The sequence below is a fragment of the Methylobacterium sp. J-076 genome (assembly GCF_022829405.1).
GTDB lineage: Bacteria > Pseudomonadota > Alphaproteobacteria > Rhizobiales > Beijerinckiaceae > Methylobacterium.
This window is the reverse complement of sequence record NZ_JAKSXW010000016.1, coordinates 1-48,354: the sequence shown is the minus strand read 5'-3', so window position 1 is coordinate 48,354 and position 48,354 is coordinate 1. Positions and strand designations below refer to the sequence as shown.

The following is a 48,354-nucleotide window of genomic DNA, read 5'->3' as shown; positions in this document are numbered from 1 at the left end:
TTGTCAGGACCGTACTTCACCAATCAAAACCCGTACTTCGCCAATGACATCCCGTACATCACCAATGACAAGCCGTACATCGCCAATCCGAGCACCGTACATCACCAATTCCGTTAACCGCTAAGCCGCTGTAAAAGAACGGGGATTTTTGTCAGCAGCGCGAGCGCAAAAACGCTAAAACTTATTAAAACCTAGAAAACTATCTAAAACACTGCGCGGGTGGAAAACTATCCGCTTGCGCTCTTAACCTTTCTGGCGCAGCCAACTTGCCCGAATCATTTTTGTCAGAATCTCCAGTCAGCGATTTCGACAAGGAAACCCCGCCCCTTTCCGCTTCGCGGAAACCCGCTCCCCCACCCGATACGGAAGCCGCCTCCGGCGGCTCGATTCCAGATGGTGGTCGCCTGACGGCGACCAAAGATGGGCTCTCCGAGTATGTGAGTGGCAGAACCGGCCTGTGGGGCCTCAGGAAGCGTTCTGGGCGGCAGAACCGACAGCGTTACGGCTGAGCCCCTTAAAACCGCTCACAGCCCTCCTGAGAGGCTTTGTCACCACGCAGAGCGTGGTGGAATGATGGTGCGGTCGCAGGGCGACCGCATATCCCACAGGAGAAGGAAATGCCGCGCTTCGAGGTGGACCATGCCCGCGGCCGGGCCAGCGTGAATCTGGGGCGAGCTTTCCCGCACCCACGATGACCGGCAGGCAGCGGCTTCAGCAGGTAACTACCCCGGAAAATCGTATTTCTGCAAAAGCGGCTTTGCGCTTTTCAGGGCTTGCTTCCGCCCAGAGCTGCCAGCTTTTCGAGGGTCCGTGGATCCTCCTGCCCGTCAAAGTACCGCGTCAGCGCCATCCGGAACGCCGTTTCGGCCGGATCCGCTCGCCCGAAGAGGGTCATGCTGGACCGGAATTTCACGTCATCGGGCGAGCCGAAGATCGCATGCGCCAAGCGGCCGGCAACCGCGTTCACCGCCGCCGTGCAGGTCCGCAGGCGTTCGCCCAGTACCGGGTGCTGCAGATAGGCCCGCGCCTCGTCGAGGGAACTGATCGCGTAGCGCTGCGCTATGGCACTGAACCCAAGGCCGGCGATCTACGGAAAGATGAACCACATCCAGTGGCTGCGCTTGAGCCCCGCCGTCAGCTCCTGCAGCGCCTGGTCATAGCTTCTCGCTGCGCCTCGACGAACCGGGCCAGGTCGAAGGGATCGTCCATGCCGGCATAACGGGGGAGGGGGCGGCGCAGGTCCCACCATGAGCGAAGGCCGCCCTGTTGCCAGAGCGGCCCCCAACCCTTGACGATCATCGCCATCGCCTCATGCAGCGTCTGGCGGAGATCGGGATCACCACCCCTCTCCAGCTGCGCGATGTGGACCCCACCATGATCCGCCAGCGGTTCAACGTGGTCCTTCAGCGAACCGTCCTGGAGCTGCAGGGGACACCCTGTGTGGACCTCGAACAGGACAGTCCGGAGAGCAAAACCATCTGCTGCAGCCGAAGTTTCGGGAAGGCTGTGGAAGGATTTTCCGAGCTGGCCGAGACGCTGACCGCCTACACCTCCTACGCCGCGCAGAAAATGCGCCGGCAGGACTTGGCGACCGCTTCCGTGGTCGTGATGGTCACGACCAATCGGCACAAGCCCGAGGACGCCCAGTACTACGCGACCCGGCCCGTCCGGCTGACGATCGGCACCAGCGACACCGGCCGGCTGATCCGCGCCGCGCTGTGGGCCTGAAAGGCATCTACCGACCCGGGTTCCGCTATAAGAAGTGCGGGGTGCTGTTCCTCGATCTGCACCAGGCCGACAGCGTGCAGGGTTCGCTGTTCCTGCGGCCGGATCAGCCCGAACGGGTACGCCTGATGGACTGTGTGGACCAGCTCAATGCCCGCTACGGGCGCGACCGCGTGCGGTTCGCCTGCAGCGGGCAGGATCGCCCATGGAAGCTCCGGGCGGAGTACCCGTCCCAGGGGTACACAACGCGATGTGGTGAGCTCTTGGCGGTCTAACGACGCCACCACTTTCCAGGCGCAATTCGTACCAGATGTGCCGTCTGCGCGACGACAGCTCCCCCCTTGGTGATTGTGCATATCATCTGATGGTTACCCTTGTAGGCCGTGCTCGTCCAATGCGTGTAGTCATTGCTCGGCGGGCTTGAGTGTTTCAGCGCATTGTCGTCTGAAGCTTCGTCACCGCTGTTACGAATTTCCCAGGTGACTAGGAACGGGTGCGGGACATTGGTGCCGTCCACCGAAAATCTAAGATGCACGTTCTTCTGTAAAATCCCACCGCCGCTCGCATACGTGCGATAGGGTTGACCACCTTGTTTACTGGCCAGCTCGCACTTGATCTTAACGAAGTAGGGCATGAGGGCAGACGCCGTCATCCCCTCATCCAGCGCGGCCTTCGTCACCTTCTCCTTGTCTGCCCAGAACGAATGGTTGAAAACCCAATCCCAGGCGGAGCGGGCCTTGTCGCGCGTGCAGTTTTCCTGATCGAACAGCGGACTGAGTTTCGTGGCCGCCATGTTGATCTGCGTTTTCAGGCGCTTAACTTGGCTCAGTATCTCAGTGTTTTCCGTAAATTCATTGCCGGAAACCGGGTTGTAGACTTTGGTATGAATGTTAAGGCGGTTCTTGAGCGCGATGATCGTATCGTAAAGCGCCCGATCATCGCGGGCATCGTTCGGAACGTAGACCTCTGCCACAAGGGTGGACACGATAAGCCCGCCGGGCAAGCTCCATGAGACGCGTGAACGGGAGAACCATTTGAGAAAGCGGACGATGCGCCGGAACTGCCCGTCTTTGACCTTGGGGTAGTACCCAAGAGCCGGCATAGCTTTGGGACTTTTTTCAGTTACGCACTTGTTGAACCAAGTATTGATCGCCATTGGATCGCGCGGCTTCCAGGATGTACTCGCATGCTCCGTGTGCAAGGTGCCTGTGGCGTCCGTGTAGGTGCGATAGATCGCAAAATCGATGTGGTACCCATCGGCATACGCGACCCGCACCGCGTTCTTCTTTGCCGTCGGTTCCTGGGTGAAGTTTGTGCAGCGTTTGGCAAGTGCGTCCGCGATGCGCTGGCGTGCTTTCAGCGGATCAGACGGCAGATCGTCTTTGTTGAAGATCAGTCCAACATCAATATCAAAATCGTTGGTGTCTGATGGGTCCTGGTTGAGGGTGTGCATCGCGTAGCTGCCCTGGTTGTACCAGGTCGTTGGATAGGGTCGCGGTAGCCCGGTCTCCGCAGCCAGATCGTCCAGTCCAGCGTTCAGGCGCGTCAGATTGAGGTCACGTTTTGCGGCAAGATCGTTCCGGCGGGTTGTGCCCAGACGAACATGCGTATCGTAGAAAACCTGAAAATCAGCTGTGAGATCAAACATCCACATTGCGCACCTCAGGGGACAACAAGTGTTGGTCTGACGACCATTTCAGTCGGAGGCGTGTCGCGCGTAACATCGACGCCCCATGCGTATGCTGGGTTGTTCTGCGAGGTATAATTGTAGACGAAAACACGATTGTGGATGGTTCGGCTGATTTGCCGTCCGAGGCTAAAGCCTAAACTTACCGGGCCTGAGTAGAAGACATGGACCGGAAGACTGCTATCTAGTTCATTGTGGATCTCATCAAGCGCTTGGCGGAACAGCTTGCATATAGCGTGAACTTGACCGTAGTGCGTGACCTTATCGATAGCCGGTGTTTCGATGCGAAGGGTATATTCCCGATAAGGACCAGGGATGATTTTCGCGACTTCGGCGGGAGCTACAGGGTAGCTGATTTCAATCCGCATAACGGCGGCACTGGGGTTCGCTGGATCAGAAACCCGAGTAAGCTTTGGCTCGAGGGTTGCTCCATCACCGGCTTTAAGCTCATGCCATCTGTTGTCGTTTCTGTTCAGCTCGAACAGGGCGACTTCCGGGAACGTCGAAATGCTGCAGCCGGCCAGGAACTGGAACGGTATGTGCACGATCCCGTAGTAGCCAAGAGCCGCATCCGGATCGCTGCGGCGGACGCCGGCAATGTGTTGCGCAAGTTTCTCCTGCAGGCGGACGGCGCCGGTCGGATCAACCGGTTGGCTGTTCATGAAGGAGGATTGATCGCAGTCGTAAAACTGGACTTTCCTCCGCCGCATCCGCGCCGGGAGCGTGTCAGAGGGCAGATTTGCGGCCAGGGGCTGAAATGACTGGTGGCGGATCGCCACAAACTGACCCTTGCTGGTTCCATCGCGATCCCTGATGAAGCCTAAGACGAACAGGATGATGCCGGGACCAATGAGCAGAAGACCAATCCACCATGGAGCATCTAGAGAAAGCCCTAGCTTCCAAGTGTTGTTCAGATAGGCAAGCAAGGCATCTCGGAAGCCGGGGGAGACAACAGCAATACCACCTAAGATGAGTGCGCCACCAACAACCCGGTAAGGACCACCAGGAAGGTTGTCGGTGTCATCGCCTTTTCCAAAAAGGCGGCTGATGAACTTCATCATCGTAGATCGGTCCCCCAGTTTGCCATTGGTTATCGTCCCAGCGGGGGCAATGGCCTGGCTTATTATCTAACACCGTCAAATCGCGCGTGCATGTTTTGTTCCATGAAATGCAACCTAAGCGCGTGCGCTCAGCATCGAAAGATCGAGAGGGCGATTACCGCACCCGCCACAGCGCCCCTACCAGCCCCAGATTGGCGAGGCTAAGGGCGAGCAACAGCCACCACAGGGCATCGGGGCTGGCATGGGTCAGCACGAACGCGCCGGCCGGCGGGGCGAGCGCCTGCGCAATCAGCCCCGGCCGGGCCAGGCGACCGACCACCAGCGGGTAGCGCAACCGGGCGGTCATGGGCGCGATCGGTGCACCTACTGATGAACCAGGCAGCGTGGCGGGACACTCAAGAGCCCTTTGGGCGGAGGCCCTTGCCGCCGGCATCGGCCTGTATCCGGAAACGCGCGCTCTGGCTCTTGCTGTGCTGCCCGATCAGCTCGCGATCGCCTTTCGTGGGGTGCTGTCGTTCTGGACGGCCGGCGAACTTACGGATCAACAGCTCGACCGGCAGGCGAGTGCCGCAGCCGCGACGGTGCTGCTGGGGTTCGCAGGGCCTGCTGATCGCGCGGAGCTTCTAACTCTGGTCGTTTGAGACCCGCAGGTCCTCGTTGAGGCGATGTCCAGAAAACGACCGTTTGTTTTACAAGCCTGTGACCGCAACGAAGCGGCTCGCCCATGCTTCTCAGCGTTCGATCCCGCTGTGTTCGCGATCCGGCCCGGAGCGGCCCAGTAGGCCGGCAACCTTTGCAACGAGGTGCCGTGTGTGAGCGGCCGAGGAATGGATGAGCTGCCGGCGCCTCTCGGCATCGAAGAGTCGCCAAGCCGGTACCATAAGTCGGTCTGGCCCGAGCCTGACGAGGGTCACGCGCAAAGCGTGGGCCGCTCGGACCGCGCGGGCGACATCAAGGCCGCCCTGGACTTGTTCGGGCGAGCCTAAGGTCCCGTCGCGCACGAACGCGATCCGGTCAGCAGCATAATCTGCGACGTTGGCCTTCTCCCTGAAGACCCTCGCCTCCGTAAACAGCCGCTCTAGCACGGCGGTCGCGCTCGCTGGCAGGCGTGGATCAGCTTGGCGCTGCCGGCACAGGGCGTCTAGGCGGTCGCGCTCCACTACCACCCGGGCATCCGACCGATGCCGGGTCAGGCCGACATAAACCTCGCGTGCGTCAGTCGATGCCGCCATAAGCATCACCGCTGAGGCGCTCGTTCGCCCCTGTGCAGCGTGCACAGTTCCGGCATAGGAATGCATGATCTTAGGCTGGGGCGGCTTGCCACCGAACCGCGGCTCTCGTGCCAATTGCTGCCAGGGCGCGGCGAGCACCCGTCCGTCCTCCAGCACGAGGTGCAGCCGGGGCTGCCCGTCTGGATCAGTGGTGATGCTCTCGACCCGGGCACGATTGCCGTTGCGGATCGAGAGGTGCGGCAGGCTCTCACCGAAGCGTAAAGAGTCCCCGACCGCCAGGGCGAGAACGGCGGGCCTGTCCGCACGATCCCGAGCCGGCAGATTGACGAGATCGGGGCCCAGTTTCCCCTCTGTCCGCAATACGGCACGGGCTTTCAGGTTTAGCGCTGCTGCATCGGCGTTCCGACGTGTCAGCATCAGTGCGTCCGCACCGTGGCGTGCTCGTGCCTCGGACCAAAGCGTGATTGTCCGTGCCTGGGCGGCCTCAGTCCCGGAGATCAACTCGACCCGGTCGTTGGCGGCGTAGGCACGCAGACCTGCCTCGGCATCGCCGCCCGCCATGAGCATCGAGGCGACGCGTTGCCAGTCCACCGTCTGGCGCCGAACCCCGCCGAGTACGCCCGCACGGCCGACCACCTCGGAGACCGCTCGCAGGGCAGATGCACCACCGACCGACGCGAGCTGGCGTCGATCGCCGATCAGTACCACCTTGGCACCTGCCTGCCGGGTCGCGCTAAGGACCGCCTCCAGGTCGCGCGTCGAGACCATCCCGGCCTCGTCGACCAGAACCAGGGTATCCTGGTCGAGCGAGCCGCTCTTGGTTTTTGCAGCGCCTGCCCTGGCCTCAGACTGCTCCCGAGCCCAGACATAGCGCCAGCGGGCGATTGCCTGCGCCGGGATGCCGGCGGAGCGGGCAAGCTCATCTGCGGCCACCCAGGAAGGTGCCAGACCGATCACGCGCAGTTTGCTGCGGGTTGCGGCAAAAACCAGGGCTTGCGCCGTGGTGGTTTTGCCTGTGCCTGCTCCGGCCTCGAGGATCGAGACGCCATCTGATCCGGCGACCTGGCGCACCGCATCGGCCTGCTCCGGGCTGAGATGGGGGGCGGCAGCCAGCGCAGCGGTCACTGACTCAGGCGCGATCCACACCCGCTCTCCGGGCCGCTCGGCCGCGCGCAGTAGGGCCGCCTCGCAGGCGGCAAGGCCCGGGCTGGTCCAGAAAGCATTCTGACTGCGTTCGAGCGCGACCGGGCTCAAGGGCACGAGCTGGCCATCGCGTTCCAGCTCTGTAAGCTCAGCCTCGACCGCCCCGATCCCGATCCCGCGCAGTGAGGCTTCCTCCAGGGCTGCCTGCAGCAGGGCCGCACGGCTTAGTACGTTCTCGTGCCGAAATAGGGCCGAGGCGGCACGGGCTACGGGCGTATCGCCGGCGATCTCGGGTGGGTCGAAGGGTTCTGCCACCTCCTGCTCGGCGTAATCGGCCCCGTGCGCCCGGCCCGAGTCGGACTCCTGTGCCGCCCGCAGAGCCTCCTGCCAGGGATCAATGCTGATAGCCCCGAGTTCGGCCTGCCAGCGCGCCTCCAGCTCGGGCCCGCTCGGCAGCTCGGCCTTGTCGCGCCGCGTAGCCAGCGCCGCCACCTCGCGCTGGGCGCTTGTTGCGCCTGGCCCGGCCCGCTCCAGGATCTGAGCCGAGCGCTTGGAGAAGGCTGCGAGCAGTGCGTCCGATACACCGGCGACCTCCCACTGACCCTGGCCGGCCGGGCGATAGTTGAAGCCGAACCGGACCTGCAGCTCCTGGCTGAGCGCAGCTCGGTAGGCGGCCCCAAGGCCGCGCTGCTGCTCGAACAGTCGGGCCGGATCAACCGTAAGGTGGGACAGCGATTTGTATCTACTAGAAGTGGAGCTTCGAGGTGCGCCGGCAACGTTGAGGATTACACAGTGGGTGTGCAGGTTGGGATCACCCTCCCGAGTGGTGAAGTGCTCAAAGCGGGCCACGATCAGGTCGCTCGGCCGGTGCCGCTCGACCCCGCCCGCCCCGGTGCGCACCTCGACCAAACCCTCGCGTGCCAGAAAGGCCAAAGCCTGCTCGACCGCAGCGCGATGGGCGGCCTCGATTTCGGCGCGCTGCTCAGGGCTGCCGGCTGCCCAAAGCACGCTCACCGCCTTGGCCGGCGTCAGGGTGCAGTCGGTCCCGGACTGATGCTGTGCACCGGCCCCGCGCACCAGCGGCTTGCCCGTACTCGGATCAAGTCCGGCGCATAGGCTTCGGAAGGACGTGCCGGTGACGGTCGCTCCGTGCCGCACCACGCTCTCACCCGTCGACCACCAGGTGCCCTCGCCTTCAGCTTGGTAGTATGCCTCTCGCCGATCCGGCCGGGCCTCGTCCTGGCTCTCGGTCAGGTAATAGGCTGCCGCGTCCGAGCCCGGCCGCAGTCGCTGCAGGGAGGCGGTCACGGCACCGACGCCTCTCCTTTGACTGGCCGGTAGCGGCACAGGCTGCCCGGCTCGAACGCGTCCGCATCGGCGCCGAGCTCGCCGACTGACTGAGCCATTGCCAGGATTGCAGCATCGACCTGTTCCAGCCGCTCGACCAGCACGCGGTGACGGGTGGCGACCTCCAAGTGTTGCGCCACGCAGTCGCCGATCAGGCTTTCGGGCGTCCAGCCCCTCTCAGCCGCGGATTGGCGTAAGGCGGTGGCGACCTCAGGCGGAAGGCTGACACTGAAGCTGACGTCCTGGGGCATGGCACCAATCTGGGATTGCAACGCCCTCAAGCAGGGCCGAGCCCGGCGGCTCCGTTGCCGCGGCTGGTCCTGGCATGCGAGGGTGCGGCTCGGCGAGAGCCGTGCGCATCCAGAGTTAACGAACTGGGGCGAGAGCACTTCAGTGCGTATGGTGTGATACCTCTCTCCTTGCCGTACACATTACCGTACTGCTGCCGTCTTCTACCGTAGGCTACCGGGCTCACCCGGACCCTAACGTCGGCTTGCCGTCGCCCTCGGCATTCGAGCGATCGGCTGCACGCCTTGGCAAGCCCCGCTCTGCTACGGCGTCGCCATGGCCCAGCGCCCGCGCCTCGACCTACGCCGCCTCGCCCGTGACGCCGCCGCGACCCCCGGCAGCCGTCGAAAGGCGGGTGCTCCGGGCGGTCGGCCCGCCACAGGTCTGATGGACGCCGTGCGCGACCACCTCGACGCCCTGGTCGCCCTCCAGGCCGGCGGCTTGACCTGGGACGCGGTCGCGGCCGGCCTTACGGCGCAGGGGTTCACCACCGCCGACGGCCAACCGATCACCGGGCGCAATCTCACCGGCATCATCTCCAGCGTGCGTCGGCAGGCCGTCGCCCGCGAGGCCAGGACGGCGGCACGGGCAGCCCGCTCCGATCGGCCGGCCTCCCCGCAATCTGTGCTGGCCCCGATCGGCTCGGCTCAGCGGTCGTCGCGGCTCGCACCAGAACTCCGTCCGGATCGTGAGACACCAAGCCCATCAGCCGCGGACGCACCGCTCACGGAGGCGGAGATCCGGCGGTTGCAGGCCGAGAAGCACAGCCACCTGTTCAAGAAGGACTGACACCCATGCCCCGTGTTCTCCTCGTCGCCCAGGAAACTGGCGGCGTCGGCAAATCGACCGTGACCCGCGGCCTAGCAGAAGCGGTGCCGGACGCCCCGATCCTGGAGATCGAGTCGGTGCACCGACTGACGGAGTTTAGGGAAGCGACGGCCGCCAACGAACCCGGCAGCGTGCGCTACTTCGAGATGCGGGCCACGCGCGAGGCAATCGAAGCCAGTGGCGGCAAGGCCGCGCGAGCCGAGCTCGACGACGTGATCAACGCGCTCCACGAGGTTGCGGCGCCCACCCTCATCGACATCGGTGCCAACACATCGGCGAGCCTGCTCGGCATTCTGAAGGACGAGGCGCCGGAGCTGCGCAAGGCCGGGATCGAGCTCGGGCTCGTGGTGGTGGTGGCCGCCGAGGCTGGCTCGCTCGCGGATGCGGGCAAGCTGCTGCAGGCCGCGCGAGACTGGACCGGCGCCCGTTTCGTCGTAGCCAACGGCGTGCGCGGCGCGATCGACCCGACGATCCTGGAGCGCGTGGTTGGCGACGCGGCAGTCACACACCTGCGCGCCTTCGAGCTGGAGGATGAGACGCGCGGAGTGTTGGCGGCCGGTCAGCTGCGCGGCGTCGGACGGCTCGATCGAGCGAGTCTGGTCAAGCAGACCTCACCAGCCCAGGCTGGACGGATCCTGCGCGATCTCACCGCCTTTCGCCTCGCCGTGATGGAGGCAGTCAAGCCGGCGGCCCTCTGGCTGGTCGACGAGGCACCGGTCGAAGGCCGGCCCGGTACGCCGGCAGGGGGGAGCAAGCGTGCCCGCAACGCCTGAGGACGTGCGTGCCCGCCTCGCGCGGGCCGACCGCGCCGCGCGCGAGGCTGCAGCCGGGTTCGAGCGAGACAGTCGCGCCGCGCTCACCCGGCTTAAGACCCGCCCGATCCATGAGCGGTTCGCGGCCTTGGAGGAGGATGCAGCACAGCTCTTGCCCGAACATCGGCGCGAGCTCCTGCTATCGATCCGCGCCCGGTCCGACGAAGCGGAGTCTGCGACTCGGTCCGCGCCGCGCCATGCTAGCCGCATCGCGATTTGGCGCGGGCGCCTGCCGTTCCATGCGCGCCGGCTCACTCGTGACGCTCTGCTCGCGCTCTGCCTCCTGCTCGCGCTGGTCCTGGCCTACCGCCATACGCCAATCTCTTGGGTCGAAGTGCGGGGCGACCGGGATGTGACCACCGCCTGGGTCATGCCGGATGGGCGACCTGCTGGAGACCGCCTCGTGGCGGGGCGCGCCTACGCGCTGATGCGTGATGCCGACGGTGTGGCTGAGCTGCGCGACTGGCGCACAGGTGAGGGCTATGCCGCGACCCGTGTGCCGTCAGATTGGCTGCAAACCCGCTCCAGACCATCACGCTGAGGTCCGGGTCTCCCGACCTGTCGCCACTCGCATCAGACATGCGGCGTTCCTGTAGGCCACTGCGGTTCGGAGGATTGATCCTATCGCCGCGGCAGTCGCGTTTTCAATATCAGCCAAAGCGCGTCCAAATGACGGCCGCGCCTGCGTGGTGGCATTCCCGGCTCACCGCGTCCGGCCGACCGGCGGGACGGAGGTGATCAGCTTGCGGAAGCGCGGATCGGTATGCGCGACCGTCTTCTTCAGGCGCAATGGATGGCGCGTGTGGCCGCCGCTGTTGGGAAACACCAGCAGCTCGTCGCCCGGCATCGCAATCAGCGCCTCCTTGGTCATCAAACGTGCGCCCTGCGAGGCCCGGGTCGTGGACGGTGTACTCTTGGCATCGCCGGTCGGGACCGTCCGAGTCTCGACGAGGGCAGTGTAGTCGCCGATCGCTCGTGACCAGCGCTCGGTCTCATCCGGATCGACGGCCGGAACGTCGAAGACGGTGACAACCTCGGCGGTGTTGAGCAGGACGTCCGCTCCGGCCTCGCCGTAGAGCCCGACGAGTTGTGCGCGATCCTGCCACATCGTCCACAGGCTAGCGCCGTAGCCCGGTAGCTCGCCCGCCGCGGTCAGCAGCGCGTCGAACCGTCCGAGTACCGCAGCCTCGTCGATGAAGATCATCAACCGCTCGGCCGGGCGGTGGCGACGCACCGAGGCGAACAAGTCGGACAGCAGCCAGCGCAGGAGCGGCGCAAGCACCGCCTTATACTCGGTCGGCACCGCCACGAAGAGATCAACGGTACCGGTGGACAGCTCCGACAGCTGGAAGGTCGAGTCGCCGACGAGGTCGCGCAGGCGCCGGTCGGCGAGCCACTGGAACGCCTGCAGGGCCGTGGATTTGATTGGGTCCTTAGTTTTCGGATCGGCCTCCAGGATCTCCAGGGCGGCGTAGGCCGCGGGCTCGGGCCAGTGTGTGAGGTACTGCTGTAGGAGGCCGCGAAAACGGCCCTCGGCGCTGAGGAGGTCCTGGACCTCCACGACTGTGCACGCATTCGGCCGACGTAGCGCAACCAGAAACGCGCCGGTGATCAGGTCGACAGCCCGGTTGCGGAAGTAGGCAGTGGCCTCACCGTCACCGGTGGCCTCAGGCAGGAGCGCCAGCGCGGTGCTCTGGAGGTAGAGCACATCATCAGGATCTCGGCCCTGAAGTGGGTTCCAGCGGTCGGTGCCGCCGGCCAGCCCCATGGGGTCGAGGCAGACGACGCGGCGGCCGAGAGCCCGGCGCCGTGCGGCCACGGAGCGGTAGACCTCCCCTTTGGGGTCGAACACGACGGCGGGTCCACCCCAACCCTGCGGCTCGGGGAAAGCGAGGTTGGGGATGAGCAGGCCCGAAGTCTTACCCTTGCGCGGTGGCGCGATGGTGACGAGTGTGCCTTGCACGGCCACACGCACGGCACGCCCGGTCTCAGGATCGCGGCCGAGTTCGAGCCCATCGCGGAGGCGACCGCGCTCGGCCGTGGTGGCGAAGCGGGCCGAGCCGAACAGGTCGGAAGTGTCCCGCTTCTGTTCGGGTTTGGCGCGCCGCAGGAGATGAAATCCGAACAAGATGAGGAAAGGCGAAAAGGCGAGGAGAGTGGTCAGTGACCAGCCGCCATTCGCGAACTCGGGCGCGCGGCCAATCAGCATCTGGTAAGGCGTGGCGAGCGCATCGGCTGCTTGCCATGACAGCAGCATGCCAAGCCACACACCGGGGCGAGTCACGTTGCTCGGCCAAAGTTCTGGATCAAGCCCATGCTGGATCAATCCTGCGGCCAAGTAGGCCGACAGAAACGTGATGATGACCGCGGAAATCAAGCGCATGGGGTTGGGGCTGATAAGTGAAAGATGAATAACATCAACTCAGGATCGATCCATCTGAGGCGATTTGCCCAACATGGACACTCTCGCAAGTGATGTTGACCCTTTGTAATTTGCTTGACACAAGCGCAGGTTACATCGCCATCAACAAAAATAGTTTGTGTATATTAATCATAACAGCCCGTAAGGAGCGCTGTGAAATTTGATACGTCAGATGGAACGAGGACTATAAACCTGGGATTTATACAGCCTTTGATCGAAGGCCCAAAATTTGGCGGCAGGAAAGTTTAAGAACTAATGCCTATTGATTCAGCTTACTTTCGTAATCATCCCGAAGAAGCACGTAACTTCCTTAGAGGGCGCGACGGCGTTATATTGTCTGCGGTGGCGGTAGCTTCGGCTTGTACAAACCGCCGCCTAATCGCAGGACATTTTGTGTTTGGAGGGGCAGAGCTTAAGCGTAGCGGTTTTTTGGTTCATCCAGATTATCAGAATATCCTTGATGCCGATATTGAGACGCAACTTTTTGCATCCTTAGCTCCTTTTTTGGCCGAATACGAACTTCTGGGACAATCAAATTACGAGAAGCACAGAGCCGCAATTATGGAGGCCTCTCGCGCATTTGGGACAAATTATTACATAGACAGCCCCAGTGATTTGTCTCAAAGAATAGTTGAGATGATTGTAAATAACGGGAACGAACAAAGGTATGATGATTTCTTGGAACTTTTGAACGTTAATTACGACATTATAAATCAGAAAATTGGATCAGTTAAATACACCATGGGAGATTATAAAGTCATGCCGTCAACGATACTGACTACATTCTGCGGCACGAGTTTATATGAACGTTGGAAAGCCATGTTCAAAACCTGCAGGCAATTCGAAAAAAGTAAGGCTCTTAATAGATTTCTTCAAGAACACCAGAATATGAATGTGAATTACGAAGCATAAATTCGTACTGGACGCACTGGCGCTACGGGCGATTAAAGGACAGCGCGCAAGCTCAATGCGGGCTGTTCCACGAGGTATGTTTCTCTGGCTGGCGCGGAAGCCGTAATGCCAGGATGAGAGCGCCAGGCCAGAACACGAGGCTGAGGAGAGCAATCACGCCGATGCCGCTGCCCTTCCACCACGCGATTGCGACCGGTGCGAGCAGGCCTGGCACTGCGAAGGCAATGAAGGCCCAGAACTTAGGGTCGGAAAAATCCATGGATGTATCACCTGTCTGCTGAAACAAGGCGCCTTCTTTGCCGCAGCAGGCGGCATAGCGGCGCTCAGCTGACGACGAGCGCCAGGGCCAGAAAATTGGAGCCGTAGGCCATCACCAGGCACGCCGCGCTGCCGTCCCATAGGAACCCAGGCACGCACCGGAAGATGCCGGTCCGGCCGAGACTTACAGCCAGTGCGCTGATGAGCGTCGCGCCAACCAGAACTCCGAGCGTCGCGGGTTTTGCGCCTTCCCGCAGGGCAACCCCGAACCATACGACGAGGATCTTCAGGCCCGTGGTGATCAGCGCGCAGGCGCCGATGTTGACGCCAGTCAGGTTCACAGGCCTGTACCAGCCGCTGTCCCGCCGCAGCGGCAGAGTCCCATCAAGCTCCCAGCTTCCCAGCCCCTCGAAGAATTCCCAGAGGAGATAGCCCCCGAACGTGAGCAGGAGCGCGGCCGAAAGGCCGTCGAGCGCCTGCAGCGCGTAACGACTGGCGAACGCCTCTAGTCCCCAGGCCAGAACAGCTACGGCGCTTGTTCCAAAGAGACCGCCCAGCAGCAGGCTGCGCCAGCCGAAATGGTAGGCGCCTGCGATCAGCACCGTGGCCGCGATGAACAGCTTATTAAAAGTCACCTGGAAGCTGATAACCGCGCCCAGCCATGATGCTTCCGTCATGTCCGCACCGCCGCTGCGCTATAGATCCATTTTCTCGACCTGATCCAGGTATTTGGCTCGGGATCTTTTAGAACAGTCATGGGCCACCCTTCGTCTGATCGACCGAAAGGCAACAAAAAACCCGCCTTGACGGCGGGTTGCTTGGGCGCACTCCCGCCGCGAGCGGGCATCTCGGTGCCCTCGCAGCAGGAGCTATCAGCCCTCACGGGCGGTTGTCGGGGAGCTCCATCCCCATCACACGGCAATTAGATTAGAGCCGGGGTTGTGGCCGGTCAAAGACTTTCGAGGCAAGAAAGCGTCGACCTCATTGCCATCCCGCTGCCGGCGATGTCGGCATTCACCGCGCAGGAGCCTGTGTCTGTGGCCGCGCGGCCTGCCACGGCGGAGAGGGCGTCGTGATGATCATTACGGCCGCGGCGGCAGGCACGGCGAACAGGCCGGCGATGCTCAACCAGGGCATCAATCCTCTCCAAACTCGGCGACGATGGGATAGTGGTCCGAGGCTGCGTCGGTGATCGGCGAGCGGATGACGCTGTAGGTCCTCGCCCGCTGCGCGAGTGCAGCACTGGCCAGAAGGTAATCGGACCGGAACGGAACGAACTCGGTGTGCTTGAACCCGGCGCCAGGCACGGTCGGCACGCCGTGTCCCTCCAGCTTCACCGCCACATCGGTAAAACCGGCCTGCAGCAGCAGCGCGAGCGTGCGCCGGTCCGCCCGGCCATCCGGGCCTGCGTAACGAGTCCGGAAGCGCGCCGGGAGGCCATCAAGGCCATCCGGTTCGGCGTCTGCCGGCGACACGGAGTTGAAATCGCCACCGATGAGCACGAGCGCGTCATCAATGGCATGCTGAGCCAGGTAGCTGGCCTCGCGCAGCCGCACTTCGGTGCCGTTCGGACAGAGATGAACGCTGAGCGCAGTCCATGGCTGGGCGTAGCCGGGCACGCGAAACCGCAGCATCGCAGCGGCATGATGGAAGTGGGCCGCGTCGGCCTCGAAAGACAGCGGCTGCAGTTCCGGCTTGAGGAAGATCGCGGTGTGCTGACCCGTGATCGGCGCCTCGGCGACGAAGCCCCGGCGGCCGAGCGCCTGCTCCGTGGCGTAGAGCAACGCGCTACCGGACGCGGTGTAGCCCTTCGCTTCCTGTATCAGCAGAATGTCCGGGTCGGTGTTGTGGATCAGCGTCAGCTGATCGTTGCGGCGTCGGTCATCGCTGCCGTCGAACCCGCCGAACAGGGTATTGTAAGACATCACGCGCATAAGCGGCTCCTCAGAGATCGTCCGGGCTGCCCCGGTTCTCGTCCTGGGCGGCGAAAACCTGGTGGGCGTAGGTGTCGAGCAGCACTTCACAGCCGCTCAGGCGGGTAGCGGCCTCGCCGGCCAGGGTGGCGCCGTAGAAATCGAGCCGGCGGATCTTTTCGAGCCAGGTCCTGAGCTTCTTCAGGTCCTCGTCGTTCTCCTCCAGCTCGGCATAGGTGAAGTGCTGATCGGCGGTCTCCTTGGCGATCTCCGCCTCGAAATCCGCACAGCGCCCAAGAAACTCCCGGTATTCCTCGTCGCGGTCGGCTCGGAACCGGGCGATCACCTTGTCGGTCTGGCCAGGATCGAGCGGCACGCTCTCCAGCAGCACCGCCTCGCCGGCCATCGCGGCGATTTCATTTTCCAGGATCTTCAGCGCACGCAGATGCTCGTCGGTCTTCGGCAGCAGGCAGACGCCGTTCTGCAGGTAGACCGCACCCATGCTCTTCAGCTTGCGCCAGAGCGCCACCCGCCGCCGCGGGGGATCGGTGGGGACCTTGTAGGTGAGAAGGAACCAGGTTTCTGTAGCCATGCGGGTCATATAGATGTAACGGTGGTTACATATCAAGAGCGACGATGATGGTCGATGCGGTCTTTCCGCGGGCCGACGCGTCGCTGCAGGAGTGTTACGCGTATGGCCTTGTCCTGGATCGGCAGTCTGATCACCTTCCAGGTGACGTTCACGGAGCTGTTCATCGCCGCCACCGTCGTCGCGGCAGCGTCGTACCGGTTCGGCTGGCGCAGCGTGGCGCTCGGCTCATTCCTCGGGGGCTTCGGTGTCGCGGTTCTGGCCGCGGTTCTGCAGGTGGCCGCCTACAGCGTGGCGCTGCACTGGCTGGATTGGGTGTCGGCCCTGCTGCTGCTCGGCTTCGGGCTGTATCTCACCTATGAGTTCATCACCGGCCTCAAAGACACACAGGGGAGTGAACCCCGCGCCATCGGCACTGGCTGGGCGCTGCCGCTGAACGCGGGCGGGATCAGCGTGGCGGCCTGGGCTCTCGCCGCCGAAGGCCTGGAAATCCTCGTGGTGTGGCTGGGCGTTTCACTGCGCCAGGGCGCGGCGACCGCAACCCTCGGGGTCGCCATTGGCGTAGCGGTCATCGCCCTTCTGGGGATCACGTTGCGGGGCACCGGCGTGTTCCGCCGCGTGCCGCCCTACGTCCTCGACGGGATCGCCGCCGTCATGGTCACAGCCTATGGCCTCTATTTCCTGCGGCTGGCCGTGCTGGCGGGGAGCGCCTGATTTCGGTGGATCCCGCCCTTCAGGTCTGGCGCTTCTGCACCATCATGCCCGGCTGACCGAGGCCGATCGCTTTGGCCAGGGCTGAGCGCCGCTCCCTGTAGGCGGTGGCCACCATCGGGTAGTCGTCCGGCAGCGCGTAGCGCGCCCGGTAGCTGCGCGGATCGAAGCCGTGGCTCGTCAGATGCCGCTTCAGGGTCTTGTAGGGCCGGCCGTCGATGAAGCTGACGATCCCGTCGTGCTGGATCGACTTGCGGATCTGGGCTGGGCTCGGTTTTTCATTCGGTGCCTCCGGCGCATCGGCGGCCCCCGCCGTTGAAAGTCCGGCGATGGCGCCATGGACGGTGGCGATCAGCGCCGGCAGTTCAGCCACCGGAACGGAATTGTTCCTGACGTATGCGGCCACGACCGCACTGGTCAGCTCTGTTGCGTCTACCAATCTTGGACTCCTTCGAGAGGTAAGGCTGGCTGAAACGGCGTCCGGCGTGCGCCTCAGACTTTGTAGGCGACCAGGATCGCGCCAGCCGCAATCAGGACGATGCCCACCCAGTTCGGGGCTGCCAGATGCTCGCCCAGGAAGAGCACGCCGAACACGGCGACGAGGACCACGCTCAGCTTGTCGATGGGTGCGACGCGCGCCGCATCACCGAGCTTCAGAGCGCGGAAGTAGCAAAGCCATGAGCCGCCGGTCGCCAGGCCAGACAGCACCAGGAACAGGTACGTCCGGCGCGACACCGATCCGGGGGCCTGCCATTGCCCGGTGCCTGTCAGGATCCCGCCCAGGACGACGAGGATCACGACGGTCCGGATGAAGGTGGCGAAGTCCGAGTTGATGTTCCCGATCCCGATCTTGGCGAAGATCGCGGTCAGGGCGGCAAATCCGGCCGAGAGCGGGGCCCAGAATTGCCAAGCCGCGAACAGGCCTACCATCGGAGCCCCGCCCAAGGGGCATCCCGGCGTTCGCCGCCGGAACGCAGTGTCGGGCCGCTCACGGCGTGACCGCCAATTCCTGGGGGGTCGCGTCCTCGTGCGCGAGGCCTGCCGGGGTGATGCTCCAGTGCTCCAGGTGCTTGTAGACGATGACCTTTCCGCCGAGCAGGTCGCCGTGGCGGCGGCAGAACTGTTCGAGCTGCTCGCGGTGGCCGATCACCTCGACGCAGACCGTCAGCTGCGGGTCGACCGTCTCCGATCCGTCCTCGCGCACGGGGCCATGGTTGCTGTAGCCATACTGCGTCGGATGAGCGACCGCGTTCATCAGCCCGTCCGCCTTGGCCGTCTGAACGAGTTCCCGGTAGAGCGGCTTGGCCCCCCACAGAGAGCGCGCGGTCCTGGGACCGCTCTTGTCGCCGCGCCGCAGATAGATGCGGAGCATGCCGATCTCACTGGGGGTCACGTGGTGGGTATGGGGCATGATTCCTCCGTTTCAGTTTGAGGGGGTGAGACGACGGGGGACGGCGGCGTGCGCGCGGCCCGGATGGTCCGGACATGCCGCAACGTAGCGCCGTGGATCACAGCGCCGTTCACCGCGACCTTCGGCACGGCGATGCGCTGCGACAGGTAGATGCCGCTGTGGCCGGAGCAGATGTAGGCGAGGAAACAGGCGACCGCGATGTAGACGCCATGGGTTGCACCAAACAGCTCAATCCCCATGAGGGTGCAGGCCAGGGGCGTATTCGCGGCCCCTGCAAACACGGCGACGAAGCCGAGTCCGGCCATGAGATCGACCGGAGCGCCGAGTGCGCCGGCAAGCGCGTTACCGAGGGCTGCGCCTATGAAGAACAGAGGCGTGACCTCGCCGCCCTTGAACCCGGCGGAAAGCGTGACGACTGTGAAGAGGATCTTGAGCGCCCAGCTCCACGGATAAACGTCGGGGCCGAAGAAGCTGGCGATCGTCAGGCCGTGCGGATCCGCCGACCACACGCCGAGGCCGAGATAGTCGCGGGTGCCGCACAGATAAACCAGGGCGATGACGGCCAGGCCGCCCGCCACCGGCCGGAGCGGTCCGAACGAAATCGTGCGCTTGCACCAGCCGCCGAGTATGTGGTTGGCCTCGGCGAACAGCAGGCCTGCAAGACCGAAGGCAACGCCGGCAACGGCGACTTTGATCAGCAGCAGCGGCTCGATCAGGTGGGTTCCGGTCGTGGCCGCCAGGTAGTCGATGCGGTAGACGCCGTGATGGATGCCCCAGAGCTGACAGACCCAATCGCCGACGAGGGCGGCCACCAGACAGGGCACGAGGGCGGAGTACTCGACCCGACCGACTGCCAGCACCTCCATCGCAAAAACGGCGCCCGCGAGCGGTGTGCCGAACACCGCGCCAAATCCGGCGGCGATCCCTGCCATCAGCATGATCCGCACGCTCGACGAGTCGAGGCGGAAGATCTTTCCGACAGCGCTCGCCAGACTGCCGCCGAGCTGAACGGCCGTTCCTTCGCGCCCGGCCGAGCCGCCGAACAGGTGGGTGACGACCGTGCCAAGGAAGATGAGCGGCGCCATGCGGAGGGGCACGCCGCCCCCGGGCTCATGGATCTGCTCGACAATGAGGTTGTTGCCGCCTTCAACCGATTGGCCGACCCAGTGGTAGAGCAACCCTACGGCGAAGCCGCCGGCCGGGAGCAGGAACAGCAGCCAGGGGTAGGTGAACCGGGCCTGGGTCGCGACGTCGAGGCTGTACAGGAACGCGGCGCATAGGGTGCCGACTGCCGCCGCCATGGGGATCAGGGCAAGGATCCAGCGGATAACGGAGACGGCATGAGCGTGCCGTGTGCGCACGAAGGCGGCAACGTTGAGCGTTGAGAAAAGATTTTGGAACGTTGCGCGCATGACTCCCCCTTGTTGCGACGCCGCAAAAGGTAGGAGTCATTAGCCCGAAGGCGGTTCGGCCTCAAAGGCCTGGCAGATTCCATTGCCAAGGAAAAGCTTAAGTGAAGCCTGCGACCCCCGTCAAGCACCTTCGAAGAGCGGCGGGGACGATCATGCCGCACCGCACACCACTATCCCGACGTTCCTGACGGTGCAGACGCTGCGGACAAGCCGGGCAGGCCGTGCCTGTCGAATTGACCTTTGCCGCGGATTAGGCCACGTTCCCAAACGTGGGATGGGGATGGAGCTCCCCGACAACTGCCTGGCCCCTATGGCCGGGACGATAGCTCCTACCGAGCGCTTCCGGGCGCGGGTAGGGCTATGCTTTTCCCACTCCCGGCATGCGCACGTCCGTAACCTGATCCCCTCGCGGGGGTCCTGAACGAGCTGCGTGCTGATGCGATCCCACCCATTACCGCTCTGAAGCCGCTTCAGCGTGCGCAGATCTGCGCACGCTTTTTCGCGTGCTCATAAACAAAAAACGGCGAGGTCCGAAGACCCCGCCGCACCCGGCGAACCTCCCGAGCGGTAACTTAAGACGTTCGCCAGATCCCAGTCTATCGCAAACAAGGGGAGAACCCTTGCAAGGCCGAACCTAACCTTGGAAAACCGTGAGTCAAGGCTGATATCTGCGACTTCGGCTATAAAAACAAGGAATTTGGTCTTTAAAAAATCAGTATTTATTTGATCCTGAAAACTACATAGTTTTCCGGGAGGCTTGGTCATGCCTAAATGAAAGTATAAGATTTCGATCGACTGAAAAAACTGTCGCACTTAGAAGAATCTTATTGTAATCCATCGGCGCTTCGCTAGATATGCATCGCTCGTTCCTGGAGCTGTGCTTGTAATGCCGTGTCTGCGGGATCGGCAAAGACGCCTAAGACGACGCATGGCCACGCCAACATCGGGCCAGGGACGTCAGGACGGAGGAACACGCATGAAGAAAATGGCCCTTGTCGCCACTGCGGCCTACGCCGCAACGCTGCTGCCGGCGTTGGCGAACGAAAACCTCATGAAAATGATGGATAACGACAACGACTGGGCGTTCCCCGGCAAGAATTACTCGAACACCCGCTACTCAAAACTTGATCAGATCAACACGAAGAACGTCAAGGACCTCCAGGTCGCCTGGTCGTTCTCGACAGGCGTGCTGCGTGGCCACGAGGGCGCGCCGCTTGTCATCGGCAACGTCATGTACGTGCACACGCCGTTCCCGAACATCGTGTATGCCCTCGATCTCGACCACGAGCAGAAGATCCTCTGGAAGTACGAGCCGAAGCAGGATCCAGCCGTGATCCCGGTCATGTGCTGTGACACGGTCAACCGTGGTCTGGCTTACGCCGACGGCGCGATCATCCTGCACCAGGCCGATACCACCCTCGTGTCGCTCGACGCCAAGACCGGCAAGGTCAACTGGTCGGTCGTGAACGGCGATCCGAAGGCCGGCGCCACCAACACCGCGACGGTTCTGCCGGTCAAGGACAAGGTCATCGTCGGCATCTCGGGCGGCGAGTTCGGCGTACAGTGCCACGTCACCGCCTACGACCTGAAGACCGGCAAGCGGGTGTGGCGCGGCTACTCCGAGGGCCCGGACGATCAACTGCTCGTCGACCCGGAGAAGACCACCTACCTTGGCAAGCCAATCGGCAAGGACTCCTCGCTGAAGACCTGGGAAGGCGATCAGTGGAAGACCGGCGGCGGCTGCACTTGGGGCTGGTACTCCTACGATCCCAAGCTCGACCTGATGTACTACGGCTCGGGCAACCCCTCGACCTGGAACCCGAAGCAGCGTCCGGGCGACAACCGCTGGTCCATGACCATCTGGGCGCGTAACCCGGATACCGGCGTCGCCAAGTGGGTCTACCAGATGACCCCGCACGACGAGTGGGACTACGACGGCATCAACGAGATGATCCTCACGGATCAGAAGGTCGACGGCAAGGAGCAGCCGCTCCTGACGCACTTCGACCGTAACGGCTTCGGTTACACGCTGAACCGCGAGACCGGCGCCCTCCTGGTGGCGGAAAAGTTCGACCCGGCGGTCAACTGGGCGTCCAAGGTCGACATGGACAAGGACTCGAAGACGTACGGCCGTCCGCTCGTCAATGCCAAGTATGCTCCTGAGCAGAACGGTGAGGACACCAATTCCAAGGGCATCTGCCCGGCGGCTCTCGGGTCGAAGGATCAGCAGCCCGCGGCCTTCTCGCCGAAGACCAACCTGTTCTACGTGCCCACCAACCACGTCTGCATGGACTACGAGCCGTTCCGGGTGACCTACACCCCGGGCCAGCCCTACGTCGGTGCGACCCTCTCGATGTACCCGGCCCCGAACTCGCACGGCGGCATGGGCAACTTCATCGCCTGGGATGGAACGAAGGGTAAGATCGTCTGGTCCGATCCGGAGCAGTTCTCGGTGTGGTCCGGTGCTCTGGCCACCGCCGGCGACGTGGTGTTCTACGGAACTCTGGAAGGCTACATCAAGGCCGTCGACGACAAGACCGGCAAGGAGCTTTGGAAGTTCAAGACTCCGTCGGGCATCATCGGCAACGTGATCACCTACCAGCACAAGGGCAAGCAGCACATCGCCGTGCTCTCGGGCGTTGGCGGCTGGGCTGGCATCGGCCTTGCGGCCGGCCTGACCGACCCGAACGCCGGCCTCGGCGCGGTGGGCGGCTACGCAGGTCTGGCTCAGTACACCAACCTCGGCGGCACGCTGACCGACTTCGCGCTGCCGAATTAATCGGTCTAAAGGCCAGCCTGTAAAGATCGTGCCGGCGCGGGCTTTCCGCGCCGGCATCTCGCGTTCGTCAAGCGACGTGACCCATAAAATCAGGCGTCCTCAAACGATGTGCAGGAACAGCGTCCGAGCACGGAGGGTTATCTTGCATGTAAAAGCAATTGCGAGAGGAAATGTCGATGAAGCGTTGGATCTCCGCTATCGCCATATTGGCTTTCACGACTGGAACGGTCATGGCCGCGCCATGCAATACCGGCACAGCTAAGCCCAAAAGCCCTGATCAACATGCATCAAACGCGAAAAGCTCTGATGTTGATCATTCCAGCAAAAACCTGGCGGGTGGCGCCCAGCCCGCGTCTCCCGGCACTGTAGGCGCGATGAATAATGCCGGCGCTACGCAGACAACCGGCCAGCAGGCGGCAAGTCAGCCTGCCAAGTCGAACAGCACCGATCCAGCAGCCAAAAACCTGGCTGGCGGCCAGCAACCTGCCTCGCCTGGCACGGTTGGCGCGATGAACAATGCCAGTGCTACGTCGACCGCCGCTGAGAAGGATGATGGTTGCTGATCCACAGGCATTCCATCTGTGGAACCTGTTGTTTAATGCTGGCGGGACGGTATGAGATATTCAGTTCCGGTCCCGCCAGACCGTTCACGGCCGGGTGTCCGGATTTACGGGGATGGTATACAAATCTTCAATCGATGAATTAAGTCAATGCGAGAAAATTACCGAAGTAAATATTGATCGTATTCTGCAGAGAGCTTTCGAAATCGGAGTTTGTATGTCTGCCGCGACCGCCATCCGCAGCCTCGATGCCCTTGAAATCCTCGACTCGCGCGGCCGGCCTACGCTTGAAGTCCGGATCATCCTGGAAAGTGGCGTAACGGCGACCGCGGCCGTGCCTTCGGGCGCCTCCACCGGGACCAACGAAGCGGTTGAAAAGCGCGACGGCGATCCCGCCCGCTATGGCGGCCAGGGGGTATTGAAGGCGGTCGAAGCCGTCCGGGGGGAAATCACGACGAGCCTGCGCGGGTGCGAGGCCACCGATCAGAAGCTGGTCGACAGCACGCTGGTTGCCCTCGACGGCACCCCGAACAAGTCCAGGCTCGGCGCCAACGCACTGCTGGGCGCATCGATGGCGGTCGCGCGGGCGGCCGCGCAGGCCACTGGCCAGCCGCTCTACGCCCATCTTGGAGGGAATGACGCCACCCTGCTGCCGATGCCGTGCTTCAACGTCCTCAATGGCGGCCTGCATGCCGACAGTTCGCTCGACGTGCAGGAATTCATGCTGGTGCCCGTCGGCGCGACAAGCCTGTCAGAGGCGCTGCGCTGCGCCGCGGAGACCTACGCCGCCATCCGCCAGATCCTGCATGAGCGCGGCCTGGGCACGGCCGTAGGCGACGAGGGGGGCTTCGCGCCGGCGCTGTCCGACAACGAAGCGGCGCTCGCCCTGATTGTCGAGGCGGCGGAGCGGGCCGGCTACCGGCCAGGGGTCGATGTCGCCATCGCCATCGATCCTGCGGCGACCTCCTTCGCAACAAAGGGAGGCTACGACCTCGCCCGGTCCAAAACCGGCCTTCTCGATCAGGCCGCCCTTCTGGCTCTGTACGGACAATGGATCGACCGGTGGCCGATCGTGTCGATCGAGGATGGCTTCGGAGAGGATGACTGGGCCGGGTTCGTCGCTCAGACGGCGGCGCAGGGTAGCCGGATCCAGGTGGTGGGCGACGACCTGATTGTGACCAATACCCGCTTCATCGCGAAAGCCATCGCGGAGCGCGCCTGCAACGCGGCGCTGATCAAGCTCAACCAGATCGGAACCGTGACGGAGACGATCGATGCCGTCACCCTATGCCGCGAGGCCGGCTGGGCGACGATGATCTCTCACCGGTCCGGGGAAACCACCGACGCCTTCATGACCGATTTTGCGGTGGCCATGGGCAGTGGCCAGCTCAAGGCTGGCGCCCCCTGCCGGGGCGAGCGGCTGGCCAAGTACAACCGCCTGCTCGCCATCGAGGCCGAACTCGGCCCCCGCGCCCGCTTCGAAAACCCTTTTGCGCGTTACCGCCGCGCGTGAGTGGCTGGACCAGCTGGCGCCAGAAATCGCGGCTCCGCACCCGCGGGCCGGACTGGTCCCGGAGAGACCATCATGGGCAAAAGCACACGCGAAACGCTCTATCCGGAAACGCGGTCGAGCACGAGGCTCACCGCGCGCGGCGTCAGCTCTGAAGGCACAGAGCCTTCAACACCGGATTATCCCATGATCGAGGCGCTGCGGGCCGTCCGCGAGCAGGGCTACGATGCCCTCACCGCCGCCGAGCGCTACGACCCGGATTTCTCGATCGATCTTTCCCGCTGTCAGACGGCAAAGGAGGCCGATGCCGTCCTGGAGCGGTGGTACAAGCACCGCACGGCTATCCTCGATGAAACGCGCGCATCGCTCCGCCAGATCTGGGAAACGCACAGGCCTGGAGACACAACTGGCGCCTAGGTGCAGTCTGGCGCTTGATCCGACCGCGTATCAAGCTAGGTTCTAGTCAGGGAATGGGGTCTCCCGGATAACCGCCCTTGGGGCTGATGACTCCTGTCGTTGCCAATGCACGATAGGAGTGTGCCTTGTCCCCGTGCCGTCCCTTCGGACCTTCTAATGCGCGTTGCCGCCTGGCCCCGCCCGGGAGCCTGCAGCCATGAACCTTGCCGCCATTCCCGCCGCGCAGCTGACCCGACGCTACGACGGCATCCAGGTTTATACGGACCTGCCCGAGATCACCCGGCAGCAGATCCGGCATTTCTTCGAACACTACAAGGATCTGGAGCCCGGTAAGTGGGTGCGGATCGCCGGCTGGGCGGACGCCGACGAAGCCCGGTCCCTGATCGCCGCAGCCCACGCGCGGCATCAGCACCAGCTCACCCTGCGCTAGGCCCGGGAGGTCACGATGATCAAACTACCCCCACAGGAAACCGACCCGGAACTGCAGGACATGGACGACCTGCAGCGGCTGGAGCGGCAGCGTAAGGCCGGACCGGGAACCAAGCTCGGACACCCCTTGGTGATCGCCGCAGTGATTATTGTGATCGCGCTCGCGATCGCTTGGCTGGTGTCCTGGTAGCGGGCCGACCTCCGCCGTCAGCACGAAGCAAAAGACGTGGATCCGGTCTCCCGCGCGCGCATCCTCAGGTCGTGTCTGCCGTGCCGCTGCTTAGTTCGGCAGGGCGAAGTCGGTCAGCATGCCGCCATGGCTGTTGCGGCCGGGTACATCGACCGGGTCCCACCACCCAGCCACGCCAGGTTCATGCGGCGCCGCCGTTGACCAGTGCGCGCACCAGCATCAGGGCGAGGAACAGGGCGCCAACCGCCAGGATCACCGAGCCGACCGCGTAAGCGAAGGCCGCGCCGGCCTGACCTTTTTCGTACAGTAGGGCGGTCTCCAGGGAGAACGCCGAGAAGGTGGTGAAACCGCCCAGGATGCCGGTTGTAAGAAACAACCGAAGCTGCATCGGCAGGCCGGACTTGATCGCGAAATACTCCGCGATCAGTCCCATCAGGAACGAGCCCAGCACGTTGATGCTTAAGGTGCTGTAGGGAAAAGCTCCGCTCCCCAGCAGACGCGGAGCCGCGAGGCTCACTCCATGGCGGAACGCACCGCCAATCCCCGCCCCCAGAAACACAATTACAAAGCCCACGGTCTGCCCTTTCACTGGTTTGATCCAGGGCAGCAAAAAACCCGCCGCGCGGCGGGCTGGCGTTGAGCACGCTCCCGCCACGGACGGGCAGCCTGATGCCCGCGTAGCAGGAGCTATCAGCCCTTACGGGCGGTTGTCGGGAAGCCCCATTCCCATCACTCCGCTCAACGATACTGGCGCTTGCGGCGTTGCGTCAAAGCTTTTCACTAAAGGCCGGCATCGAGCATTCCGGTGTCCAGAAAACGACCGTTTTTCCGACAGACCCAGGCGGCAGATTTCGACCCAACTGCGCCGTAGAAGCAGTCCGACGTCGTTCTCGAAAGCAGACATCGAAACTGGGCTCGCGCCGCCAAGGTACTCTTATGAGTGTTCGCCTTCCGAACTAGCGCCCCCCACTCGATCAATCCACAGTCTGCATCTGGACGACACTGCCGAGTTCACCGGGCTTGCCCGAGACCACCACGAGGTAGCGCCGGCTAGCGCCGGCATCCGTGCGGGTGACCTGTCGGATCGGGCCGATCGCGTTGACGATGGCCGCGCCGGCCGGGTTGGTCATGAAGGCGGCGAGCGGCTCCAGGCCGGTCGCTCCCTTCGGATTGGCGGCGAGCGCCAGCACGAAGGGCATTTTCGCGGGCAGTCCTGTGACCGCGGCCTGTAGCGTTTGCAGCACGCCTTGGTCGAACAGGGTGACCTGCGTCGCCGGCTTGTCATCGGAACCGGTGAGCGTCAGCGCGCTGGTCTTGCCGGCAGCACCCAGCGGCTGGAGGTTCTGCTTTCCGTCGCCCTCCGGCACGGCGTTCGGGACGTAGGCGACGCCCTGCGGACCCTGCCCGATCGGCACCTCAGCGATCACCGTGTTCGACGCCGTGTCGATCACCGCCGCCATGTCGGCGTTCTCCAGGCCGACATAGACGCGGCTGCCGTCGCCCGAGGGCCAGAGCCCGTGCGGCAGGGCGCCGGTCGCGATGGTGGCGACCTGAGAGAAGTCGTCGGTGCGGAACACCTTGAGCTGGTTCAGGCCGCCGATCGTCACGTAGGCGAACTGGCCGGCCTTGGTCGAGACGATGTTGACGTGGTTGGTGATCGGCCCGGTCTCGATCGTCTTCAGCGGCGCGAAGGGCGGACGCGCCGAAAACACTTGGGTGCGGCCGACATCCTTAAGGGTGAACCACACCTGCTTGCCGTCCGGCGTCGCGGCGATGTCGGGGCAGAACGGGCTCTCTTGCTTCACGCGGCCGACGATGGTGTGGGTCTTGGTGTCGATGACGACGGTCTCGGGGCTGAAGCTGGAGCAGACGTAGCCGTAGGCGCCGTCCGGCGAGAAGATCGTCATGCCGGGCCCGTTCGGTACGGTGATCCGGCGGGTCTCCTTGGCGGTGGCGGCATCGAGCACCGCGATATGGTCCTCGCCGCGCACGCTCACCCAAACCTCTCGGCCGTCCGGCGTGAAGAAGGCTTCGTGCGGCGAGCGGCCGACATAGGCGGTGTGGCGGACCGCGTTGGTCGCCGTGTCTATGAAGCTCACGGAGTTCGAACCGATCGAGACCGCGAGCAGGGTCCTGTGGTCCGGCGAGAAGCCCATGCCGTGAACCAGAAGCTGCCCGCGATAGAGCGGGCTCAGGTTCATCGGCGTCGGGTCGCCGAGCCGGATCACCCCGAGCAGGGTGTTGGCGGCGGGATCGACCACCGAGACCGTGTTGGAGAACTGGTCGGAGGTGTAGAACCGATCCTTGCCGCTAACCGGCACGTCCGGGGCGGAAGCTGCGCCCGGGGCCTGCCCGGCGAGCGCCGGGCCGGAGAGCAGCGCGAGGGCGAGGATAGTCAGGGCGGTCTTCATCGGCGGGTCTCCGAGGGCATGGCGGCGGGGGCTGCACTGTGGTCGTGGGAATGGGCCGCACCAGTCGATGGCTGCGGCGCTTTAGGAAGACTGGCGAGCGCACGGCGCATCACATCGATCTCCTGGCCCTGCTCGACGACGATTCCTTGCGCGAGGCGACGCAGGACCGGATCCTTGCCGTAGAGCAGCTCCGCCTTGGCCATCGCGATCGCGCCCTCGTGGTGGGGGATCATCATCGCGGCGAAATCGCGGTCGGGATCGCCCGAGGGCGGGACCATCATGTCGGCGTGCATCCGCGTCATCGACTGCGCCATCATCGCGTCGAACGACGTTGACGACGCGGCCGGAGGCTCGCTGGCGGCCAGCGTCGGGCGCATCATCATCCGGCCGCCGACGAGGCCGCTCGCCATCAGCGCCGACGTCACGGCAAATCCCAGTGCTCCGCGCATGCGGCCTCCTCGCGATCCGGTATCAATGGAAGGGATGCCAGAGGACCGCCTTTATTCCGCGGCGGGGCCGAAAAAGCGTTCGCGCCGATGGGATCGCCTTTTTTCGTGTGTCAGCGGAATAAAGGCGCCCGTTTCGCATCCCTCCCGATGCGGTCATGCTCGACCGCGGGAGACTTCACCCATGCGCAATCTGCTGATCCGCACCGCCTTCGCGGCTATCGCCTTCTCCGCCGTGGCCGCCCAGGCCGCCGCGCCCGCCATGACGGCCGAGACCGCCAAGGGGCCGGCGCTCGTGGATGCCAAGAGCATGACCCTCTACACCTTTGACAAGGACATGGGCGGCAAGTCGATGTGCAACGGCCCCTGCGCCGCCAACTGGCCGGCCCTGACGGCTGCCTCCGGATCGGCGGCCTCCGGCGATTGGACGACGGTGACCCGGGACGACGGCACGATGCAGTGGGCCTACAAGGGCAAGCCGCTCTACACCTTCGCCAAGGACACCAAGCCGGGCGACACCACCGGTGACGGCTTCCTCAACGGTGCGTGGCACATCGCAAAGCCCTGATCGGTGAATGCCCGGATCGGCTCCCTCTGATTGGGACACGTCGTTGGACGAGATCGCCCCCCTGATCGAACCGCAGATCCCGGCCCTGCGGCGCTACGCGGTCGCGCTTCTTCGGGATCGCGAAGCGGCGGACGACCTCGTCCAGGACACCCTGGAGCGGGCATTGTCCGCCTGGTCCGGGCGTCGCCGCGACGGCGACCTGCGGGCGTGGTTGTTCACGATCGAGCGCAACCTGTTCCTCGCCGCCGTCCGACGCCGGGGCCGGCGCGGCGCCGATCTCGGCGCGGAAGTGTTGGAGCAGGTGCCCGATCCGAGCGCCGACCCGGGGGCAGCTTTGGGAGCCCGTGACGTACTCGCAGGGCTCGACACCCTGCCCGAGGAGCAGCGCTCGGTGTTGCTCCTCGTGGCGGTGGAGGACCTGTCCTATGCCGAAGCGGCACAGGTGCTCGGGGTGCCGCTCGGCACGGTGATGTCACGATTGAGCCGGGCGCGCACGCGGATGCGCGGATTTGTGGAGACGGGCCGGACAGGCCTGCTGAGGAGGGTTAAATGAGCGGGGATCCGCGCCCGGTCGGCGAGGACGATCTGCACGGCCTGATCGACGGCCGCCTTGAACCGGAGCGGCAGGCGCTGGTCGAGGCGTGGCTCGTGGGGAACCCCGCGCGTGCGGCTGAAGTCTCGACGGACCGAGTTCTGCGCGAGCGCCTGCGCGCCCGCCTCGCGCCGATCGCCGAGGAGGCGATCCCGGCGCGACTGCGGGTGGCCAACATCCGCTCGCGACACCTGTACCCTGGCGCACGCTGGTTCCCCATGGCGGCTGCGGCCGTGCTCTGCCTCGCGCTCGGCAGTGCCGGCGGCTGGGTTGGCCATGCCCTGCACGGTGTGCCCGCGGCGGCGGCGGTGGCGGAGGCACCGGCGACGCAGGACGCGGTCGCAGCCTTCCGCACCTTCGTGGTCGAGGCGGTGCATCCGGTGGAGGTGCGCGCCGACGAGAAGCCCCACCTCGTGACGTGGCTCTCGAAGCGTCTCGGTCACGCGGTCGCGGCCCCCGACCTCTCGGCGCAGGGCTTCCGGCTGATGGGCGGGCGCCTGTTGCCGGCCGGCACCGAGCCCGCGGCGATGTTGATGTACGACGACGACCGCGGCACCCGGCTGACGCTCTACAGCCGCGTCGGTGACGGCGACGGCCGCACGCTCTTCCGCTTCGCCCGCGAGGGCGACATCGCTGCCTTCTCCTGGGTCGATGGTGGCATGTCATACGTCGTCACCGGCCGCACCGACGAGGCCCGGCTGCTCTCCGTCGCGCAGGCGGTCGATGCGCACGTCCGCGGCCTCGCGCCGGATCGTCGGCAGCCATGACCCTCGATCAGCTTCGCATCTTCGTGGCGGTGGCCGAGCGACAGCACGTGACGCGGGCCGCCGAGGCGCTGAACCTCGTCCAGTCGGCGGTCAGCACGGCGATCGCCAACATCGAGGGGCGGCACGCGACGAAGCTGTTTCACCGGGTTGGCCGCGGGATCGAGCTGACCGAAGCAGGGCGCGTGTTCCTCGTCGAGGCCCGCGCCGTGCTCGCCCGGGCCGAGGCCGCCGAACTTGTGCTCGCCGACCTCAGCGGCCTACGACGCGGGACGCTGGCGCTTTTTGCCAGCCAGACCATCGCCAGCGACTGGCTGCCTCGCCACCTCGTCGCCTTCCGCCGGGCCTACCCTGAGATCGCTATCCGGTTGGCGGTGGGCAACACCACCGACGCCGCCGACGCGGTGCGCGCGGGGCAGGCCGAACTCGGCTTCGTCGAGGGGGCGCTGGACGACCCGACGCTCGCAAGCACGACCATCGCCCAGGACAAACTCGTCCTCGTGGTCGCCCCAAACCATCCCTTCGCCGGGGCGGCTGCACTCGCACCCGAAGACCTCGCCGGGGCCGACTGGGTGCTGCGCGAAGCGGGATCGGGAACCCGCTCGGCCTTCGAGGCGACCCTGGGTGCGGCCGGCCTTGCCGCGGCCCAGCTCCGGGTCATGCTCGAACTGCCCTCGAACGAGGCAGTGCGCGCCGCCGTCGAGGCCGGGGGCGGGGCCGCCGTCCTGTCCGAGACCGTGGTCGCCGCAGCGCTTCGAACCGGGACCCTGGTGCGGGCGGCGTTCGACTTACCGAGCCGGCCGTTCCGGGTGCTGCGCCACAAGGAGCGCTACCGCAGCCGGGCCGCCGACGCGCTTCTCGACCTGATCGCGACGGCGAACATCAAATGAGCGAGCCCGCGAAACCAGTGCCCCCCGACGACCCGCGGGTGAGGCTCGCCGAGGACCGGACGGTGCTGGCAGCCGAGCGTACGTTCGTGGCGTGGCTTCGAACCGGGCTCGCCTTTCTGGGCGTCGGCTTGGCCGCGCAGCGCTTCCTGCGGGAGGTGCTGGCGGTCTGGCCGCTGAAGGTGCTGTCGCTCACGTTGATCGGCTGCGCGCTTGCCTCGTTCGCCGGCGCCGCATGGCGGGACCGGGCGATCCGGGCGCGTCTCGCCCATGCCGAGATCCCGATGATGCCGCGCATCCTCACCATCGGGATCGCGGCCTTGCTGATCGCGATCTCGGGCCTCGCGGCCACCGCCTTGCTCTGGGCGTGATGATCAGGCCACGGTGACCCGCACCCGGTGCCATGCGGCGCTAAGGTAGCCCTTGTAGTTCCAGGTGTCGTCGGGGGCGGCCGGCTGGGTCTGGCCGGCGGAGTCCCAGGCCCGCACCGCAAGTTCGTGCTCGCCGGCCGTCAGCTCGCGCTCGATCTCCCAGAATGTCCACGCGTAGGGCGCGTCGGCATCGCGGTCGATCCGGGCCTGCGCCCAGCTGCGGCCGCCATCCGTCGAGACGTCGACGCGGGCGACCGCGCGGTCGCTGGCGATGGCATAGCCGCGGATCGCGTGCCGGCCGGCCTTCAACGCCGCGCCGCGGGCGGGCTCGCAGATCGCGCTGTTGAGCGGCATCGCCTCGATGGTGATGCCGTGGGCGGGGTCCGCGGTCTCGGCCGTCACGTCGGGCGGAAACAGCTTGTAGTCGTCGGCCTGCATCGGGTTGTCGGAGGGCCGGTCCTGCACCGTGATCCGGGCGAGCCATTTCGGGCTGCGGATGCCGGCAAATCCCGGCACCACCACGCGCAACGGATGGCCGTGCTCGGGGGCGAGAGGCTCGCCGTTCATCGCGAAGGCAAGCAGCGTCTCGGGCGCCAGCGCCTTGGCGAGAGGGATCGAGGCGCCGAAGCGCGTGTCCGTGTCCGCGATCCGGTCGTGGCTCTCGAAGGCGACGTAGCGCTCTTCATCTGCATCGATGCCGGCCGCGCGCAGCACCTCGGCGAGCCGCACGCCGGTCCATTCCGCGTTGCCGATGGCACCGGGCGCCCACGGGTCACCGGAGACCGGCGCCACCGCCAGCATGTCGGCCCGTCTGTTGCCGGCGCATTGCATCACCGCCGTGACGGTGGCGTGCGCAAAGCGCGCCTTGAGTTCCGCGAGGGAGAGTTCGAGCGGCATGGTGACCATGCCATCTACCGTCAGGCGGTAGCTGTCGGCGTCGAGGTCCGGGATGTCGCCGTGGCTGCGGACGTAGAAGTCGGCCTGTTCGGTGAGGAACGCCGCCCGCAGGCGATCGAGCGGCGGCTCGGCGTTGTAGGGCGCCTTTCCGTGGACGATGAGGCGGTCCTTGCGCTGGAACAGGCGGAGCATGGGGTCTTTGTCCTGCGTACTTGACATGTCGACGACGAGAACGCGCCGGGGGCGATAAGGCCCCCGGCGCGCGTCGCCTCAGGGCTTCATTGTCGAGACCACCGCATTCTTCGCGCGATCGACCACGGCGACGCTGAGATCGCGGTTGAGGACGTAGGCGCGGGCGTTGTCGGCCGAGAACGCGATCGCCTGGCGCGGCTCGTTCAGGCCGGTCACCGTGGCGACAACCTTGAGGGTGCCGGTGTCGATCACTGAGAGTGAGTTGTCCTTGAGGTTGCCGGAATAGACGAAGCGACCGTCCGGTGTCAGTGCGGCTCCGTAGGGGTCCTTGCCCACCTCCACCTCGGAGGTGACTTTGCGGGCGGCGATATCGACCACGCCGATGGTATTGCGGCCGCTGTTGGCGGCAAACAGCGTCTTGCCGTCCTTGGTGATCGAGATGGCGCGCAGCTTGTCGAACCCAGCGATCTCGCCGGTGATCTTGTTGGTGGCGGTATCGACCAACGTGATTTTGTCGCCGAGGAAGTTCGTCACGAACACGGTCTTGCCGTCGGGCGACAGCTTCACGCCCTGGCGCGGCTGCGCGAAGCCGGGAATCACGGCATCTGCCAGCATAGTCTTGGTGTCGAACACGGTCAGCGTGCTCGCGGCCTCGTTGTTGACGTAGAGCTTGCCCCCGTCGGCCGAGAGCACGGTGCCGAAGACCCCGGGCCCGGCGGCGAGAACGCCGGCTTCCTTGCCGGTGGCGGTCTCGTAGACCGTGATCCGGCCGGTGCCGCTGTCGGAGACGTAGAAGCGGGCGCCGTCCGGCGCGAACACGATGTTGCGCGGCGTGACGAAGCCGTCGAGGCGGCGCAGCACCGTGCCCTTGGCGACGTCGTAGACGACGACGGCGCTCTCCTCGCTGTTCGATACAGCGGCGACGGTCCCGGCAGCGTTCAGCGCCAAGGCGTTGTTCTTGATCGCGCCGTCGAAACCAGCGGCGGACCCGGGCTGGCCCTGGGCGAGAAGCAAGGCAGCTCCGGCGAGGAAGGCGCGGAGACTGGTGCGGATATGGGTCATGAAGCGGGTCTCTTGGGCATGCGCGCTCGTTCGGCGGCCGGGGCCAGCCGTGCGGGCGGGTTCGAAATCGGATTGCGTCGTGCGGGACCGGTCCGGCCATGCATCGCCTTAAGGAGATGCCAGCGAGGGCGGTCTATTCCCCGAGGCCGGCGAAAAAACGCGGCGGCCTCGGGATTCGGGAGTTCAGGGGGTCGGCTTCAACGCCGTGAGGTAGTCGACGATGGTCTGCACGTCGGCCTGATCGACCGGAGCCTTGTAGATGTGGACCATCTTGTTCACGGTCTCGGTCCACTGCGCCTTCGTGAGCTTGGGCTGGGTCAACACCATCCCGGCCGAATGGCAGGCGAGGCAGTTGTTGTTGACCGCCTCGGCCCCGGGCCCGTCGGGGAAGATCCGGTCGGAGGTCGGCATCTCGATCGATTGCGAGGTGAAGCGCATCGGCTCGGGAGCCGGGGCGGCGAGCGCCACCAGGGGAGACAGTATGAGCGCGACGCTGAGGGCTGCAGAGCGGATCGGGGTCATGGCTGTTCTCCTCAAGCGGCCTGGAAGGACACGGTTTCTATACCGTTCTGCATGAAGCCGGCCCCGTTCCAGACCCGGTCCGTGGGCTGCGCGACGCCGTTGGTGTTGGTGCAGCGGACCTTCACCGTGTGGGTGCCGGCGGCCAACGCCGGCAGGCTGCCCTCGAAGCGGCGGAAGCTGTAGGGGCCCTCGTCCGCGCCGAGCTGTGCTGGAAACCACGTCGCGCCGCCGTCGCCGGAGAAGTCGACCGCCTTCACCCCGCAATCGCCGCCGAAAGCGATGCCGCGCAACGCCACCGGCGCGCCGGCCGTCACCTTGGCGCCATCCTGCAGGTTGGTGACGAACGAGCGCGGTACCATCTTGTTGATCGGCACCGTCTTGAAGCCGGTCTGGCCGGGCTTGATGTTGGCGCCCGGCACGTCCGGGATGCGGTAGGCGGTCTTCATCCAGTACTGGTCGTCGGGCTTGTCCAGCACCTCGATCTCCGACAACATCTTGACCCAGTAGGTCGAGTACCAGCCCGGCACCACGAGGCGAAGCGGGAAGCCGTTGAGAAGCGGCAATTGCTCGCCGTTCATCGCGTAGGCGATCATCACCTCACCGTCGTTGGCGTGGTCGAGATCGAGCGACTTCTTGAAGTCCGGCGCGTCGTCCACGACCGGCTCATCGAGGCCGCTGAAGCGCACCTGCACGGCACCGGCCTTCACCCCGGCCTTTTCGAGCACGTCCTTGAGGCGCACCCCGGTCCAGCGGGCGTTTCCCATCGAGCCGTTGGCCCATTGCGCGCCGGGAACCCGCGGCTCGAACAGCCCGCGGGAGTTGCCCGAGCACTGGTTGACCGCGGCGATCTCGAAGCGCGGCAGGCCGGCGATGGCATCGAGGGAGAGCGAGAGCTCCTTCTCGACATGACCGTGGACCTTGAGACGGAAGGTGCCGGCATCAACCTCGGTTGGGATCGAGGCCCAGTGCCAGCGCACGTAGAAGCGGTCGTTGGGGGTGAACACGCCCTCATCGAACACCGCAAACGGCGTCTCCAGCAGCGGCGGATGGGTACGCTGGAGGATCATCTCGCCCTTGCCGGGAAAGGCCGTCGTGAGATCCCGCACATCCGGGCCGCCGGGTAGCGGCAGCTTCACCGAGCCCGCGGCCCAGGCCGGCATCGCGGCGGCAAGGCTGCCGAGCCCGAGCCCGCCCAACAGGAGGCGGCGGTTCGTCGGTCTTTCCAATCCGTGCATGGTCTCTCCCTTCAAAGTTCGTCGGCGTCGATGCGTTCGAGGGCACCGGACCCGTGGCGATTCCTTGCGACTAGGGAGATGCTACGGGATGCGTTTAATTCCCACCAACGGTCTTTCGCGATGCGAACGATCTCCCAATGCGATGATTTGAGAATTTTGGATCTCCGCGCCGGTGGTGCCAGATATCGTCTCGACGTCAGACCGCCGGTGCTTCGACAGGCGCGGTCCTGCGACACCCGAACAAGGCGTGACGCTCGGCGAAACCGCGAAGGGCGACAATGCCGAGCGGTTCGAGGGCATGCGCCAGGCCGTGGAGGAAGGTGTCGGTGGCGATCAGCGGCGTGTCGTAGGTCTTGCACAGGCGCTCGACGCGAGCGAGCACGTTGAGATCGCGGCCGATCGCCGTGAAGTCGACCCGGTCGCCGCCGCCGATATTGCCGTAGGCGACCTCCCCAACATGAAGTGCGACGCCGACCTCAAAGGCAGCCCTGTCACCGTCGCGCAGGGTCGCAAGCGCATCGAGTGCGGCCTCGGCGGCACGCAAGGCGGCACGGCGCGCCTCGGCCTCGTCGCGATCGGCATCGAACACGGCCAGCAGCCCGTCACCAATATACTTTAGCACCTCGCCGCCTTCCGCCTCGACGGCCGGCACGATGGCATCGAACATCCGGTTGAGGGCGGCCACGACATGGTCGGGGCTTTGCCGGTCGGACAGTTCACCGAACCCGCGCAGATCGGTCAGCATCATCGCGGCCCGCATGAGGCGTACGTCGCCGCGCCGCACTGTGCCGGCCAGGATTTGCCGCGCCGGGTCGCGCCCGACATAGGCGCTCAGGACCGCGCCAAGCATGTCGTCGAGCGCCTTGATTTCGAACAGCAGCGAGAACGGCTCGACCAGCGCTAGCAACGTCTCGATCTCGATCGGCGTGAAGCCGCCCGGTCTCGCCGTGGCCCAGGAGGCGGCACCCATGCGTCCACGCGCGGCATGCAGCGGCGCGATGAGGTAGTCGGTCAGACCCTCGTTGCGAAGCTCGCCAAGCACGGGAAACGGCAGCGGCCCATCCCCGTCGAGACGGCATTGGAGTGGGGTCCGCGTCTCGACCACGTGCTCGACGGTGTTGCCGTGGAAGGTCGGCGTGCCCTCGATGCCGTGGCGGCGACGCAGGGCTAGGCTCGACGTTCCTGGATGCCAGACGCGCATCACCCACCGGAACGACGGATGCAGGGTCGGCGCGTGGGTGGTGGCGCGGGCCAGCGGCAGGCCAAGCCCCGAGAGGCACGCACTGAACCCATCGAGAAGGGCTGCCGCGTCCACCGCTTCGCGACCCGGCCCCATCAACCATCCCGTCGCCTGCGCGACTGCCTCGGATGAAGATTGGGACGAACGTGTCACGGCAATTCTTCCATCAAGGGGTCGGATCGATGCCATAGCGTGGATCAGACGAGGCCGAGCACATGGATCAGGCCGAGGCTGACGGCGCCGAGGGCAAGGAGCGAGGCGACCACAGCGAGGGTCACCCGCGCCCCGGCCTTGGCGACGCTGCGCACGTCGACCCCGAGGCCGAGTGCCGCCATCGAGACTACGGTCAGCACGTTGGCGGTCTCCGACATCGGCGCGAGCGCGACTTGCGGGATCAGCCCGGCCGAGCGGAGTCCCGCGAGCGCCAGGAAGGCGAGGATGAACCACGGCACCAGGCGGTGGATCGCGAGGCCGCCGGGGGCCGGGCGGTCGCCGGTTGTGACGCCGGGGGCGGCCTCGTCGGTCTCCTCGCGCAGCCGGCTCGCGCCGAGGGAGAGCATCAGAACGACCGGCCCGAGCATCAGCACCCGGACGAGCTTCACCAGGGTTCCGACCTGGACGCTGAGCGCCGCGACCGGCGCGGTGGCGGCGAGGACCTGCGGCACGGCGTAGACGGTGAGGCCGGCGAGCACGCCGTACTGCATCGGCGACAGGCCGAGCAGCGGCACCAGCAGCGGCAGGCCGAGCACCACCAGCACGCCCAGCACCGCGGTGAAGGCGATGGAGGCGGCGACGTCCTCGCCGTCGGCGCCGATCACCGGGGCGGTGGCGGCGATCGCCGAGTTGCCGCAGATCGAGTTGCCGCAGGCGACGAGGATCGCCATGCGCGAATGCAGTCCGAGCGCCCGGCCGATGCCGTAGCTCGACAGGATCGCGACCACGACGACGCCCGCGATGCCGAAGAGCAGGCCCGGGCCGGCGGCGAGGATCGTCGCGAGGCTGAGCGACGCGCCTAGCATTACGACCGCGATCTCCAGCACGGTCTTGGCCCCGAAGGCGATGCCGGGAAAGAAACGCTGCGACGGGGTCCAGGCGGTGCGGATCGCGCTCCCGAGGAGGATCGCCAGCACCAGGGCTTCGAGCCAAGCGCGACCGAACAGGTGCGTCTCGACGGCTTCGAAGCCGACCGCTGCGGCGGTAACTGCCACGCAGAGGCCCAGTCCTGGAAGGATGGCTCTCGTGCCGGCCAGGGCACGCATCGATCGAGGGTGGGAGACAAGTCTGGGGGCGGACATGGGTGGCTCCGATGTGATGCCGGAGAATCCCACTTCCCTTTCATTCACTCCAACGGAATGATTAGATAATTCCAATCACTTAATTAGATCAAATGGGGATCCCTTCGAAGCGTGAGGCGACCCATTCTTGGGGGCCTACAGGCGGATTCAACCGTCGATCCAGCGGGCCTCGATCGTCGTGTCCGCAGCAAACTCATAGATCCTGACGGAGCCCGTCGCGAGTTCGAGTTGCTCGACCTCCGCCGGGCTGAGGTCGTCGAGCGCCATAACGAGCGCCCGCAGGCAATTACCGTGGGCGACGACGAGCACGTCCCCGCCCATGACCGCCGGTAGGATGGATCGGAGGTAGCATGGCACGATGCGGGCGACGGTATCGCGCAGGCTCTCACCGTTCGGCGGCGCCTCGGCGTAGGAGCGCCGCCAGGTCTCGATCCGCTCCGCCCCCCAGCGCGCATCGGCGGCGGTCTTGTCGAGCCCGCTGAGGTCGCCGTAGTCTCGCTCGTCGAGCGCGGCGAAGCGTTGAGGGATTAATCCGGGTTGCCCGAGCGTATCGAGGATAAGCCGGCCGCTCACGACGGCCCGCGTCAGCGTCGAGGTGAAGGCATCGGAAAAGCGCCAGCTGCGCTCGGCCAAACGCCGCCCGGCTGCCACGGCTTCTATCCGACCCTGCTCGGTCAAGGGCGAGTCCAGCAATCCCGTGAACAGACCGGATCGGTTGGCTACGCTCTGGCCATGCCGGACCAGCACGAGACGTCGCGTGATTGGGGCTTTGCGATCGTGAATCACTCTGTCTCCCAAGGCAACGCACTTTCGCGTCGGTCGCATCGCCTCTGATGAAAACGGCATCCGGCTTTAACGAACTTCGACCCTGAGATGGGTTGGACCGTCCATCCGGAGACGGCGATTCATCCTAGGTCCGCTTTAGAACGTCTTGCGACCGAAAGCAGCCAAGCTGCTTCCCACCCAACCCAGTCATCCGGTAGCTCGGCCAGCGATGTCCGAAAAACGAACGTTTTCCTTACACGTCGGCCGAACCCCTCTTCAGCCCCCTGAAACCCGCCCATTTGTGTAAAGAAAATATGTCAAGAAAACTATTGTCAGGAAAACGTCCCTGTGGGACTATCCTGACATGCTTGTTGGCTACGCGCGTGTGTCCACCCTCGACCAGAACCTGGATCTGCAGCGCGATGCCCTGCTGAAAGCCGGCTGCGAAAAGATCTTCGAGGAGAAAAAGAGCGGCAAGGCCGGCACCAAACGGCCCGAGTTCGAGGCCGCCCTCGCCTACCTGCGCCCGACCGACGTGCTGGTGGTCTGGAAGCTTGACCGCCTCGGCCGTTCGCTCGTCGAGATGATGCGCACGATCGATGGGCTGCGCCAGAAAGAGATCCACTTCCGCAGTCTGACCGAGCAGTTCGACAGCGCGACCGCCCACGGCCGGTTCGCCCTGCAGATGCACGGCGCCATGGCCGAGTATTTTCTCGACCTTAACCGTGAGCGGACGATGGAAGGCCTGAAGGCCGCCGTCGCCCGCGGGCGCAAGGGCGGCCGGCGCAAGGCGCTGTCCGAGGGGGATCTGGAGGTGGGGCGCGCCCTGCTCGCCGCCGGCAACATCTCGATCGCCGAGATTGCCAAGCGCCTCGGGGTCAGCCGCATGACCTTTTACACCTACTTCCCCCAGGCGCGGACGCGCAGCCAGGCGGCGAAAGGCTAAGCCCGATGCCGATCCGCCCGGAAAACCGCTTCTTCTACCCAATCGACTGGGTGCAGCTCTCCCAGGTGATCCGCTTCGGGCGGGCCAAAGGCTGCTGCGAAGGCTGTGGCCGCCCCCACGGCCAGCTGGTCTGCCACCTGGGGGACGGGCGCTGGTGGGATGAGGTGGCGCAGACCTGGCGCAGCGGCAAGGGCCGCAAGCTGAAGCTGGCACCGCCCGAGGCAATCCCAGCCGACACGCCGCGCTATACCACCCGGGTGTATCTGGCCTGTGCCCACCTGGATCACGACCCGGGCAACAACGCGCCCTCGAACCTCAAGGCGCTTTGCCAGCGCTGCCACATCCTGCACGACCGGGAGGAGCATCTTAGACAACGTTGGCTGACCTATCGGCTGCGCAAAGCCCGTGGTGATCTGTTCTTAGGCCCATACACCGCTTAGACACGGCCCGATTAGATGATGTCAGTACGCTCCTATTATTGAGGTGACCTTTTTGCATTGCGAGCGCAACGCAGCAGGATTAGGCATAGAGCCTCCGCCATGCATATTATCTCTACTGTATTCATTGATAGAACGTAGATCAGAAACCCGCCCATACATGGGATCTGTACTACCGGCTGTCTCAACTTGCCTCGCCATCTCGTCCAGCATAACGAGCGGAGCAAAGCGGCCGGGAAACCTTGCGCGCATGTAATCTTCTAGGAATGGCCGCAGATCTTTGATAAGAGACTCGGCCGTGACACCCTGTAGAAAGTGACCGCAGCGCGCATATTCACGAATGCGTTCTGCTTGTCGAACATAAAGATCCTTCAGTTCATCAGCTGAGCTCCAGCTTGAGATAGATCCTCTGCCCTCATCTGTGCAGTTTAATTGAAACGAGCTGCATTGGTCGCGCGAGTTCTTCTCAATCAACGCTAAAAAGCGCGGATCGTGGGAAAGTACGATAACCTGGCAGGCGTCCCTGGCTAGTGCACGGATTTGGCTCGTCGTTTCCCACTGACGGTCCAAGTCCTGACTGCTGAAGGGGTCATCAAGAATGATTGTCGAGTTAGAAAATGAGGCGCTCTCCCTCACCTGAAGCAAAAAGAAGCTAAACGCCAACGTCGATTTGTCACCTGCGCTTAGAACCGTCGTAAAGCAAGGTTTGTCCTCTTGTCGTTCCCCGACATCAACGTGATGGTCGCCGATCGATATGCAGAAGTGAACATTGGCCTCGCGTCCTATGAAATTTGTCTTTGTTTGGCTGATTTGAAATCTTGTACCGAAGCTTTCAAGAAGGGCATTGAGCAGATTTTGCTTCTGAGCGATGGTCGCAGTCGTATAGGTCCGTAATGCCTCCTGAGCCGCTTTCTTTTCTATCTCGATTTCAGCCCGCCTGCTGGTATAGGCAGTCCAATCTGCGACTTCTGTGACGAGAGGGGGCAACGTTTTGAGGCGTAGAGCGTCATTCTTGTCGTACACCTCCTGTGTCCGTTTAACGTCAAAATCCGCGATATTGCTTCGAGCTGCAGAAATTATCTCGACGCAGTTTTGTAATCGCGATTGATAGCTATTAAATTTTGCAAATCCATCCACGATCTCAGTGAGATTTTCGATCGTGAGAACGCTAAGAGGGTTTGCCTTCTTTGCGGCGAGGTGAGCTTCTAATGCCTGAACGGAGTGCTGAACCGCATACAGGTCCTGTGCGGATAACTCTGGGATCTCACCTAGATCACAAACATTGCTCCAGAAAGTAAGATCTGAGCTCGTTTTCGCGATAAAGTCAGCGACCTTTTCTCCCTTTGATCCGTACGTCTCCGCAAACAAATCGTAAGCTAGGTCAATCCTTTTCAAAAATGCTGAATACTCTTCACTAAAATATCCTCTGAAGAGTGATACGATATCAACTTTCGATGTGTCCTGCGTGCAGAATGGACATTTGTCTTCCTGCATGTGTTCAATGCCAAATTTGAGCCAGCGTGTGCCCTGTAGCTCCATAGCATGCGTGGTTATATGATCTTGCAGGACAGCCTCTGCTTTCGCACTGAGGGTTTCGATGGTTTCGGCTGATAGAGCGCAGATGCCATCAATTTCAGGCGTTGGCAGCGGCGAAGGCGCTTGCTTTAGCTTTACAGCTACGGAGTTCCTAGCCAGTTCCAGAGATTTGCGTGCGCGATCAATTATCCTGTCGATATCCTCCGGTACGCTTTTCTGAACGAACGCCTTTATGTCTGTGACGACGGGACAGGCTCGTTTGATAGTTTTCTCAACAGCGCTAATCTTCGTCGCGAGTTCGCGCTGTTCGCTGTCGAGCTGTGATATTTTGTCCGCCAGCTTCACACCTTCTTCGCCGAGGACAATAGGAATAAGGCTTCGTTTGTTATCCCGCGTTACGCTTTCACCGACATGGAGATTGCGACGGACAAACTCAGCATCGAAAACGTGTACTGGGCCGGGACAAGAGTTCCACTTGCCTACTGAATAGGTCACTGCGCCGTGCGTATGCCATTGAAGATGCGCAGAGGGCTCCTTTGTTGCGCCCAAGCGTTTGCGAGCAGCAATCAGGCGAGCGTCCTGCTCGGCAGCAGAGCGAATAATCGAACAAAGCGTGCTTTTTCCAAGCCCATTACGTGCAAAAACAGCTGTCAGACTGCCGAAATGAGGAGCTTGATGCTTGAGCGTCTTAAACCGCCCAATTTCTTCAACTGTCTCAACTTTCAAAAGCATTTGCACAGCCTAGCTTAGGTGCGAGCGCTTAGTAAGGTGCTTGCAATGGGCTTGGGCTAAATGCCGTAGGTTGAATTTATTAATCCTAAATTGACTCAGCGGCCGGTTGCGACAGCCAAGTGCACGCCGGCTGCCTTCTGGACGGTGCTCAGGACGCTGAACAGGTTGCTGGCGGTCGGATTACCGGTTGGGCTGAGCATGCGCATCAGGCTCTTGGACGAGGCGCCGGTTTCTGCGGACAGGCGCTTGAACCCGATCGTCGCGTTGATGTAGTCGCGAAGGACCGCCTTGCCGGTGTCGAGGTCCCCGGCCAGGAACTGGTCGACCGCCTCGGTCAGCAAGGCGTCGCGGAACGCCGGGTCGCGCTCGGCGTGGGCCTTCACGGTGTCCTTGAAGCTGCGGGTCAGGTCCATCACTTCTCCTCCTTCTTGCGTCGTTTGTGCTCCGCCCAGTGCGACTGCGTCGTGGGAACGTTGTCCTTCTACACCTATAGGTTCCGCGCAGCAATGTTATGAAGGTTTATCTATCTAATATAGATCATATTAAGTTCTGCATATGCTGGTATAAAGTAAAACGCACGTGGCACAATTGACTGACGAGCACGTAAGGCACATAGCAGACACCTTAACAGCACTCACTGACCTCGCTCATGGGTTGCTTAAGCAATGATACTCGAATGAAGCCATCGCCGAAAGGATGATGGAGGGAGCTTTCCAAGCGTTAAGACACGACCGAGCGCTGTTCTTGACTGTGCTGGGGCGTTTCCGGCAAGGCTACAAGCTGTAACTGTTGCGCTTACTTGCAGCTAATAAAAAGGCCGCCGAGCGGATTGCTCAAGGCGGCCTTGCGGGAAAACGGTCCAGAAAAAGCTTGCCCCGGCGGTATGCTAGGCAGGGACCGGCCGGGGGATACGTGTTAGAAGATGGGGCAACTGATCGAGAAATTCAAGTGAAATCCGCTGTGCGTGCCTACCTTCGCTGACGTCCTCTCCACCGACCGCTTCGCCACATACCGGACCTGGGCCAACGGTGACGATGCCCTGGCGCTCCGGCTCTACACTTTCAACGTCCAGCTATCCGCCGCGCTCTATGGACCGTTGCACATGCTGGAGGTGGCGCTTCGGAACATGGCCGACGCCCAGCTGACGACCGTCTATGGACCGGACTGGCTCGACGATGCGACCGCCCTGCCCGGCCGCTACCAGCGTGAATGCGTGATCAAGGTGCGTGCCACGCTGCTGCGTGAGCGGAAGCCCGCCAACCACGGGCAGATGGTCGCTGAGCTCACCTTCGGGTTCTGGAGCTCCCTGTTCGGCCATGACGCGACCCACCTGTGGCAGCATCTCCGGCCCATCTTCAAGGCAAAGGGCATCCAGCGCGGCCTGATCGCCGGCCAGCTGCGCGACCTCCGGCATCTGCGCAACCGGGTCGCCCACTACGAGCCGATCCTCGCGCAGCCGCTGGCCCAACGCTACGGTAATCTCACCACCCTCACCGGCTGGCTATCGCCGACCGCGGCTGCATGGATCGCGCAGACCTCAACCTGGGGTACCCTCTATCCGGCGGTGCCTGTGCTGGTGCCCAACGTGGCGGGCGACCTGCGGGTTGAACCAGCGGTCATCCCCTACCTACCTGCCTGATCTCTGGAATTCCGCATAATCGTAAATACGACGGTGAGCGATGGCTGGAGTGTTTGAATTGCCGAAGGCCGACAGCGCTGCCGGACGCGCCGCCGAGCGTGGGACGCTCATCGTTGCCGATCTGCCGATCGAAGGGATCTGGACCCAGCTGTCCCTGTGGGAGAGCCAGGCTCTTGCCGCCAAACTGGTGCGGACCAAGGCTGAAGGGCTCAGGGATGCGCCCGATGATGCCAAGATCCAACGCAAGGCCGCCTCCCTCGCCTACTGCCTCCGGAACGCCCGTGAGTACCTGCGTGGTGGCCAAAGTGCGATCACGCCGCGGGTTGTCGCCAACTACTACGGCTGTATGTGGCTCGCCAGCGCGATCCTCGTCGCCAATCCGAGCAATGACTTCAATCTGGAGAAGCTGGAGAGCATCACCAAGTCCGGCCATGGCCTCGGCAACATCGCCGACGAGCACCGCGCTTTCCCGGACAATGAGTTCGTCTACGTGCGTGAAAGCGGCTTCTTTCCCGAGTTCCTGAAGGCGCAGGGGCTGAGCCGCGCCGACTTGAACGCGGTCAAAATCGCCGGAGCCTCGGTTCGCGATGTGGCCGGGCTTGAGCCTGAGCGCGCCGGGCGCCTGATCTCCGTCATCGATATTCTGGCACGAATCCCCGAGCTGAAGAGCACCTTCGAGTATGTCACCGATCGGCCGGCGCTGTCCTTTGGCATCGCCCACGCCTTCTATAACGGGCAGGAAGAGGCCGAGGACAGGTCGGCAAGCGGACGCTTCTTCTCTGGTCCCCAGCGCTCCCGTGACTACACCTGGGTGGCCCTTACGGGTGTGGCGCATCTCGATCAGGGCTTCATCGAAGAAAACGGCCCGCCCCTCACCGAGCACGTGCTGCGCACGTTCGCAGGCCATACCGCATGGGAAGGTAAGCTGGCCCACCCGGCCGGTCAGCTCTGGTGGAGCCATATCAAGAGCTACAAGTCGGCCATGTGTGGCTCGTCATGGATCAAGCCGCTGCTCGGGCATGTGGACGATCCGTTCTCGCTCAACCTGATGATGCTCTACGAGCTGAGCATCCTGGCCCGCTATCGGCCGGCCGTCTGGCGGGAGATCATCGAGGGGGCACTCGATCAGTACCGCGCCCTGATCGAGGCCTACAATCAGGTGGTTGATCGCGTGATCCCGGAGCTGGCGCTGCAGGCGATCTCCGGTCAGCGGGTCACGGCCACTACGTCAGGATCGATGCTCGCACCCATCTGACGCCAAGCAGTCACGGCGACGGAGCGCATATTTCTGGAAATACGACTTTGCGACCCTGCCCGGTCAGGTAACGCTCGCGGTACCAACCATGAGAGATCAGAGAGAGGTGGCCCCGGCTTATCCCCGGTCGATGCCGCTGCGGAACCTGACCCCACGGGTCGGCCGCCGACAACCCATGTGGACCCTCCTTCTGCGGCCCGCCCGCGATCATAGAACCGCTTCCTGCGTCGCCGAGAGGGTGGCGTCTTCGTTGTGGATTTCATGCCAGAAATACGATTTTGTGGGTCTGTGGCTTTGCAGAAATGTGACCTGGTGGCCACAGGGAGAGCAGAGAGCGTTAACGAAGCGTTGGCAGCGTCGTGCTTGTGTGAAATCGTGAACCCACAGATGCGGGTTTGCGGGAAATCGTAAATCCGACGAAACGCAAATCCAGAAAGGCGACCGCATGATCATCGGGGTGCTTAACCAGAAGGGCGGGGTCGGTAAAACGACCATCGCGACCAACCTCGCTGCCGTGGTCGCCAAAGCCGGCAACCGGGTGCTGCTGGTCGACGCCGATCCGCAGGGCAGCTCGATGGCTTGGTCGTCTGCCCGTGAAGCCGACCCGCTGTTCCCGGTCATCAGCATGGCCAAGCCGACCCTGCATAAGGACCTGCCCGAGCTGGCGGCCGACTACGATGTGGTGATCATCGACGGCGCGCCGCGGGTGAACGATCTTGGCCGTGCCGCGATCCTGGCCAGCGACGTGGTGCTGATCCCAGTCCAGCCGTCACCCTACGACGTGTGGGCCTCTGCCGATACGGTGCAGCTGATCCGTGAGGCGCAGCAGTTTAAGGAAAACATCAAAGCCGCTTTTGTGATTAACCGCAAAATCGTAAATACGGCGATCGGCCGGGATGTCGCTAACGCCCTGGAGCAGTTCGACTTTCCGGTCCTGCCCAACGCGCTCTGTCAGCGCGTGATCTACGCGGAGAGCGCGGCCCAGGGGAAGGCGGTGATCGAAACGGATCCCAAAAGCGAGGCCGCGATCGAGATGGCCCAGCTAGCTGCCGAGCTCGTTCAGACCAAAACCAAGACCAAAAAGGAAAGGAAGGCCGCATGAGCAAGGCTGGCAAATCGGTATCGTTCAAGGTGCCTACATCGAAGCTGGCCTCGGGCGCTGATGCCTGGATCGCCAACCGCGGCGCCGAGCCGGCGACGGACCAGGAAAGCGGCAATGTGACCAGCCTCAAGTCCGTTGAGGCTGCCCCCGTCGAGGCTGCCAAGGAGAAGATGTCCCGCTTCACCATCGACGTGCCGGAAAGCCTGCACCGCCGCGTGAAGATGCAGTGCGCCGCCCGCGGCCAGAAGATGGCCAATATGATGCGCGACCTGCTCGAACGCGAGTTCCCGGCGTCGTAAATGCGCTGATGCAGAAATCCGCTTTTACGACATTCCGGAAATCCTGACGTGAGCGAACCTGTCCGCCTCGACCTGATGCCCCTCGACCTGTTCGGGGCGTTGGGGCTGCACGAGAAGAACGCCTACCTGCAGGACCTGGCGGATACGTTTTGCGCCCGGACCGGGCGTGAGACGCTGGAGCTCAGCAAGGATGCCCTGAGCCGCCTGCGCCGCTTCTACAGCCGGCGCAGTCTGGCCGACCTTAAGATCGCACCGGAGCCAGCCAACGCGCTGGAGCAGGCCCTTAAGGACCTTGGCGAGGCCGTCAAACTCAACGAGCGACGGCCGGACATCGTTGGGGCGCTGACCGCTGAGCTGCCAGCACCGGTGCTCCGGGAAGCCCCTGAAGACGACAGCCAGCTCTCGTTCTTCGTGCCCAGCATCTACGACGCGCCCCTCAAGGACGACGTCAACCTGATGGACGTGGCCCCGTTCTCCCTTGGCAAGGCCAAGCGGGGAGGGGAGATCCGCTACGAGCTGAAGGACTGCATCATCACCATTGACGGCAGCGCCTCAGCCGGCCTCGCCACGGTGTTCGACTACGACATCTTCCTGCACATGGTCACCAGCCTGGCCGAGGAGGCGCGCCGCTACCGCCTCAACCTGGACAAAGGGCTGCGCACCGATGCGCCGGCTCGGGTCTACCGCCCGAGTTCGTCGCACATCCTAAAGTTCTGCCGGCGCAGCTCCGGCGGCAAGCAGTACAAGGACCTGGAGTCCGCCCTCGACCGCCTGCAGGGCACCCGCATCAAGGTCCTCAACCTGACTGGTGGCAGCCGCCGCGAGGTCGTTGCGATGCCGCTGATCCAGACGTTCAAGGTGATCAGCAAAACCACCACGGGCAACATCGACCAGGTAGAAATCGGCATCCCGGACTGGGTCTACAACGGCGTGGTGCGGGAGAAGGGCAACCCGCAGATCCTGACCCTCAATCCGGAGTATTTCCTGATCACGCAGGGGATCGGCCGGTTCATCTACCGGCTGGCCCGTCGCGCTGCCGGCAAGACCGGCATCGCTCGCTACGGGTTGAAGGAGCTGCATAAACGCAGCGGCTCCTTGCAAGGGCTGCCGCAGTTCGCCTTCCAGGTGCGCCAGTTCGTCAGCAGCACCCGGGTGTTCCCGTTCCCGGATTACGACCTGGAGATCGTCGAGGGCAAACGCGAAGAGATCCTCGTCATGCGTGAGCGCAAGCCCGACGCGGCTGATGTTCCTTTAGGCAGCGGTGCTGGCGCCCCCGAGCTTCCCCTCGCCTGAAGCCGTTTTTGTCAGCCGTTTTTGTCAAAACCGTACTTCGCCAATGGCCCCGCCGCGGCGTGGAAAGCCCCGCCCAGCCTGTGGAAAACTTTTGTCAGGACCGTACTTCACCAATCAAAACCCGTACTTCGCCAATGACATCCCGTACATCACCAATGACAAGCCGTACATCGCCAATCCGAGCACCGTACATCACCAATTCCGTTAACCGCTAAGCCGCTGTAAAAGAACG

Annotated in this window: 50 protein-coding genes, 3 pseudogenes and 5 riboswitches; of the genes and pseudogenes, 26 read left to right on the top strand and 27 right to left on the bottom strand. The window is 63.9% G+C overall.

The genetic code is table 11. The features are described from left to right. Nucleotides 1-766: 766 nt before the first annotated feature. A pseudogene (locus tag MKK53_RS00755) lies at nucleotides 767-1,209 on the bottom strand (DUF1810 domain-containing protein). A 102-nt stretch (nucleotides 1,210-1,311) separates the two neighbouring features. Here MKK53_RS00755 and MKK53_RS00750 point away from each other — a divergent pair. Further along, the gene (locus tag MKK53_RS00750; protein ID WP_127993444.1) at nucleotides 1,312-1,728 is read left to right on the top strand and encodes a hypothetical protein; all 417 of its coding nucleotides are present in this window, start codon (nucleotides 1,312-1,314) and stop codon (nucleotides 1,726-1,728) included. Nucleotides 1,729-1,769: 41 nt separating this feature from the next. Continuing rightward, nucleotides 1,770-2,000, top strand: a complete 231-nt coding sequence (locus MKK53_RS00745; RefSeq protein WP_127993443.1) for a DUF4113 domain-containing protein — start codon at nucleotides 1,770-1,772, stop codon at nucleotides 1,998-2,000. Here MKK53_RS00745 and MKK53_RS00740 read toward each other — a convergent pair. The 3 genes and pseudogenes from MKK53_RS00740 to MKK53_RS00730 all read right to left on the bottom strand — a co-directional run. Then, complete coding sequence (locus tag MKK53_RS00740) at nucleotides 1,997-3,373, bottom strand: nucleotide-binding domain-containing protein (protein ID WP_243925900.1); 1,377 nt, start codon at nucleotides 3,371-3,373, stop codon at nucleotides 1,997-1,999. The genes MKK53_RS00745 and MKK53_RS00740 overlap by 4 nt on opposite strands. A 14-nt stretch (nucleotides 3,374-3,387) precedes the next feature. Continuing rightward, nucleotides 3,388-4,473 carry an SAVED domain-containing protein gene (locus tag MKK53_RS00735; protein WP_127993442.1) on the bottom strand — a complete coding sequence of 362 codons (1,086 nt, stop codon included), beginning with the start codon at nucleotides 4,471-4,473 and terminating at the stop codon, nucleotides 3,388-3,390. A gap of 154 nt (nucleotides 4,474-4,627) precedes the next feature. Next, nucleotides 4,628-4,804: pseudogene (locus MKK53_RS00730) on the bottom strand (MFS transporter); the annotation flags it as partial. Between the two features lie 13 nt (nucleotides 4,805-4,817). Here MKK53_RS00730 and MKK53_RS00725 point away from each other — a divergent pair. Further along, nucleotides 4,818-5,114 (top strand): hypothetical protein, encoded by a 297-nt coding sequence (locus MKK53_RS00725; RefSeq protein WP_206614632.1) that lies wholly within the window; start codon nucleotides 4,818-4,820, stop codon nucleotides 5,112-5,114. 90 nt (nucleotides 5,115-5,204) lie between these two features. Here the strand turns inward: MKK53_RS00725 and mobF are convergent, their stop codons facing one another. Continuing rightward, a complete protein-coding gene (mobF, locus tag MKK53_RS00720) occupies nucleotides 5,205-8,156 on the bottom strand; it encodes a MobF family relaxase (protein ID WP_127993441.1) in 2,952 nt (983 codons plus the stop codon). After that, nucleotides 8,153-8,446, bottom strand: coding sequence for a hypothetical protein (locus MKK53_RS00715; RefSeq protein WP_127993440.1), 294 nt, complete (start codon nucleotides 8,444-8,446; stop codon nucleotides 8,153-8,155). The genes mobF and MKK53_RS00715 overlap by 4 nt, the downstream gene beginning before the upstream one ends. Before the next feature lie 424 nt (nucleotides 8,447-8,870). Between MKK53_RS00715 and MKK53_RS00710 the strand changes: the two genes are divergently transcribed. From MKK53_RS00710 to MKK53_RS00700, 3 genes are read left to right on the top strand one after another with little or no spacing between them, the layout of a single operon-like run. Further along, nucleotides 8,871-9,272 (top strand): hypothetical protein, encoded by a 402-nt coding sequence (locus MKK53_RS00710; protein WP_243925898.1) that lies wholly within the window; start codon nucleotides 8,871-8,873, stop codon nucleotides 9,270-9,272. A 5-nt stretch (nucleotides 9,273-9,277) separates the two neighbouring features. Continuing rightward, nucleotides 9,278-10,084, top strand: a complete 807-nt coding sequence (locus tag MKK53_RS00705; RefSeq protein ID WP_127993438.1) for a chromosome partitioning protein — start codon at nucleotides 9,278-9,280, stop codon at nucleotides 10,082-10,084. A gap of 4 nt (nucleotides 10,085-10,088) precedes the next feature. Then, on the top strand, nucleotides 10,089-10,664 hold the full coding sequence (locus MKK53_RS00700; protein ID WP_243925895.1) for a hypothetical protein: 576 nt from the start codon (nucleotides 10,089-10,091) through the stop codon (nucleotides 10,662-10,664). Nucleotides 10,665-10,826: 162 nt separating this feature from the next. Here the strand turns inward: MKK53_RS00700 and MKK53_RS00695 are convergent, their stop codons facing one another. Then, nucleotides 10,827-12,506, bottom strand: coding sequence for a type IV secretory system conjugative DNA transfer family protein (locus MKK53_RS00695; protein WP_127993436.1), 1,680 nt, complete (start codon nucleotides 12,504-12,506; stop codon nucleotides 10,827-10,829). Nucleotides 12,507-12,800: 294 nt separating this feature from the next. Here MKK53_RS00695 and MKK53_RS00690 point away from each other — a divergent pair, with 294 nt between their 5' ends. After that, the gene (locus MKK53_RS00690; RefSeq protein WP_243925893.1) at nucleotides 12,801-13,457 is read left to right on the top strand and encodes a hypothetical protein; all 657 of its coding nucleotides are present in this window, start codon (nucleotides 12,801-12,803) and stop codon (nucleotides 13,455-13,457) included. A 52-nt stretch (nucleotides 13,458-13,509) separates the two neighbouring features. On the opposite strand, the gene MKK53_RS00685 is transcribed toward MKK53_RS00690, so the two are convergent. The 4 genes from MKK53_RS00685 to MKK53_RS00670 form a co-directional block, all read right to left on the bottom strand. Beyond that, a complete protein-coding gene (locus tag MKK53_RS00685) occupies nucleotides 13,510-13,716 on the bottom strand; it encodes a hypothetical protein (protein ID WP_127993434.1) in 207 nt (68 codons plus the stop codon). A 64-nt stretch (nucleotides 13,717-13,780) separates the two neighbouring features. Continuing rightward, nucleotides 13,781-14,392, bottom strand: coding sequence for a hypothetical protein (locus tag MKK53_RS00680; protein ID WP_127993433.1), 612 nt, complete (start codon nucleotides 14,390-14,392; stop codon nucleotides 13,781-13,783). 179 nt (nucleotides 14,393-14,571) lie between these two features. Next, nucleotides 14,572-14,634: riboswitch (Fluoride riboswitch) on the bottom strand. Between the two features lie 217 nt (nucleotides 14,635-14,851). Continuing rightward, nucleotides 14,852-15,640, bottom strand: coding sequence for an endonuclease/exonuclease/phosphatase family protein (locus tag MKK53_RS00675; protein WP_243925891.1), 789 nt, complete (start codon nucleotides 15,638-15,640; stop codon nucleotides 14,852-14,854). A gap of 19 nt (nucleotides 15,641-15,659) precedes the next feature. Continuing rightward, the gene (locus MKK53_RS00670; RefSeq protein ID WP_127993431.1) at nucleotides 15,660-16,220 is read right to left on the bottom strand and encodes a Chromate resistance protein ChrB; all 561 of its coding nucleotides are present in this window, start codon (nucleotides 16,218-16,220) and stop codon (nucleotides 15,660-15,662) included. Nucleotides 16,221-16,322: 102 nt separating this feature from the next. On the opposite strand from MKK53_RS00670, the gene MKK53_RS00665 reads away from it, so the two are divergent. Then, on the top strand, nucleotides 16,323-16,931 hold the full coding sequence (locus MKK53_RS00665; RefSeq protein WP_127993430.1) for a hypothetical protein: 609 nt from the start codon (nucleotides 16,323-16,325) through the stop codon (nucleotides 16,929-16,931). A 19-nt stretch (nucleotides 16,932-16,950) separates the two neighbouring features. Here MKK53_RS00665 and MKK53_RS00660 read toward each other — a convergent pair whose 3' ends face one another. Genes MKK53_RS00660 through MKK53_RS00645 form a run of 4 tightly spaced genes read right to left on the bottom strand, consistent with a single transcriptional unit; the run spans nucleotide 16,951 to nucleotide 19,751 of the window. Next, nucleotides 16,951-17,367 carry a MucR family transcriptional regulator gene (locus tag MKK53_RS00660; RefSeq protein WP_127993429.1) on the bottom strand — a complete coding sequence of 139 codons (417 nt, stop codon included), beginning with the start codon at nucleotides 17,365-17,367 and terminating at the stop codon, nucleotides 16,951-16,953. A gap of 53 nt (nucleotides 17,368-17,420) precedes the next feature. Further along, nucleotides 17,421-17,858, bottom strand: coding sequence for an EamA family transporter (locus tag MKK53_RS00655; RefSeq protein WP_127993428.1), 438 nt, complete (start codon nucleotides 17,856-17,858; stop codon nucleotides 17,421-17,423). A gap of 58 nt (nucleotides 17,859-17,916) precedes the next feature. After that, complete coding sequence (locus MKK53_RS00650; RefSeq protein WP_243925889.1) at nucleotides 17,917-18,300, bottom strand: DUF190 domain-containing protein; 384 nt, start codon at nucleotides 18,298-18,300, stop codon at nucleotides 17,917-17,919. A 17-nt stretch (nucleotides 18,301-18,317) separates the two neighbouring features. Further along, the gene (locus MKK53_RS00645) at nucleotides 18,318-19,751 is read right to left on the bottom strand and encodes a voltage-gated chloride channel family protein (RefSeq protein WP_127993426.1); all 1,434 of its coding nucleotides are present in this window, start codon (nucleotides 19,749-19,751) and stop codon (nucleotides 18,318-18,320) included. Between the two features lie 23 nt (nucleotides 19,752-19,774). Then, nucleotides 19,775-19,847, bottom strand: a riboswitch (Fluoride riboswitch). 171 nt (nucleotides 19,848-20,018) lie between these two features. After that, nucleotides 20,019-20,090: riboswitch (Fluoride riboswitch) on the top strand. Nucleotides 20,091-20,727: 637 nt separating this feature from the next. Here MKK53_RS00645 and MKK53_RS00640 point away from each other — a divergent pair. The 6 genes and pseudogenes from MKK53_RS00640 to MKK53_RS00615 all read left to right on the top strand — a co-directional run bounded on the left by MKK53_RS00640 (nucleotide 20,728) and on the right by MKK53_RS00615 (nucleotide 25,636). Further along, nucleotides 20,728-22,530: a methanol/ethanol family PQQ-dependent dehydrogenase gene (locus MKK53_RS00640; RefSeq protein WP_127993425.1), complete on the top strand. Its 1,803-nt coding sequence runs from the start codon at nucleotides 20,728-20,730 to the stop codon at nucleotides 22,528-22,530. A 170-nt stretch (nucleotides 22,531-22,700) separates the two neighbouring features. Further along, nucleotides 22,701-23,093, top strand: coding sequence for an exopolysaccharide production protein YjbE (locus MKK53_RS00635; protein WP_127993424.1), 393 nt, complete (start codon nucleotides 22,701-22,703; stop codon nucleotides 23,091-23,093). Between the two features lie 214 nt (nucleotides 23,094-23,307). Then, nucleotides 23,308-24,603: a phosphopyruvate hydratase gene (eno, locus tag MKK53_RS00630; protein WP_243925887.1), complete on the top strand. Its 1,296-nt coding sequence runs from the start codon at nucleotides 23,308-23,310 to the stop codon at nucleotides 24,601-24,603. Between the two features lie 72 nt (nucleotides 24,604-24,675). Further along, entirely contained in the window at nucleotides 24,676-25,017 is a 342-nt protein-coding gene (locus MKK53_RS00625; protein ID WP_127993422.1) for a hypothetical protein, read from the top strand. A gap of 40 nt (nucleotides 25,018-25,057) precedes the next feature. After that, nucleotides 25,058-25,120, top strand: a riboswitch (Fluoride riboswitch). A 99-nt stretch (nucleotides 25,121-25,219) separates the two neighbouring features. Next, nucleotides 25,220-25,447, top strand: a pseudogene (locus tag MKK53_RS00620) (inorganic diphosphatase); the annotation flags it as partial. A 15-nt stretch (nucleotides 25,448-25,462) separates the two neighbouring features. Next, the gene (locus MKK53_RS00615) at nucleotides 25,463-25,636 is read left to right on the top strand and encodes a hypothetical protein (protein ID WP_164891448.1); all 174 of its coding nucleotides are present in this window, start codon (nucleotides 25,463-25,465) and stop codon (nucleotides 25,634-25,636) included. A gap of 181 nt (nucleotides 25,637-25,817) precedes the next feature. Here MKK53_RS00615 and crcB read toward each other — a convergent pair whose 3' ends face one another. From crcB to MKK53_RS00600, 3 genes are all read right to left on the bottom strand, one after another. After that, nucleotides 25,818-26,225, bottom strand: a complete 408-nt coding sequence (crcB, locus tag MKK53_RS00610) for a fluoride efflux transporter CrcB (RefSeq protein ID WP_313901516.1) — start codon at nucleotides 26,223-26,225, stop codon at nucleotides 25,818-25,820. Between the two features lie 85 nt (nucleotides 26,226-26,310). Next, a riboswitch (Fluoride riboswitch) is annotated at nucleotides 26,311-26,373 on the bottom strand. A gap of 237 nt (nucleotides 26,374-26,610) precedes the next feature. Next, nucleotides 26,611-28,047 (bottom strand): YncE family protein, encoded by a 1,437-nt coding sequence (locus tag MKK53_RS00605; RefSeq protein ID WP_007557737.1) that lies wholly within the window; start codon nucleotides 28,045-28,047, stop codon nucleotides 26,611-26,613. Then, nucleotides 28,044-28,496, bottom strand: a complete 453-nt coding sequence (locus MKK53_RS00600; protein ID WP_007557739.1) for a DUF305 domain-containing protein — start codon at nucleotides 28,494-28,496, stop codon at nucleotides 28,044-28,046. Before MKK53_RS00600 ends, MKK53_RS00605 begins: the two co-directional genes overlap by 4 nt. 181 nt (nucleotides 28,497-28,677) lie before the next feature. Between MKK53_RS00600 and MKK53_RS00595 the strand changes: the two genes are divergently transcribed. From MKK53_RS00595 to MKK53_RS00575, 5 genes are read left to right on the top strand one after another with little or no spacing between them, the layout of a single operon-like run. Next, a complete protein-coding gene (locus MKK53_RS00595; RefSeq protein WP_007557741.1) occupies nucleotides 28,678-29,061 on the top strand; it encodes a hypothetical protein in 384 nt (127 codons plus the stop codon). Between the two features lie 43 nt (nucleotides 29,062-29,104). Continuing rightward, the gene (locus MKK53_RS00590) at nucleotides 29,105-29,614 is read left to right on the top strand and encodes an RNA polymerase sigma factor (RefSeq protein ID WP_043074853.1); all 510 of its coding nucleotides are present in this window, start codon (nucleotides 29,105-29,107) and stop codon (nucleotides 29,612-29,614) included. Then, nucleotides 29,611-30,420, top strand: coding sequence for an anti-sigma factor family protein (locus tag MKK53_RS00585; protein ID WP_007557745.1), 810 nt, complete (start codon nucleotides 29,611-29,613; stop codon nucleotides 30,418-30,420). The genes MKK53_RS00590 and MKK53_RS00585 overlap by 4 nt, the downstream gene beginning before the upstream one ends. Beyond that, nucleotides 30,417-31,307 (top strand): LysR family transcriptional regulator, encoded by an 891-nt coding sequence (locus tag MKK53_RS00580; protein WP_007557747.1) that lies wholly within the window; start codon nucleotides 30,417-30,419, stop codon nucleotides 31,305-31,307. The genes MKK53_RS00585 and MKK53_RS00580 overlap by 4 nt, the downstream gene beginning before the upstream one ends. After that, nucleotides 31,304-31,675: a YidH family protein gene (locus MKK53_RS00575; protein ID WP_007557749.1), complete on the top strand. Its 372-nt coding sequence runs from the start codon at nucleotides 31,304-31,306 to the stop codon at nucleotides 31,673-31,675. Before MKK53_RS00580 ends, MKK53_RS00575 begins: the two co-directional genes overlap by 4 nt. Nucleotides 31,676-31,678: 3 nt before the next feature. On the opposite strand, the gene MKK53_RS00570 is transcribed toward MKK53_RS00575, so the two are convergent. From MKK53_RS00570 to MKK53_RS00540, 7 genes are all read right to left on the bottom strand, one after another. Continuing rightward, nucleotides 31,679-32,764, bottom strand: coding sequence for a sulfite oxidase (locus MKK53_RS00570; protein ID WP_007557751.1), 1,086 nt, complete (start codon nucleotides 32,762-32,764; stop codon nucleotides 31,679-31,681). A 78-nt stretch (nucleotides 32,765-32,842) separates the two neighbouring features. Continuing rightward, nucleotides 32,843-33,826, bottom strand: coding sequence for a beta-propeller fold lactonase family protein (locus MKK53_RS00565; protein WP_007557753.1), 984 nt, complete (start codon nucleotides 33,824-33,826; stop codon nucleotides 32,843-32,845). A 183-nt stretch (nucleotides 33,827-34,009) separates the two neighbouring features. Continuing rightward, complete coding sequence (locus tag MKK53_RS00560) at nucleotides 34,010-34,348, bottom strand: c-type cytochrome (protein WP_007557755.1); 339 nt, start codon at nucleotides 34,346-34,348, stop codon at nucleotides 34,010-34,012. A gap of 11 nt (nucleotides 34,349-34,359) precedes the next feature. Then, complete coding sequence (locus tag MKK53_RS00555; RefSeq protein ID WP_007557757.1) at nucleotides 34,360-35,583, bottom strand: molybdopterin-dependent oxidoreductase; 1,224 nt, start codon at nucleotides 35,581-35,583, stop codon at nucleotides 34,360-34,362. 196 nt (nucleotides 35,584-35,779) lie between these two features. Continuing rightward, nucleotides 35,780-36,976, bottom strand: a complete 1,197-nt coding sequence (locus MKK53_RS00550) for an adenylate/guanylate cyclase domain-containing protein (protein WP_243925885.1) — start codon at nucleotides 36,974-36,976, stop codon at nucleotides 35,780-35,782. A 44-nt stretch (nucleotides 36,977-37,020) separates the two neighbouring features. After that, complete coding sequence (locus MKK53_RS00545) at nucleotides 37,021-38,082, bottom strand: YeiH family protein (protein WP_047170696.1); 1,062 nt, start codon at nucleotides 38,080-38,082, stop codon at nucleotides 37,021-37,023. A 183-nt stretch (nucleotides 38,083-38,265) separates the two neighbouring features. After that, a complete protein-coding gene (locus tag MKK53_RS00540) occupies nucleotides 38,266-38,880 on the bottom strand; it encodes a 2,3-bisphosphoglycerate-dependent phosphoglycerate mutase (protein WP_193375331.1) in 615 nt (204 codons plus the stop codon). 367 nt (nucleotides 38,881-39,247) lie between these two features. Between MKK53_RS00540 and MKK53_RS00535 the strand changes: the two genes are divergently transcribed. Together MKK53_RS00535 and MKK53_RS00530 are read left to right on the top strand one after the other, a co-directional pair. Further along, complete coding sequence (locus MKK53_RS00535) at nucleotides 39,248-39,829, top strand: recombinase family protein (RefSeq protein WP_127993454.1); 582 nt, start codon at nucleotides 39,248-39,250, stop codon at nucleotides 39,827-39,829. A 5-nt stretch (nucleotides 39,830-39,834) separates the two neighbouring features. Continuing rightward, entirely contained in the window at nucleotides 39,835-40,269 is a 435-nt protein-coding gene (locus tag MKK53_RS00530) for a hypothetical protein (RefSeq protein WP_127993453.1), read from the top strand. Nucleotides 40,270-40,290: 21 nt separating this feature from the next. On the opposite strand, the gene MKK53_RS00525 is transcribed toward MKK53_RS00530, so the two are convergent. Together MKK53_RS00525 and MKK53_RS00520 are read right to left on the bottom strand one after the other, a co-directional pair. After that, nucleotides 40,291-42,534, bottom strand: a complete 2,244-nt coding sequence (locus MKK53_RS00525) for an AAA family ATPase (RefSeq protein ID WP_243925883.1) — start codon at nucleotides 42,532-42,534, stop codon at nucleotides 40,291-40,293. A 95-nt stretch (nucleotides 42,535-42,629) separates the two neighbouring features. Further along, entirely contained in the window at nucleotides 42,630-42,947 is a 318-nt protein-coding gene (locus tag MKK53_RS00520) for a DNA-binding protein (protein WP_127993450.1), read from the bottom strand. A 551-nt stretch (nucleotides 42,948-43,498) separates the two neighbouring features. On the opposite strand from MKK53_RS00520, the gene MKK53_RS00515 reads away from it, so the two are divergent. The 5 genes from MKK53_RS00515 to MKK53_RS00495 all read left to right on the top strand — a co-directional run bounded on the left by MKK53_RS00515 (nucleotide 43,499) and on the right by MKK53_RS00495 (nucleotide 48,122). Further along, nucleotides 43,499-44,173 carry an Abi family protein gene (locus tag MKK53_RS00515; protein WP_127993449.1) on the top strand — a complete coding sequence of 225 codons (675 nt, stop codon included), beginning with the start codon at nucleotides 43,499-43,501 and terminating at the stop codon, nucleotides 44,171-44,173. Between the two features lie 58 nt (nucleotides 44,174-44,231). Beyond that, nucleotides 44,232-45,428 (top strand): YaaC family protein, encoded by a 1,197-nt coding sequence (locus tag MKK53_RS00510; protein ID WP_243925880.1) that lies wholly within the window; start codon nucleotides 44,232-44,234, stop codon nucleotides 45,426-45,428. A gap of 445 nt (nucleotides 45,429-45,873) precedes the next feature. Further along, complete coding sequence (parA, locus tag MKK53_RS00505; protein ID WP_075382269.1) at nucleotides 45,874-46,530, top strand: ParA family partition ATPase; 657 nt, start codon at nucleotides 45,874-45,876, stop codon at nucleotides 46,528-46,530. Continuing rightward, the gene (locus tag MKK53_RS00500) at nucleotides 46,527-46,829 is read left to right on the top strand and encodes a hypothetical protein (protein ID WP_127993447.1); all 303 of its coding nucleotides are present in this window, start codon (nucleotides 46,527-46,529) and stop codon (nucleotides 46,827-46,829) included. The genes parA and MKK53_RS00500 overlap by 4 nt, the downstream gene beginning before the upstream one ends. Before the next feature lie 48 nt (nucleotides 46,830-46,877). Then, entirely contained in the window at nucleotides 46,878-48,122 is a 1,245-nt protein-coding gene (locus tag MKK53_RS00495; RefSeq protein WP_127993446.1) for a replication initiator protein A, read from the top strand. Nucleotides 48,123-48,354 lie beyond the last annotated feature (232 nt).

Bases quoted from the DNA above. Each gene is read 5' to 3' on its own strand.
- MKK53_RS00750 (WP_127993444.1), top strand. From the start codon at position 1,312: ATGCAGCGTCTGGCGGAGATCGGGATCACCACCCCTCTCCAGCTGCGC.
- MKK53_RS00740 (WP_243925900.1), bottom strand. From the start codon at position 3,373: ATGTTTGATCTCACAGCTGATTTTCAGGTTTTCTACGATACGCATGTT.
- MKK53_RS00735 (WP_127993442.1), bottom strand. From the start codon at position 4,473: ATGATGAAGTTCATCAGCCGCCTTTTTGGAAAAGGCGATGACACCGAC.
- MKK53_RS00725 (WP_206614632.1), top strand. From the start codon at position 4,818: ATGGGCGCGATCGGTGCACCTACTGATGAACCAGGCAGCGTGGCGGGA.
- MKK53_RS00715 (WP_127993440.1), bottom strand. From the start codon at position 8,446: ATGCCCCAGGACGTCAGCTTCAGTGTCAGCCTTCCGCCTGAGGTCGCC.
- MKK53_RS00710 (WP_243925898.1), top strand. From the start codon at position 8,871: ATGGACGCCGTGCGCGACCACCTCGACGCCCTGGTCGCCCTCCAGGCC.
- MKK53_RS00705 (WP_127993438.1), top strand. From the start codon at position 9,278: ATGCCCCGTGTTCTCCTCGTCGCCCAGGAAACTGGCGGCGTCGGCAAA.
- MKK53_RS00695 (WP_127993436.1), bottom strand. From the start codon at position 12,506: ATGCGCTTGATTTCCGCGGTCATCATCACGTTTCTGTCGGCCTACTTG.
- MKK53_RS00690 (WP_243925893.1), top strand. From the start codon at position 12,801: ATGCCTATTGATTCAGCTTACTTTCGTAATCATCCCGAAGAAGCACGT.
- MKK53_RS00685 (WP_127993434.1), bottom strand. From the start codon at position 13,716: ATGGATTTTTCCGACCCTAAGTTCTGGGCCTTCATTGCCTTCGCAGTG.
- MKK53_RS00680 (WP_127993433.1), bottom strand. From the start codon at position 14,392: ATGACGGAAGCATCATGGCTGGGCGCGGTTATCAGCTTCCAGGTGACT.
- MKK53_RS00675 (WP_243925891.1), bottom strand. From the start codon at position 15,640: ATGTCTTACAATACCCTGTTCGGCGGGTTCGACGGCAGCGATGACCGA.
- MKK53_RS00670 (WP_127993431.1), bottom strand. From the start codon at position 16,220: ATGGCTACAGAAACCTGGTTCCTTCTCACCTACAAGGTCCCCACCGAT.
- MKK53_RS00665 (WP_127993430.1), top strand. From the start codon at position 16,323: ATGGCCTTGTCCTGGATCGGCAGTCTGATCACCTTCCAGGTGACGTTC.
- MKK53_RS00655 (WP_127993428.1), bottom strand. From the start codon at position 17,858: ATGGTAGGCCTGTTCGCGGCTTGGCAATTCTGGGCCCCGCTCTCGGCC.
- MKK53_RS00650 (WP_243925889.1), bottom strand. From the start codon at position 18,300: ATGCTCCGCATCTATCTGCGGCGCGGCGACAAGAGCGGTCCCAGGACC.
- MKK53_RS00645 (WP_127993426.1), bottom strand. From the start codon at position 19,751: ATGCGCGCAACGTTCCAAAATCTTTTCTCAACGCTCAACGTTGCCGCC.
- MKK53_RS00640 (WP_127993425.1), top strand. From the start codon at position 20,728: ATGAAGAAAATGGCCCTTGTCGCCACTGCGGCCTACGCCGCAACGCTG.
- MKK53_RS00635 (WP_127993424.1), top strand. From the start codon at position 22,701: ATGTCGATGAAGCGTTGGATCTCCGCTATCGCCATATTGGCTTTCACG.
- eno (WP_243925887.1), top strand. From the start codon at position 23,308: ATGTCTGCCGCGACCGCCATCCGCAGCCTCGATGCCCTTGAAATCCTC.
- MKK53_RS00625 (WP_127993422.1), top strand. From the start codon at position 24,676: ATGGGCAAAAGCACACGCGAAACGCTCTATCCGGAAACGCGGTCGAGC.
- MKK53_RS00615 (WP_164891448.1), top strand. From the start codon at position 25,463: ATGATCAAACTACCCCCACAGGAAACCGACCCGGAACTGCAGGACATG.
- MKK53_RS00605 (WP_007557737.1), bottom strand. From the start codon at position 28,047: ATGAAGACCGCCCTGACTATCCTCGCCCTCGCGCTGCTCTCCGGCCCG.
- MKK53_RS00600 (WP_007557739.1), bottom strand. From the start codon at position 28,496: ATGCGCGGAGCACTGGGATTTGCCGTGACGTCGGCGCTGATGGCGAGC.
- MKK53_RS00595 (WP_007557741.1), top strand. From the start codon at position 28,678: ATGCGCAATCTGCTGATCCGCACCGCCTTCGCGGCTATCGCCTTCTCC.
- MKK53_RS00585 (WP_007557745.1), top strand. From the start codon at position 29,611: ATGAGCGGGGATCCGCGCCCGGTCGGCGAGGACGATCTGCACGGCCTG.
- MKK53_RS00580 (WP_007557747.1), top strand. From the start codon at position 30,417: ATGACCCTCGATCAGCTTCGCATCTTCGTGGCGGTGGCCGAGCGACAG.
- MKK53_RS00575 (WP_007557749.1), top strand. From the start codon at position 31,304: ATGAGCGAGCCCGCGAAACCAGTGCCCCCCGACGACCCGCGGGTGAGG.
- MKK53_RS00570 (WP_007557751.1), bottom strand. From the start codon at position 32,764: ATGCTCCGCCTGTTCCAGCGCAAGGACCGCCTCATCGTCCACGGAAAG.
- MKK53_RS00565 (WP_007557753.1), bottom strand. From the start codon at position 33,826: ATGACCCATATCCGCACCAGTCTCCGCGCCTTCCTCGCCGGAGCTGCC.
- MKK53_RS00560 (WP_007557755.1), bottom strand. From the start codon at position 34,348: ATGACCCCGATCCGCTCTGCAGCCCTCAGCGTCGCGCTCATACTGTCT.
- MKK53_RS00555 (WP_007557757.1), bottom strand. From the start codon at position 35,583: ATGCACGGATTGGAAAGACCGACGAACCGCCGCCTCCTGTTGGGCGGG.
- MKK53_RS00545 (WP_047170696.1), bottom strand. From the start codon at position 38,082: ATGCGTGCCCTGGCCGGCACGAGAGCCATCCTTCCAGGACTGGGCCTC.
- MKK53_RS00535 (WP_127993454.1), top strand. From the start codon at position 39,248: ATGCTTGTTGGCTACGCGCGTGTGTCCACCCTCGACCAGAACCTGGAT.
- MKK53_RS00530 (WP_127993453.1), top strand. From the start codon at position 39,835: ATGCCGATCCGCCCGGAAAACCGCTTCTTCTACCCAATCGACTGGGTG.
- MKK53_RS00525 (WP_243925883.1), bottom strand. From the start codon at position 42,534: ATGCTTTTGAAAGTTGAGACAGTTGAAGAAATTGGGCGGTTTAAGACG.
- MKK53_RS00520 (WP_127993450.1), bottom strand. From the start codon at position 42,947: ATGGACCTGACCCGCAGCTTCAAGGACACCGTGAAGGCCCACGCCGAG.
- parA (WP_075382269.1), top strand. From the start codon at position 45,874: ATGATCATCGGGGTGCTTAACCAGAAGGGCGGGGTCGGTAAAACGACC.
- MKK53_RS00500 (WP_127993447.1), top strand. From the start codon at position 46,527: ATGAGCAAGGCTGGCAAATCGGTATCGTTCAAGGTGCCTACATCGAAG.